The sequence below is a fragment of the Thermosporothrix sp. COM3 genome (assembly GCF_059696735.1).
This window is the reverse complement of record NZ_AP019376.1, coordinates 5,363,085-5,420,755: the sequence shown is the minus strand read 5'-3', so window position 1 is coordinate 5,420,755 and position 57,671 is coordinate 5,363,085. Positions and strand designations below refer to the sequence as shown.

Sequence of the window (57,671 nt, the reverse complement as noted above, 5' to 3'; positions counted from 1 at the left end):
CAGCCCCATACCGGTTACAACGACGCGAGACACAAAGCCACCTCCTGTTGTAAGGACTTGTCCTTTCTGATCTTTCATCGTATCACATACAGGCTATCCGCCATCCTGCTCAGGCGGACGCCCCGCGCCTGAGATCAACTGATTCCTAACGCTTCAGCCTCTTCCTGAATGAAGCGGGTATACGTATCCCCTTCAATGAATTTCTTGTGGCTTAACAAGCGCTTATGGAAAGGAATCGTTGTGACTACACCCTCAATAGTGTATTCATCCAGAGCGCGCTGCATACGTGCAATTGCTTCATCACGAGTATCAGCCCAGACAATCAATTTTGCCAGCAGAGAATCATAATGCGGCGGGATTTCATAGCCGGCATAGAGGTGACTATCTACACGTACTCCAGGCCCACTGGGAGGAAGATACGCTTCCACCGTTCCGGTTTGTGGCCGGAAATCGGCGTCTGCATCTTCGGCAGTGATACGACACTCAATTGCATGACCCTGGAATTTGATATCTTCCTGACGTAGCTGCAATGGCAGGCCCGCAGCAACACGGATTTGCTCCTTCACAAGGTCGATCCCGGTCACATACTCCGTTACCGGGTGTTCCACCTGAAGGCGCGTGTTCATCTCCATGAAATAGTAGCGGTTCTGCTCATCTACCAGAAATTCCAGCGTACCGGCATTGCGATAGCCGATCGCCTTCACGGCCTCAATCGCCTTCATGCCGATCTCTTCACAGAGCTCACGAGGCAGCAATGGGCTCGGAGCCTCTTCCAGCACTTTCTGATTTCGGCGCTGGCAAGAACAGTTACGCTCGCCCAGGTGTACGCCATTGCCATAGTGATCTACAAGCACCTGTATCTCAATATGGCGGGCCTTTTCAACAAAGCGCTCAAGATAAATTCCGTCATCACGGAACGCCTCACGCGCCTCATTTTGCGCAATGGGGAACACGCGGTTGAACTCTTCCATGCTTCTGACCAGACGGATGCCGCGTCCACCGCCACTGGCCACCGCTTTGAGCATCAAAGGGAACCCCACTTCGCGAGCCGCCTGCTGAGCTTCTTCCAGTGAGTGCAGCACCGGAGTGCCAGCGAGCGTAGGCAAACCATACTGAGCCATCGCTTCGCGAGCCGACACCTTATCACCCATCAGTTGCATCGCTTCAACCGAGGGGCCAATAAAGGTCAGGTTTACGTCTTTACAGAACTCAACAAAACTCGTGTTCTCAGAGAGAAATCCGTATCCGGGATGGATAGCCTCTGCATTTGAGATAAGTGCAGCATTGATGATATTGGGAATATTCAAATAGCTCTTTCCACTCGGTCCAGGACCTATGCAAATGCGCTCATCTGCCAGCCGAACCGGCAACGACTCACGATCAGCTTCCGAGTGAACAATAACGCTACGTATCCCCATCTCCCGGCAAGCGCGGATAACACGCAACGCGATTTCTCCACGATTGGCAATCAAAATTTTTCGAAACATAAGTTCAACGGTGAAGCATTATGAAATGAGAAAGAAAGAAAAAGGCTTCACCCTACTCCTCTCGCTCTTTAGCCCTTGGTGAGGGGGGAATTTTATTTTTACGCTGATTATACCACGCTCACTTACAACGGGCTAGTACAACTAGCCTACAGCCCTACCCGCTCTTTCAAAAAAGACATACTCCCACTCGAAAAGTAAAAAGCGCACGCCATTTCCGGTCCCCTATCTGCTCCCTTCTCAAAAGAGAAGAAGCACATCAGAACCGCTCCCACGCGGCTTCTACAGCAGGGTTTCCCGTGATTGAGCGCGGCTCGCTGTGATTTTGAAAAAGGAGCGTATCATATACATAGTGCGGCCATCTCACCTGTGCCTGCTGTCGCCATTGACCCGATGCTACCGTATTATAAAGGAAAGGTCCGGGAACAGAGACCAGTGCCGGTGGCTCACCATGCCAGAAGGAGAGAACACTTTCCTCTCTCCATTTTTTCTCTTTGATGAAAGGTCCGACGCATGGGAGCATTCCTTGTTTTCAGGAACAAACAGAACTTCACCGAGAAGAGGCAGCTTCAGGGTTAGGCCAGCGAGAAGTACGCTTGTGTGCTGCTATTTCGTGTCCGGTGTTATCAAAGGAGTAGATATGCAAGATCTCAATTCACCTTCCACAAAGGCACGGCTGGAAGCAACGCGCAGGCTCAACGACTACATTGAGCGCGTGCGCCGTGATTGGCATATTCCCGGTCTGGCTCTTTCTCTTGTGAAAGATGACGAGATCCTGTTCTCAAAAGGATATGGGGTGCGTAAGGCGGGCGAGACAAAGCATGTGACTGAACACACTCTCTTTGGCAGCTCTTCCGTGACCAAGACCTTCACTGCGGCAGCGATTGGGCTCCTGGTAGATGAGCAGAAACTTGACTGGGATGATCCCGTGATCAGCTATATTCCAGATTTCCAGCTCTACGATCCCTATGTCACCCAGGAAATCACGATCCGTGATCTGCTTAGCGCCCGTAGTGGCCTTGAGGGAGGAGATCTGATGCGTTTTGGCGGCGACTTTGATCGCCGCGAGGTTATCCGTCGCCTGCGCTTTCAAAAGCCTCTCTATGGCTTTCGGACACGCGCTGGCTCCTATACATTTATGTACACAGTTGCAGGGTTGATCATAGAAGCAGTGACCGGGCAAAGATGGGAAAGCTTTATCAAAGAGCGCTTCTTTAAGCCGCTAGGTATGAATGCCAGTGGTACCTCACAGCAAACCCTGCTACGGACAAAAAACGCGGCTATGCCCCATATTGAGGCGAATGGAGAGCAAGAGTCGTATTTCACTTCGATACCGGACAATGTCGGTCCCGGAACTGGCATCGTAAGCAACGCAGTTGAGCTGGCTCAGTGGGCCAGACTTCATCTGAATAACGGGCACTATAAGCAAAAGAGAATCCTGAGCTCCGAAGTGATTCGAGAGCTGCATACACCTCAGATCGTTGATACCTCAGAAGCCGCTCGTGCCCTTCATCCTGAGTCTCATTTCATTACCTATGGCTTGGGCTGGTTTCTGTCCGATTATCGTGGCTATAAAGTGGTTGAAGCACCTGGCTCTTCGCTCGGCATGGGTGCACTGATTACGCTGTTGCCAGAAGAGCGCTTTGGCATGGTTCTGTTGACCAATGGCGGCAATACTCAACATATACAGGCAGTACTCAAGCATCAGCTCATTGACTGGTATCTTGAGATTCAAGATAGGGATTGGAACAGTAAATATCTCCAGCTCTGCAAACAGCAGCAAGAGCTGGTAAAAGAATGGGTTGCACGCGATTGGGCCATGCTGGAAGCCAACCATATCCAGAATACACAACCGTCACTCCCCCTGAAAGAGTATGCCGGAGCCTATGAAGATCTTTTTTACGGAACCGCAACTATTACCGAAGAGGCAAATCATCTGACCTTCCACTTCGGGCCGATGGAGGGCGATCTAGAGCACTGGCATTATGATACTTTTAAACTGACCTGGAAGAAGCCAGTTGTTGGCATTGATTTTATCACTTTCGTTCTGGACAGGAACGGGCAGGTAGAAGAGCTCAGAATACCCTCCATCGCCACTTTTAAAAGGCGTCAGAGGCCCTAATACAGCAACTTCCTCCGGCGCTTGACATCGATGCCAGGAAGACCGATACTGGTGGCATTATCAGCTTTTGAGAGGAGCGAGCTATTTCATATGTTTGACACCAGTAAAGTAGGACAAAGCTTTCCTCCTTTTCGTTATGAGGTCGAGCGTTGCAAAATCCGCGAGCTAGCGCTTGCAATAGGCGATTCCAATCCCATTTATCAGAGTCGAGAGGACGCCCAGGCCGCCGGTTATCGTGATATTCCCCTTTCTCCCACTGCTCCTACCATGTTTAGCTTCTGGGGAAACGCGCTTCTCTGGGAACAGCTCAAGGAAGTCGGGGTTGATGTGGAGCGTCTTTTACACAGAGAAGAGGAATACGAGTACATTGCCCCGATCTATCCCGAGGACACACTGACCGGAGTGACCACTATTGTCAGCGGCAAGTCTCGCCAGAACAAAGATGGCTCTTATATGGATATTGTGACCCTGGAAACCCGCTATACCAACCAGCAGCAGCAACATGTCTTGAGCGCAAAAACGACGCTGATTGTCCGGGGAGAAGCGAGCAAATAACCACAGAGCAAGGAGTTTGAGCTTTGACAACAAATGCAGAAGTATCTCGTAAACTTTTTTTTGAAGATGTCCAGGTAGGGGATCAGATTCCTCAACTGGTAAAAGAGCCAGTGACAAAAGTACAACTGGTTCGCTATGCAGGGGCTTCCGGTGATTTTAACCCGCTACACACTGATCCAGAGCTAGGAGAAAAAGTAGGAACAGGTGGAGTTATCGCCCACGGCATGCTCATTATGGGCTTTGTTGGACAGATGCTCAGTGATTACATCGGCCCGGAGGCGCTGCGTAAATTCCAGGTAAGCTTCAAAGGAATGACTCGCCCGGGAGACATTATCACTTGCAGCGGAACCATCACAGCAAAAACAGAGGAAGATGGTCAGGGACTTATCAGCGGAAAAGTTCAGGCGGTGGATCAAACAGGTGATGTAAAGGTAACTGGCACCTTTACAGCCGCTCTTTCCAGACGCGAATAGAGAGCCAAGCGCTTCAGTGCAGCACTGGAGCGCTTTTCGCCTGATGGCGGGCCAAAAATGCAAAAAGGCCCGTCCCCGTTTCCGGGGCGAACCTCTTTCTCCTGTCCACTGAAGACGAGAAAGCACGTTTCAAAGAGCGATCATTCAATTTTGCCGAACTGTCATCGATGCTGCACCCGCTCGGGCACCTTCCTCTGCACCACTTCCCCTCACCTGCGAGGCTACGATTCAACAAGCCGTTCGACCATTAGTCCCGTTCCGCTTCGCCTGTTACCAGACGTCCACGCACGGTCTATCTACCAGATCTTCTTTCTGGGGTCTTGGCTCCCTCCTCTCAGAGAGAGCGGGAAGACTCTTCTTGGGGTCGGCTTCGCGCTTAGATGCTTTCAGCGCTTATCCTTTCTTGACGTAGCTACTCAGCTCTGGCCCGGGCAGGCCAACTGACGCACCAGCGGTCAAGCCATCTCGGTCCTCTCGTACTGAAGATGACTCCCCTCAATCTTCCTGCGCCCACGACGGATAGAGACCGAACTGTCTCGCGACGTTCTGAACCCAGCTCGCGTGCCGCTTTCATGGGCGAACAGCCCAACCCTTGGGACCTACTCCAGCCCCAGGATGCGACGAGCCGACATCGAGGTGCCAAACCCTGCCGTCGATGTGAACTCTTGGGCAGGATCAGCCTGTTATCCCCGGGGTAGCTTTTATCCGTTAAGCCACACTCCTTCCACTCGGGAATGTGGGATCACTAAGCCCGACTTTCGTCCCTGCTCGGCCTGTCTGCCTCGCAGTCAAGCTCCCTTCTGCCTTTGCACTCTCTTCGGGTGATGTCCATCCACCCTGAGGGAACCTTTGGACGCCTCCGTTACCCTTTGGGAGGCGACCGCCCCAGTCAAACTACCCGCCTGACCCTGTCCGCATGCCAGCTTATGGCTCACGCGTGAGAAACAAAACACAACGAGAGTGGTATTTCACTGTTGCCTCCCCCTCCCCCACAAGGAAGGGTTCTCCGGCTCCCACCTATCCTACGCACGTCCTGCCTCGTTTCCAGGCCAAGGTGTAGTAAAGCTCCACGGGGTCTTTTTGTCCTGTCGTGGGAAACCCGCATCTTCACGGGTACTTCAATTTCGCCGAGTCCTCTGCCGAGACAGTGCCCAACTCGTTGCTCCTTTCGTGCGGGTCGGAACTTACCCGACAAGGAATTTCGCTACCTTAGGACCGTTATAGTTACGGCCGCCGTTCACCGGGGCTTAGATTCATGGCTACGCTCACCACTCCTCGTAACCTTCCGGCACTGGGCAGGAGTCAGCCCCTATACTTCCGCTTTCGCGTTCGCAGAGACCTGTGTTTTTGGTAAACAGTCGGTTGGGCCCATTTCTTGCAGCCTGCTCACCCCCGTGCCTCTCAGCACGAAAGCTACTCAGGCCCCCCTTCTTCCAAAGGTACGGGGTCATTTTGCCGAGTTCCTTAGCAGAGGCTCCCTCGATCACCTGGAGAGACGTCTCCCTGCCTACCTGTGTCGGTTTGCGGTACGGGCAGAGCATGATCTCGCTAGAGGCTTTTCTTGGCGGCATGGGGGCCGATGACTTCCGCACCCTCTTCGGGCGCTCGGCCCTGCTGTCACGCTCACTGTGGCCGGGATTTTCCTCGTCCACGCGCTTCAGACAGGGCACCCGTCCTGTCCATTCGACGGGCTCACCTTCCTGACCGCGTCCCCCCTTCACTCAAACGATCTGCTCTGGTGCAGGATTGTCCTACCTGCTCTCCATCGCCTACGGCTTAACGCCCTCGGCTTAGGTCCCGACTAACCCTGGGACGATTGACGTTGCCCAGGAACCCTCAGGCATTCGGTGTATCTGGTTCTCACAGATATAACGCTACTCATTCCGGCATTCTCACTTCTTTTCCCTCCACCAGTCCTCACGGTCTGGCTTCTCTGGTCAAGAACGCTCCCCTACCATTGATCTCATATGAGATCAATCCACAGCTTCGGTAAGATGCTTGAGCCTCGGTACGTTGTCGGTGCCAGTTCACTCGACCAGTGAGCTATTACGCACTCTTTCAATGATGGCTGCTTCTAAGCCAACATCCTGGCTGTTATTGCGCACTGACTCCCTTTCACACTGAGCATCTTTTAGAGACCTTAGCTGGTGGTCCGGGCTGTTTCCCTTTTGACGACGAAGCTTAGCCCCCGCCGTCTCACTCACAGGGACGCACTCGTGGCATTCGGAGTTTGATTGGGTTTGGTAACCAGCACTTGGCCCCTAGCCCATTCAGTGCTCTACCTCCACGAGGGTTCTTGCCTGTGGCTGCACCTCAATGCATTTCGGGGAGAACCAGCTATCTCCGTGTTCGATTGGCATTTCACCCCTACCCACAAGTCCTCCCCCAGTTTTGCAACACTGGTGGGTGCGAGCCTCGACGAACTTTCACATTCGCTTCACTCTGCTCATGGGTAGCTCACACGGTTTCGGGTCGGTTCCTTGCCACACTCTGCGCCCTCTTCAGACTCGGTTTCCCTCTGGCTCCCCTTCTTTACCGAAGGTTAACCTGCGACAACGAACCACTCGCCGGATCATTCTACAAAAGGCACGCCATCAGTCCTTGGTCCTCCTTGAGGACAGTGACCTCTGACAGCTTGTGAGTACGTGGTTTCAGGGTCTCTTTCATCCCCCTCTCGGGGTGCTTTTCACCTTTCCCTCACGGTACTGGTTCACTATCGGTTGCCAAACGTGTTTAGCCTTGGAGGGTGGTCCCCCCAGCTTCCCACAAGGTTTCACGTGCCTCGTGGTACTCAGGATCCCTGCGCTTGTACAGCCGCCGTTCTCTACGGGACTCTCACCCGCTCTGGTCAGGCGTTCCAGCCTGTTCGAGTAGCGATTGTGCAAGGGAGTGCAGGTCCTACAACCCCATCCGTTCCGAAGAACGAATGGTTTGGGCTCTTCCCGGTTCGCTCGCCACTACTACGGGAATCTCGGTTGATTTCTTTTCGTCGGGTTACTGAGATGTTTCAGTTCACCCACTGCCCTCCACCTTGCCTATGGGTTCAGCAAGGGGTATCCAGACATCACTCTGGATGGGTTGCCCCATTCGGATTCTCAGGGCTCATCGCTTGGATGCAGCTCCCCCTGAACGTTTCGCCGGTCTCCGCGTCCTTCATCGGCGTTTGGCACCTGGGCATCCACCTCGTACTCTTGTGCGCTTGTGTGCAATCTGTGCTCTCTTGATGATGAGGTGTTCATGGTCCTTCGGACTGCGTCCTCCTGGATGCAGACCGATGACCTTTTCAGCAAAATTGAAGGATTCTCTTCTTTTGCTTGCTTTCTTCTTCAGTTGTTCAGGTACGACGGGATATGATCCTCTGTGAGGAGGGGTATGCCTCCCTCACGTGCTTGGTGCGAGGACCTTCACCGCTGAAGAGTGGAAACCAGCCACTGGCCGGTGCTGTCTGTTTGGTTCCTGCTCGACCTGGGATCGGATGAGTCTGCGGGGACAGTTTCCTGTCTCCCTCATCCTGTACTCCCTAGAAAGGAGGTGATCCAGCCGCACCTTCCGGTACGGCTACCTTGTTACGACTTCACCCCAATCACCGACCCCACCCTCGACGCCTGCCCCCTCAATGAGGTTAGCCCAGCGGCTTCAGGTGTTGCCGACTTTCGTGGTGTGACGGGCGGTGTGTACAAGACCCGGGAACGTATTCACCGTAGTGTGCTGACCTACGGTTACTAGCAACTCCGACTTCATGCAGGCGGGTTGCAGCCTGCAATCTGAACTGAGACCGGGTTTGATGGGATTGGCTCCCCCTCGCGGGTTGGCTGCCCTTTGTCCCGGCCATTGTAGCGTGTGTGTCGCCCAGGTCGTAAGGGCCGTGCTGACTTGACGTCATCCCCACCTTCCTCCGCTTTGTAACGGCGGTCTCGCTAGAACATTCAACTAGCGACGAGGGTTGCGCTCGTTGCGGGACTTAACCCAACATCTCACGACACGAGCTGACGACAGCCATGCAGCACCTGTCACACTGTCCCGAAGGAAGACCCCATCTCTAGGGTTGTCAGTGTGATGTCAAGACCTGGTAAGGTTCTTCGCGTTGCATCGAATTAAACCACACGCTCCGCTGCTTGTGCGGGTCCCCGTCAATTCCTTTGAGTTTTAATCTTGCGACCGTACTCCCCAGGCGGACCACTTAACGCGTTAGCTCCGATACCCGAAGGGTCGATACTCCGGACATCTAGTGGTCATCGTTTACGGCTAGGACTACCGGGGTATCTAATCCCGTTCGCTCCCCTAGCTTTCGCATCTGAGCGTCAGGTACTCTCCAGGGCGCTGCCTTCGCCTTCGGTGTTCCTCCGAATCTCTACGCATTTCACCGCTCCACTCGGAATTCCGCACCCCTCTAGAGCCCTCAAGTCGGACAGTTTTCGCACGCCTTCATCAGTTAAGCCGATGACTGTCAGTGCAAACTTACCCGACCGCCTGCATGCGCTTTACGCCCAGTAACTCCGGACAACGCTCGCCCCCTACGTATTACCGCGGCTGCTGGCACGTAGTTAGCCGGGGCTTCTTCCTGTGGTACCGTCCTTGCTCGTCCCACAGAAAAGCAGTTTACAACCCGAAGGCCGTCTTCCTGCACGCGGCGTTGCTCGGTCAGGGTTGCCCCCATTGCCGAAAATTCCTCACTGCTGCCCCCCGTAGGAGTCTGGGCCGTTCTCAATCCCAGTGTGGCTGATCGTCCTCTCAGACCAGCTACCGATCGTCGCCCTGGTAAGCTCTTACCTCACCAGCTAGCTAATCGGCCGCAGGCCCATCCCAAAGCGCCCTTGCGAGCTTTGCTCCCGAAGGAGCGTATGCGGTATTGTCGGCGATTTCTCGCCGGTATTCCTCACTTCGGGGTAGGTACCCACGTGTTACTCACCCGTCCGCCACTCCCTTCCACGAGGGAAGGGCGTTCGACTTGCATGTGTTAGGCACGCCGCCAGCGTTCGTCCTGAGCCAGGATCAAACTCGCCATTCAAGCGTTATTTCTATCTCGACATATCCTCACAGGATATGCGATCATGCTTGGTTGTTGGTGTTTGATCTGCTCAATGGAACAGATCACAGAATCAACAGGAACTGACATTGCGCTCCTTCTTGGAGGAAGGAGCCTCCGTCCATGCGGTTCTGTTTTCCACTCTTCAATTGTCAAGGTACTCGCATAACGCGCATAAGCATCATTTCTTTTGCTTTCGCGCTCTTCTCGATTGCTCCGGTATTGTAGCAGTTCGGCCTCGCTTTGTCAAGCCCTTTTTTGAACGGGATTTTCGTCCCGTCATCATTGCGGCTTGCCATCCCTCACACCGGTCACGTTCCTGTTTGAGAGCGTTGTGATCTTCCGCCCGATCACCTCTGTCACATGACAGCAGCGACCGTTCGTCGAAAACAACACGCGGGAATCATGAACCCGTGGAGAGCCACCTTACCGTGGCGCGAGAACTGCATGCGCTTCTTGTTTGGCCGCCACTGGGACCTTCAAGAGCGAACCTGCGTTCGAGGCTTCGTTAGTATGCCACATCGACACGTCCTTGTCAAGTCCCTTTTCTGCCCCGTCATCTCGGGCTGCGGGCCTTGCCAGCCGTATTCTCGCACATCCCCTCGCTCTTGTCAAGAGGTTTGCAGGTTTTTTTCAAAAATCCATTGCCCTCGAAAAAGCAGCATGGGATAATTACAGGGAGTACCAGGCAGCACGCCGTGTTATACTTCCAGCAGAGAATGAGTTTGAAGATGCACACACCCCAGGAAGAAGGATCGATTGATGTTACAAGAAGATGCATTGCAGGCGCTCAAAGCTCTTTTGCCCCAAGGGCAGGTCTTTACAGACCGAGCGTCACTAATCGCCTATGAAGTCGATGCAGGCGTAGATAAAGGGAACCCCGAGGGCGTGGTCTTCCCGCGCACCGTAGAAGATGTGCAGCGCATTGTCCGCTGGGCGACAGAATACCATGTACCGCTGATCGGGCGAGGAGCTGGAACCGGGCTTTCCGGGGGTGCCGTTGCAGATCGGGGAGGGGTTATTGTTCAATTCTCCTATATGAATCACATACGAGATATTGACATCTATGGACGAAGCATAGTTGTAGAACCGGCACTTATCAACCTGCATCTAGACACCGCAGTAAGCAAGTTTGATCTCTATTTCCCCCCTGATCCCTCCAGCCAGCGTGCATCAACGATTGGAGGCAACGTTTCAGAGAATTCAGGTGGCCCACACTGCTTCAAATATGGAGTCACAACGAACTATATTACCGGGCTCCAGGTTGTACTGGCCGATGGCAAGAGCGTGCGCATAGGAGGCAAAGCGTTCGATTATCCTGAGTATGACCTCTGCGGCCTGTTAACGGGTGGAGAAGGAACGTTAGGACTTCTCACCGGCATTTATGGTCGGCTTATCAGGAAACCTCCAGCCGTCAAAACGATGCTTGTTGTGTTCGACTCGGTTGAGCAAGCTGGAGAGGCCGTATCAGCCATCATTGCGGCAGGACTTGTCCCCGCCACAATGGAAATGATGGACCAGAAAATCAGCCAGATTATCGAGCCATTCGCACAGGCAGGCTTACCACTTGATGCGGAAGCGATTCTCATTATTGAGGTTGATGGCTATCCAGAGAGCCTTGATGCGCAGATAGAAGAAATCGTCCAGATTCTAAAGGCACATGGGGGTAGCGGTATTCGTGTCGCCAGAAACGAAGAAGAGCGCACAAAAATATGGCTGGCACGGAAGAGCGCGGCTGGCGCTGTTACCCGCCTTAGCCCTTCATACTACACAGTTGATGTTACAGTGCCACGAAGCAAGCTAGCGCAAACTCTCGCCGAGGTCAATCAGATTATCGACCATTATGGACTTCGGGCGGGCCATCTCCTTCACGCGGGTGATGGTAACCTGCATCCTATGATCCTGATACCTGATCCAGAAGACCCAGAACTGATGAAGCGGATTCACCAGGCAGGACACGATATGGTTGCCTGCTGCGTCCGCATGGGAGGCAGCTTGAGCGGCGAACATGGTATTGGCATAGAGAAACGTGATTATATGCCGCTTATGCACTCGCAAGCTGAGCTCATGGCGATGTGGGATGTTAAACAGGCCTTTGATGCTCAGAACATCTTTAATCCTGGTAAAATCTTTCCCACGCCAGAAAAAGGCGAAGCCAGTCCCTTCACAGGCTATTCCAGCCGCTATCAGACTCCATTAGATGAGACATATCAGTTGAAGTTAAGCGAGACAGGTACCTTCGAGCCCGACAGCGCGGAAGAAGCTGCCCGAGGGTTGCTCTATCTGACCAATCACGATCAACGCGCCCATATTGGAGCTCCAGCTTACAAGCAAGAAAACGATATTCAGATCAATACCTCAGCCTTACGCGGCATTCGCGAGTTTGCTCCCGATGATCTCTATATCACTGTCGGCGCTGGCACACCTTTGAAAGAGGTTCAGGACTACCTCGCGCAAGAGCAGAAATGGCTCGCGCTTGAAGCACCGTGGGCAGAAGCGACCCTCGGAGGTTTGATCGCTGCTAATATCAATTCGCCATTACGCATGCGTTACGGCGCGATACGAGAACAGGTGCTTTGCACGACTGTTGCTCTGGCAGATGGACGAGTTATCCGCACAGGGCGTCCAATTGTCAAAAATGTTGCAGGATACGACCTGACCAAGCCATTTGTGGGCTCCTATGGCACCTTAGGGCTGCTTTGTGATGTGACGCTCAAGCTCACTGTCCCCCCCCGAAGCCGCTGTACCATCCTGATTGGCCTGGACGATCTACATACTGGCTTTGAGTGGGGTCAGAAGCTGTTGCAACGAGCGCTCAATATGTCCTCACTCGTACTCTGTAAGAGAGTACAGGCGAGCGTCTCTGTTCCACACGGGAAATACCTGCTTGCCTGTACTGTGGAAGGGCATCCAGGAGATGTGGAACTTGAAATTCAGCAAGCAGAACACCTGCTCCATGAGCAGGGCTGCGAGCAGATCACCATTCAGGATGCGCTTCACGGCGTCGACCTCTGGAAGACGCTCCTAACAACCAATGAAGACACAGCTCTACAAGTACGGGTTGGCTTGCCTCTGATTAAGCTTCCAGCATTTGTCCAGAAACAGTCGACACTGCTGGAAGGAGTAAGCTTTCTCGCCGATCTTGCCAGTGGCTTGCTCTATCTGACATATACACCTGAAACCGAAGCACAGACATGGCTTCAGGCTATCCGACAGGAAGCACTCACAAAAGAAGGCTATGCCATTGTGACGGATGGACCGCTCGCGATCCGCCAGGGGCTTGATCCGTGGGGATATATCCCCGAAGCGCTTAGCGTTATGCGAGCGCTCAAAGCACGCTGGGATCCGCAAGGCATCTTAAATAACGGTATGGGCTTCCCTTCCACTCTCACCTCTGCACACTAACAGGCAGGCAAGCTCTCTGTAGCCCGGGAGCTTGCCTTCTTTACTACTGCGCTTGCCTCGAACACAAACGGTTTCTTCATCTATGCAATTCTCTACTTCTCGAAATATGCATTACAGACAATAGTACCAGAATATCGACAAAAATCTATTCACGTCGTAAGCTACCTTAATACAAGAGATCGGACTTACAAGTATTGAGAATGTGCTTGAGAAGGATTATCAATGGAGAAGAAACAAAGACAGCCAATGATGGCCCACGCAGGGCGCCATTGCCTTCACGCTGATTCACACCAAAAGACTATTTTACTGATAGAAGATCAGGTCCTTTTCGGGAAGCTTTTAACGCGGATCATCGCCGACCGCACTCCATATCAGGTTATCCACCTCTATGATGGTTCTCAAGTCATACAGATCATGAAAGAAAAGAAGCCTCATCTCCTCGTGCTGGATTATGACCTACCCGGAATGAACGGGATAGAGATTTACGATATGATCCACAATACGCATGAATGGGCTGATATACCGGCGATAATGGTAAGTGCGAGTCTGCCAGAGCAGGAGATTCGCAAGCGAAATATTCCTGGACTATCTAAGCCTTGCAGCAGTCAGGAATTGCTCTCAGCAATTGAGCAGGTCATGCTTCCACACTCCTGAAAAACAATCAAGCGCCTCGCACGATTGCCGCGAGGCGCTTGTTATTTCCGAGGAAAAGCAGAGGAAAATAAAAAATCGGCCTACCAGCCGACTTTAGAGAGTGGGCGATGAGGGATTCGAACCCCCGGCCTACTGCGTGTAAAGCAGCCGCTCTAACCAGCTGAGCTAATCGCCCTGACAGATGAAAAGGCACCCAAAATCTATACTGGATGCCTTTTCAGAGAAATGCCCTCGAGTGGACTCGAACCACCACGCCTTTACAGGCACAGGCCCTCAACCTGCTGCGTATACCATTCCGCCACGAGGGCATAAGCTATAACCTCATTTACGTTTGCCATAATACACCCTCAGAAGCAATTTGTCAACAGGTTGTAGACCTTTTTTTTGCCCTTTTTTAAGATTCCTTGATGGTATTCATCCGATAGCGTCGGAACGAGCGTCGCGTACCTGCTTCAGGCGGTCCCTTTTGCTCCTGTAAGTTTTCTACAGGCGAATACTCAAAAGGATCGATCAACGTCACAACCTCATCTGCCTTCTCGATAGCGGGAGAAAGTTGTTCAGTACCACTGCGATAGCGAGAAAGCAGTCCCCCATGCGCAGGAAGACGCTCCAATGCATCTGTTTGACGTTCCTGTACTTCCTGCTTCCGCACAGCCAGCTTTAACAGGGGCGGACGCACAGCCAACTGTTTTTCAGTGACAGGGCTCTCCTGCAAAAATGGTAGAGCCGTGAAGTCTGTCTGAGGCAAAGGAGTGACAGGAAGTTTCTTCATCGCCATATTGTCCGGTAGTGGCTCCGTCATACCCAGAAGCAGATCTATCATCAAACGGCGCTGTCGTCTTCGCTTGATCTGTGTAACAATGACAGGAACCAGAATACACACGAGGGCCAGCCCTCCGCCCGTCAGCCAGAAAAATTGAGGCGAGAAGACAAATGGGGCCTGCGGCTGTACTTCAGGCTGTTTTTTCGTTGTCGGGACCTCTTGCTTTGTTTGCCGAGCTGATTTCGTGCTCACCACGGTTGGCTGTGAACTTGGCGTTTTTATCGGCGTCGCAGTTGGCGTTGGTTCCTGTGTTGGCTCAGAAGACGGCGTTGGTGATGGTATCGGAGCTGGCGCTTCCGCACGATACTGGGACATCTGCTCCATCACCTTTGCAGCCCACTCGGGAGCATCAGCGGTGCCCACATACGTACTGCTGATATCGTACACAGTAGCCATCCCACGATCAACGTAGCCATTCCGAATTAACTTGAACCAATCCCAGACAGCTTCTGTATATGAGGGGTAGAGCGTATACCCATCATACGCGGTTGGATAACCCGGATTGCCACGTACACTGCCCGGGTTCAGATCGGCCAGGCCAACACCAGCAGCGCCCTGATTGGTTTCAGCCCACCAGACAGCCAGAGCAAAAGCATCATCAATATTGTACTGAGAGGCAGCCTCCACAACAGCCTGACCGGTTCCTACCATCGGGCTTCCGTTTCTTCTGAAAATGGTCTCAACCGTCTCAGCGGAAAGCGTGGGAGGACCGATTACAGAACTGCCACTCGCCTTCATCGGCGCTCCATGCTGCATCTGCCAGAAGAGCGTAAAAGCGCCGCCAAGCAATATCACAGCCGTTCCTCCCCAGAGGAACAACAGTGAATGCCAGCGTATTCGCATCTTATGTTGTTTTCGTGAAAAAGACATACAATACAACCTACCAGGATATACTACTATACAACTTAGTTAGATATAGATGTTTTTTCCTCTTATAAACACCGGCATATTACCGGTCTGAATCGTTTTATATAGAAAACTGGTGTTTTAGCACCTTAACAAGTGCTATCACACCAACGAACCAAAAAATGAAAGACATGCCTGTGTTATTGTACCATACCGATTGATTGTGTACTGTGGAAACTGTAAGTGAATAGGTAGTATGTCCCACAGGGGTATGCTATACTGAGGTCGGCAAAGTGTAACGAATCGGGATTGAAGAGACAACAGACGGGGGGATTACCATTAACCAGCATAACGGCCAAAGGCATACACAAACAGGACGTCTTGGACGTCGCACCCTCCTGCACAAGCGCTACTTAATCGAGCGAGTGATAGGACAAGGAGGCATGGGAGCCGTTTATCAGGCTCGTGATCTCAGGCGTCAGGCAGTCTTTGCCATTAAAGAGATGAGCCTGTCTATGATCCCTGACAATGAACGTGAACAGGCCATCCAAAATTTCAAAATTGAAGCAAAAATCCTGTGGGGCCTTAATCACCCCAACCTGCCTACATTTACAGGCTTCTTTTCGGAGAATCAGCGCTACTATCTCGTCATGGAATACATAGACGGCTGGACACTGGAAGAACTGCTTGAGCGCAACGGAGGGCCATTTCCCGAGCGCCGCGTCCTGGGTTGGGCCCGGCAGCTCTGCGATGTACTCGAATATTTGCACAGCCAGCATCCTCCCATTATTTTTCGCGATCTCAAGCCGGGAAACGTGATGCTCACACGCGATGGACAAATAAAACTCATCGACTTTGGGATCGCCCGCTTTTTCCGCCCCTCTGTTTCTCAGGATACTCAGAAACTCGGGACCCCTGGCTTCGCGCCTCCTGAGCAGTACGGTAACGCCCAGACGGATGTGCGCTCAGATATTTATTCGCTGGCGATGACCCTCTTTCAACTGCTGACTGATACGGTGCTGAAGGAAGACGACTTCGGCCTGAAAAATATACGCCAGAATTACCCGCATCTCTCCCCAACCGTTGCACGAGCGCTCGAAAAAGCAGCGTCTAAGGAGCCCGAAAAACGATTTAGCAGCGTAGCTGAATTTCGCAGTGCCCTGCTCGGAGAGCATACCTTCGCCTTTGAGAGCGGTGAACAGGTTTCCACCCCAGAAGAGTTGGCCGCATTTTGTCGCTACTACCCGGAAGAGGTCGCGGACTATCTCGCCAGCGGTGAGATCGAGGTCTGGCTTCATGAAATCGGCGAGAAAGAGCTGGCCCGTAAGGTTCATTACATCAGCACTGTTGTGACAGATCCATTTGAGGCTGTCGAACAATTTATTCGCCTTGTAGGCTCTACCTCATCCTCGCGCCCGGTACGTCATCGCTCATCACAGCATAAGGCTGTGATTGCGTCGCCCCTCCCAGAAAAAGAGCACGAGCGCGGAAAAACAGGCAGTCCGCTTCGGCTGCTTCGTAAAGCGCACACCACATTGACAGTGCAACCATCGGCGCTCGATTTTGGCGAAGTCTATGACGAGATCTCTCCTCCTCTCACACTCACCATCAGCAGTGAGCAGGATATTCAAGGCTCAATCTACGTCAGTGAGCCCTGGATTTTACTCGATCAGGACGAATTTGAGGGCCCATATACAGAAGTGACCGTCTGCGTCAACCGCGAGCTATTGCTTGGAGGCACACATTACACCGGATACATCACGATTGTACCGGGAACCGGAAAAAATGGTTCAGGGAGGGCAACGAAAGTCGCGGTCAAAGCCACTGTCCCCGGCCAGCTCCCCTACTACTGGCGCAGGCGCAGCGGGAAAACCATCGGTGCCGATCTTGACGAAGAAGAAGAAAACTATGAGATCGAGGAAAATTATACAGCCAGGCAGGTACAACAACAGGCGCAAGCAGACGAGCAAAACAGCTCCCCCGTTGACCAGGACCTCACGCTGAAATATGGCTCTCCCGACGCTTCCAATGGCTGGGAGCCTGCGGACGTTCAATGGAGTTCGCTTCGTGCCCGTCAATGGGCAGAATATACTCGGACCTTCTTCGGCGCATTAATGGCCGGAAGTATGGCATATACCATTCCTGAGGGGCTGTTACAAAAACAGATTCAGCCTTCCGATCCGGCCTTCATTCTGGTTATGAGCCTGATTATTCCAGCCTCCGCCCTGGGAGCAATCTGCGGTAACTGGAAGCGAGCAGGGTTACTCAGCCGCATCTGCACCGGAATGACTAGCGTGCTGATCGGGCTTGCATTTGGTTCATTACTCCTGCGGCTTCTGCCAGCTCCCATCTCGCTGCTAGCCTGTTCACTGCTCAGCGCAGCAATAGCTGTCATCGGGATCAATGAGAAAACCTGCGAGATATTGACCGATGCCATACGCTCAGTTCATAGCCTGGGCAAAAGAGTTAGCTTTGCAGTAGCGGGCCTCTGTGGTAGTATCTTTGGGTTGCTCCTCACTCTTGGTTTTCCTCCCACAATCTTCAGTTTACTAGGGATTGCGGCAGGAATAGCTATTGCCATCCTTCAGATGTGGCGGGTAGACTACCTGATAAACAGTGAAGAGCAGTTCGCTGATACGGAGGAAGAGTAGTGACAGCACAGAAGGAAGTAGCTCTCCCGCAATTGATTGTCGTTCTGGGTCCGACCGCATCCGGTAAGAGCTCGCTGGGAATCAATCTGGCTCAAACCTTTCGGGGAGAGATCGTCTCGGCAGATTCACGCCAGGTCTATCGGGGCCTGGATATCGGTACAGCCAAAGTTACACCAGAGGAGCAACGCCTTGTCCCCCATCACTTGCTTGATGTCGCAGATCCTCGAGAAATCTATACTGTAGCACAGTTCAAACAGGCAGCAATGGAAGCCATCGACGGCATCATTCACCGGGGTCTTGTGCCTTTTCTCGTTGGTGGCTCGCCGCACTACATTCAGGCCGTTGTCGACAATCTGGATATCCCCCAGGTCGAGCCACAGCCCGCCCTCCGTGCAGAGCTCGAACAGCGGCCCTTACCCGAGCTGCTGGCACAATTGGAGGAGCTAGACCCCCAGAGCGCCACAACAATTGATCGCAACAATCCACGTCGCATCATTCGAGCGCTCGAAGTCTGTCTGATAACCGGAAAGCCATTCTCCGCACAACGCCGCCTGGCAGATCCCAGATATCACAGCCTGCTGCTTGGCATCCATTGGCCGCGTGAGATCCTGTATCAGCGCATCGACGAGCGCGTTGACATACGTATGCAACAAGGCATGGTTGATGAGGTCAGAAAGCTGCTCGCCGAAGGAGTTCCCGCTGAGCGTCTGGACGCAATGGGATTGGAATACCGCTTCATTAGCCGCCTGCTCCAGGGACAGTTCACAGATCAGGCTGAGATGGTCCAACGGCTGAAATATGCCATTCACGATTTTACCCGTCGTCAGCTTACCTGGTTCCGCAAGGAAAAGCGCATTGTGTGGATTGAAGGTGGTACAGATGTAGAACAGCAAGCTCGAACGATAGTCAGCGACTTCCTTAAACAGAGACAAATACTTTGATAGAAAAGAGGAGCCGTTCCCGTGGGGAAGGAACGGCTGAAACTTGTAGAGAGGCAGTGGGGCAATTTAGGATAGTAAAAATGGGTAGACCCTGGTACCTAAAAAGTGGGCGCTCAATCCCGATCCCATTCATGCCTTTAGAGTTCTCCACCCCTATGATAAAGGCTGAACATGAAGTGAGCCTGTGAAGAACCTGAGAACAGACTGAGAACTCATAATCAAACCACAAAGCGAAAGAAAAAGCCCGCCGATCTGGCGGGCCTGTTGTTTTTCGCTTCGCTTCAGGAGAGAGTTTGCGCCGAAATCGCGATCTGTGCAGGATCGGTATCTGTTTCCTGCCTGCCCTCTGTTGGCAGTGAGGCAGATAAAACGCTCTGCACAGTCGGGAAATTGCTTTCCACAATCATGCCATTGTCCATATACACATGGTACGGGAACATTGCTGGATCAAAGGTATTGCTATGCGAGATCAGGATAATCTGCTCAAAATGCTGACCCAGAATGTCACCGGTCACCACATCAACCAGCGCCCGTGAGCGACCACGATCAAAGGAACTCAGCGGTTCATCCAGCAGGATAAAGCCCGGGGCAGCGCCTAGCTCACGTGGCAGAATGGCAATTGCAAAAGCCAGACGAAGCGCCAGCGAAAGCTGATCCGCAGTACCAGCAGACAACCGGGACTTCGGCAAGTACTCGTTAGCCGCAGGCTCCCACACACTGACCTGGAATGAGCCGCCCCCAATGACGCCGGCCTCTTCCTTCGTGCTCAGTTTCACATCGTGATAGCGCCCGCCGGTAAGCAGGGGAAGCAATTGCTGCATATAATACTCGGTTCGAGGAACCACCTTTTGCAGCAGGCGCTCACGGGCCTCCTTCAACACGCGATTACCGTGCTTCTTCACAAGGAAGGCACGCTCAAGCTGTTCTAGATGCTTGCGTACCTGTTCCAGCTTCAGCGGGTTCTCGCCAATCTGAAGGGTCTTGCTCAAAGCCATTTCTTGTTTTTCCAGAACGTCTAGCTCTTTTTCCAGTTCGCTCCGCTCGTGCTCCAGCCGGCGCTGATCCTCGGGCGTGTATTTGGAGATCAAAGGCCAGACGGTTGCCAATCCCTGTAACGAGTAAGACTTCGGCTCAGGCCGCTTATGCTGGCGCAGCAAGGTTCGGATAACATCCTGCACATATGTGATTTCCTGACGACAAAGCTGAATTTTCGCCTGAGCTGCTCCCTCTTGATTTTTCAGGCGAGCGAACTCCTGCGTAATAGCGTCCTCGTCTGTTGATGCAAGCTCTTGCTGACAGCGTTCGCGCAAAGCAAGCAAATCTTCGGCAAAGGGTTTCGGCGGAACAATCCAGCTTCCCAGAGAGTTGCTGTACTTCGCCAGTTGCTTATAACGCTCGCTGAGCAACTCCTGTAGCTCTTTAACCCGGCGCGTATTGGTATCGAGTCGTTCCTGAAGCGTCAGCTTATTGCCCAGCGTAATCTGCAACTCTTCCAGTTGTCTGCGAGCCTGGATTTCCGCGTGATTGACCGCGGCCTGACCAAAAGTCAGACCCAATGTCGCCACACGCTGCCGTAGCGAGGTATTAAGATCCTGGAGCGCTTGCTTCAGTACCACCTGCTGTTCTTTCGCACGCTCAAGCTGAACCTGCGGGTTGTTTGATTTGTAGCGTTCCGCCCGTTCCTGCATCGTCTTCTGGCGCTGCTGCAAATGCTGTAGAGATGCTTCGAGCTCCTTCACCTGCTCACCCAGATCGGAGGCAGCATCAAGCTTGCCATCGAGCGCAGCAATCTCGCGTTCCGTATCTTTCAGCGAGCTTTCAACCAGAGTTTCCAGTTGAGGAATATCGGCTGAGCCTTCCTCGGACGGGGCCGTCATGGTATACAGTACATCCGCAGGCTGCAAACGATCATCCAGACTGGGCAGCGGCAGACCTTCTTGTCCGGCCAGAAGCGTAATCTCCTGGTGCAGGAGTTGTATTTCAGACTGAGCTTGCTCCAAACGCTGCTCTAAATGGTCCCAGTCATGTTGTTTGCGCTCTTCTTCAAGGCGTGCATACTCTTTGCGCAATCTGGCTACAGCTTCCATTGTGACGCTTACCTGGTTACGTGCAAGACTGGCCTCTTCACGCTTGCGCATCGCCTGCTGTTGAGCTTCAGCCACACTCTCATCAAATTCGCCCACTTTTCGCAGAAGCTGCTGTGCTTCCTCAAGCGAGCGAGGAATAGAACCACCGAGAGACGTAATTTCGCGCTCGATACGCTCAAGCGTCTCTGGCTTCAGATTCGCAGAGGCAGCAACCTGTGCCCCCTGCATTTTCTTGTACTCGCTCATCGCGGTCAGAATCTGATCCTCAACCTCTCTTTCAGAGGTGCGAGCCTGCTTGAAATTATGGAAGCTAAAAGTTGCAGCGATAAGCGAAACTGCCGCGACAATGCTGGCAATAACACCGGGAATTGGTAAGCGCGGGACAGCAAAGGCAAAGGCAAAGATCGCAAAAGCAGTTGCAATCAGAGCAGCCAGGACTGAAACCACCAGTAGCACACCAAAGCGCCCTTTACTGGTTCGAGCCTCTTCCAGAGCAAGCTGTAACCGCTCCTGATTCAGCCGCGCCTGTTCGAGCAGGCTCTGGGCCTCTCGCTGCCCCTGCATCATGCCTTTCAGGCGGTGCCATTCCTCAAGTTGCTGTCGCAAGCCAATCTGACGCCAGCGTTGTTCCAGCTCCTCAGCCTGTTTCTGGGCCTGTTGAGCCTCTGCTTCTGCCAGCGCAAGTTCTTGCTCGGTTTCCTTGAGCTCCTGAGCTGTCTTCTCAAGCTCTTCGCTATTGCGTTGTGCATCTGTTCGCTCATTGAGAGCCTGTAAATATTGTTGTTCCTGCTTACCCAGAGTCGTAAGGCGCTCAAGCAGGTTTTGCAACCGCTCAAGCCGCGCTTCTAATTGCGGGCGACTGTGACGCCGCCGCTCTTCCAGCTCCTGTAGTGTCTGGCGAACTTCCTGCAACCGCGCGGTGGTATGCTCAATTTGCGTCTCAACGGATTTGAGATCATCCTGAGTCTCATCATATTGCTTCAAATCCTGCTCAAGCTCTTTAATCGCATCAACCGAGGTCAGCAAATCGTTCGACATTCGCTGGAGCGTGCCAAATGAACGCATCAGTTCGCTTAACTCAGCGACACGCTTTTCCAGCAGGGGCAGTTCTTCCTGTTCGCGCCTTTCCAGCTCGGCCAGTTCTGCTTCAAGTTCGGGAATCGACTTACGGGAAGCTGCGATATCTTCGTATGCCGAGATGATCTCTGATAGCGTGGCCTCGGCCTTCTTGAGCTGCTGAATACGGCTCTGGCGCGTTCGTAGTTCAGAGCGCCGTGTCTTGACCTCTTCCAGCGTTACCTCTTGCTCAAGAATCTCATCCTCTTGCTGCTTAACCTCAGAGAGCCGCAGGTGCACATTTACCACATCAAGCGCAACCTCGACCTCTTCCAGACGGCGGCTGAGCACGGGGAGACGATGCTGTACTTCGGCCAGGCGTACACGTTCGCGTGCAAGCTGGAGCTGTTGTTCATCTTCATCCGTCACCCGGAAATACTCCAGCAGGCTGGTGATTTTTCGCAAGCCCAGAGCCTCACGCACAATCTTCTCGCGTTCCTCACCTGAGAGCAGTTCCAGACGCGCGAGGCCCTTTTGCTCAATGAGCCAGGAGTTCCGCAGTACCTCGCCGGTCAACTGGCCCAGTTCCGCCTCAATGGTTTCATTCGCGATCTGAAGATTGGTAATGATTTCCTCATTCGGGATACCAAGCCGTCGAATGCTCAAGGTAATTTGTTGCCCCTGACCGCGCTCTATACACCGCTTTATCAAGAGCTCGGTTGTGCTGACAGAGAGAAGCAGCGTCACTGTCGCCGTTTGCGCCCCAAAGCTGATCAACTCATCCAGCGAGGATTGCTGCCGTGCGTCGCTAGCCAGAGGCTTCCCATACAGGGCAAAATAAATCGACTCAAGCAATGCGGATTTACCAGACTCATTCGGACCCTGGATAAGAATAGATCCACGTTGAGGAAAGTGAAGATCCAACTCTCGCAAGAGGCGGAAGCGCTCGACTGTTAAATGCTTCAAAATAATCATTGATTTACACTCCGTTCGCCAGGCCCAAATCAAAGCCCTATAAGAGCCCGCTCAACACCGTCAACTTCTACCTTCTCATCTCTTCCAGAGCTGATAGCACTTCTTCCTTCGTCCACTGAAGGATCTGTTTTTCCTGCTCATCAGAAGCAGTATTCATCCACTCGTCAACAATAGCGCTCACTTCCGAACGCAGCGACAGGCGTTCACTGCTTTCCAGCACAATGGCCTCCTGATCGGGAAGAAGAGAGAGCGCACTATCATCAATGGCCAGCGCAAAACAATGCTCTTCCCCGTAGCGACGAATTTGATTCAGATCCAGATCATGATAACGGCTTCTTGTCAGTTCGCCTTCAAGCCGAAGCTGAATCATCGTGTCAGAGTGACAGAGAGGCCGCAAACGGCTCAGGATCGCTTCTGTTGGCAACGAGTCCTGCTTCGCAGGGTCGGCAGGCCAGAGTTCATTCACAGGAATAGAGAGCTGTTTCACTTTGAGCGTATCAACCGGAATATGATTGCACCAGCGGATACCATCAGCCGCGAGGCCCATGAAGAGAAAGCCCGGGGTGGCGTCTGGTACAGAGAAATCAACGTGCTGTGTCGCCCCGGCAACAATTACCTCGGTCTGCCCGAGCTGGAAGCGACAATGCCCGTGATGGAAGCCTGCCAGAATATAGCGAAAAGCTGACAATTTGGTCAGAGCAGCCCGAGAAATCTGCGTACGAGAGGCAAGGAGAGGGCTCGAAGAAGCTAAACCCTCGATAGGGGCATGCAGAAGGAGGAGGGGAATCGTGGCCCGCTCAATCTCATCACTGATGCGAATCTGCGCCAGCGGGTCCCCGTTCTGATCGGGCAAAACTCCAAGCGCACAAACGCCAACCTGTTCACCTCGAATAGAGAAAAACCGGGGTTCCAGCAGGTTATCAGATGGAACCGGAGAGAAGTACTGAAGCGCTCCCAAACGCGCATAGCTCATCTGAGGCGCGGGAGTCACATCATCAAGCGGAGTATCATGCACACCACCGAGAGCAAGGGTATGTACACCCGCTTGCTTCAAATTTGCCAGCCTCTCGGCGACGAAGCTGCGATCGCGCTCGTCAGGCATCGTCGTATCAAAAAGATCTCCCGCTTGAATAAAAAGATCAACGCCTTGCATCACAGCAAAATCAGTCGCTTGCTGAAAGGCCCGATGTAACCACTGGCGGCGCTCTTCCCGTTTGCGTGATTGTTGTTCAGTATAGCCCAGATGGTTATCTGCGGTGAACACAACCGTTACAACATCACTACGCGCCTTCTCAAGTTTCGTTTGCTCATCCCGTTCAAACATATTCTCTGCCATCATAAGTCAATCCGTACGGATACTGGTTCTATCCATCCTGTCACATTCAACAGCCAGTTCTATTCAGCTATCAGATAAAAGATTGAGAGCTTCTCGCGTCAGAAGCGTTTTCCTGTACTCTCTCAGGAAGAGAGCACAACTCCACCATACCTGGAAAAGAAGCGTAGAAGAGCGATGGAGCGGAAACACACTATCTCACATCTGCTCACTATAGATCAGTGTACAAAGTCTGAGCAGGTTGCCAAATCCAGCCGGATACGATGTTGTGAGATTAGTACTCTTTTCTCAACGTACTCAAAGTGAGTCTATCACAAAATGAGGTGATTACAAATGAATCAGGCGAGAAAGAGGGACTATTGGGTGAATGGCGAGCAGAGGTTCAATCGCGCGTGAGATCAGGACATACTATAAGCCAAAAGTACCCCTTCTCGCGCTCGGTCATGGACACATACCAGAACCAAATATTAATATATAACGTACATACAAGATGTAGCGACACCTTGTAAAAGCGGTTGCCCGCAGGCCATTGCTGGTTTTTAGAGAGCCTGTGCAGGGGATCGCTTTCTGTCTATATTGATAGTCAAACCCAGGATAGTCAAACCCAGGATAGCCAAATCCGGAATAGTCAAGTCCAGGGCTTAACCCCGGACTTATCAAGCCGATAGTGAAACACGAGACAGGAAAACAGATACACTCGAAATACAACTCCGGATAGGACGAATAGGAAGCGAAGCGCAGCAATCGCTCCATGATCCTATGAGCTATCTCGGTCGCCCGCAACGACCAACTTGTTGAGAGGGAATTGAGGCTCTTTTTCCTTATCTGCAAAGGCTTATATACATCTTCCAATTTCTCACATAGATCAGGAAAGAGAGCCGTGAAACACATCAGGGAGCTACTGAAAAACGATGGTTGCACTTAACCATAGGTGGGAGAGCAATGTGGTGGAAGCACAGGAAATAATAGGCGCTCAGGAAACGAGGAATGTTCTCCTCTCGTTCGCGAAGAGCATTCAAGAGCGAGATCTTGTTACCTATGAGCATTCCCGCCGAGTCGCTATTTATGCCAGACGACTGGCGCTTTTTCTGGGTTGGAGCGAGAGTGAAGCGGAAGACCTGGCATTGGCAGCGCTGGTCCATGATCTAGGGAAAACCTGGATCAGCAATAATATATTGAATAAGTCAGCCGCTCTTTCAATAGAAGAGCGACGTACAATGGAGCGTCATCCAGTTATCGGTGCAGGAATCCTGATCGGTTGCGATGTTGACCCTTTCTATGTCCAGGCAGTGCTACATCATCATGAAGCCTGGGACGGTCATGGCTACCCTTCCGGACTGAAGGGAAAAGAAATCCCGCTCAGTGCTCGTATTCTGACCATAACGGATGTGTATGACGTGCTGACCTCTCAGCGCCCATATAAAGCCCCTCTCTCTATGGATGCAGCACGTGAACGCATATTACAGTCGTCAGGTGCAAGCTTTGATCCAGTTATTGTACGCGCTTTCTTAAATCTGCTCGATACCACGCCAGACTTTACCGTTACCCAGACAGCAGATGAGCTATTAGAGCTAGAACGCCCGGCATCTGCACCGATAGATGTTCGCTCTCCTTCTGACCTCAAGCTTCAGTTGGCAGACGAATTCTAGTGCATATATCCTGGCAGATATCGCGTTGAATACAGATTGTGGTGCAGAAACATGGACGCGGCCTCTTGTCGAGCTTCTTGATAATATCTCCCTCATCTAGCTCGACAATGCCATATTTTTCTCGCATCGCTCCAGAGAGAAAGAGACTGCATTTCTCGATAGACTTCACTCTTATCCTGCAACGCCAGTTCTTCGTTCGAGATATGTGCCTCGGGTTCTATCATTCCATGAATAAGCCCCCATTTTTCAATCAAGCCAGCATAGGACCTGTCTTTTACCATTGCATGGAATGTCATCTTGAGGGCATCCATAAGCACACGATCATCTTTACGTACAGCGATGCCCTCCAGCGTGCGATTCTGTATTGTTCCCGCTAACTCAAATTGGTCAGGATAGATGTGCAAAAAGTGATCGGCTAATGGAGCATCAATATAAAAAGCGGCGACTTTCCCCTGGCTGAGCAGTTCCAGCCCTTTTTTCGGATTCGTCTCCGTCTTTATCGAAATACTCTGCTTTCCGTTCTTGCGGCAGGTGGCGCTTTCCAGCATCAGATCATCTTGCTCAATCGTCTCAGAGAGCACGCCAATACTTTTCCCACACAGCGCATCTATCCCGGCGATCCCCGCAGGATTCCCTTTCTGGACCAGTAATGCCTCACCCCCTTTGAAATAAGGAATGAAGTCTACCTTCGCCTGAAGGTCAGGGGTGATTGGCAGTGCCGAGATAACGACATCGATTGTTTTCTGCTGCAAGTTATCGATCAGGGTGGAAAAATCGAGATTGACGATCTCTGCTTTTAAGTTCAGGCGATGAGCGAGCATTGTGATGAGCTCGATATCAAAACCAGCCGGTTGCTGGGTGACAGGATCTTTGTATTCCTGGGGAGGATAGTTCAGATAACTACCAATGGTGAGCACTCCCGGTACAAGCAATGTATTCGGGGGAAGCTTTGGTACCGGAGTCGCTGTCGAAGCATTGTGCGAGACTGAAAAGATGTCTCCACTGCACCCGGACAGCAGAAAGAGCAGCACCATACAATAGGCCAGGAGGCGATAGAGCCTGAAGAACCTGCTTCGGCCTGCTCCCGGCTTGGTCTGCAAGTAACGCGTAATAAATTGCAACGCGGAACCTCTCCTCTACTACCTGGACAGACACCAGACCGCAAACGAACATCCATATTCTGCTTATATTACGCACTTCAACTACTATTCTATCACGGGATGGGCTAAAAGAAAGAAGAAAGCCTCATATTGAGCAAAATCTTCAGGAATCGGATGATTGTTTTTTCTCCGTCTGACAGAACACCGAACGGAACATATCTATCAGCATAAGTTTTCTCCACTTATCCACAATTTTTGTGGATAACTTGTGGAGAAAGTGGATAACTGCATCCCGAAGGACCCTTCGTATCGTTTGTTTCGCCAAAGCAATCATACAGGCGAAAGGGCTTACAGTGCCGTCTTGTTTAATAACTCCAGACTTATATAACTGTATATAACTGTGATATGATATGGCTCAACTCATCTTTTGTCGAAGTTATCCACAGAAAATGTGGATAAGTTATCCACAATTCATCCACATATATCGTATCGATATATAGTCGCGATATATCAATGCGATATGTCAGGGAGTTATCCACAGAAAATGTGGATAAGTTATCCACAATTCATCCACATTTCCACAATTCTCCTGAATTTGAAGCAAGGAGACGGTGAAAATGGTGTGAAAGCCAAAAGTTATCCACAGAAAATGTGGATAAGTTATCCACAATTCATCCACATTTCCACAAAGCTGTGTTGAACGTCACGAGTTATCCACAGAAAATGTGGATAACTTATCCACATTTTCCACACAAGCAAGCAGTGTTTTGTGGATTAATCCGCAGCAAGCAAACGTCGATAAAAGGCTTTTTTTAAGAGTTATCCACCAGGCAACCTGTAATCATTGGTACCACTCAAGTTATCCACAGAAAATGTGGATAAGTTATCCACATTTTCCACATATCGCAACGATATATATATATTGCACATGCGAGTTATTCACAATTTGTGGATAACTTATCCACAGTCTATCCACAATCTCCACACAAGCGAACGGTGATCTGTGTATTTTTCCTCATTTTTTCGACTTATCCACATTTGCTGTGGATAACTTTTCCACAAACACCGCTCACTTGGTGGATAACTCTGCGTATTTTTCCACATTTCTCGGAGTTATCCACAATCGATGTGGATAAGTTATCCACAAATTCAACATAAGCAGACATGCAAATTCATTTTTATCCACAGCCCTGTGGATAAGTTATCCACATACAAGCGATCGCTGATTCCGCCGAAAGTGTGTAATTTGTCCATATATTATCCCTCAAATTGCCCGTTTTTGGCAATTATTGTGACTTCTTTCCAAAAGTGCTGCGTATTTTTCCACATTCCATAGTTAACTCTCAACTTATCCAAAAGTTATCCACAATCGTTGTGGATAAGTTATCCACAATGGCCGATTTTCTGTGGAAAACCTGTGGATAACTCCCTCAAAATCACACTCTTTTATGAAAATCTGTACAGGAAGAAAGATGGCAATCCACAGGTTTTCCACAGGTTTTCCACAACTTATCCACAGTCTATCCACCTCTTATGGCATTGTGGATAACTTTTTCAGGTATTTTTAAGGCGAGGATAAAACGGCTCCAGAAGCGGTGTGAAGCAAGCTTTTAGGGCTAAGCAGTGAAAATTCCGGGGAAAAGAGGATCTTAACAGGCTTAAAGTGGCTTCCTGAGCCGTATGAAGCAATAATCCAGGAGCATTCACAAAAAGTGCAGCCTGGCGTTCCGCTCTATCGACCATAAAGCGGCTCCTGGAGCGGCTTGAGTGCCAACCCGGGTCGGTTTCCCCGGAGCATTCTTATTCTGAAAGTACGTTTGGTATGAAGTGGCTCTGTGAGCCGTTCGAGTGGCCTGCTCTCTCAGGTCCCTTTTAATGCCAGAGAGGCCAGCGAGGCTGAAAAACAAGTTATCCACATTATCCACAGCCCCTACTACTACGGCTTTCTTTATTTTATATTTTTATTGATTTATTTAGATATTAATAGTAGTTCGTCGTTTTCGCGTTTCGGCATCGTCGAGCTGGCAGGAATTTGCGGTCGCTCGCTTTGCTTGTTGTGGGTGGAAGGTTGGCTGCCAGGTCCATGTGCTATTGACCCCCTTTCTAGCAACAGCAAAAAGACTGCTTGCTATTTCCGAGAGCGAGGCTGTTGATTGTTGCTTTCTCCTGCTCACTTGCTTCTGGTACTACTGGCGGAAATATGCGGCATCTGCCTGAGGAATTCGGTACAATGTGAAGTGTGATCCGGCTGAACTCGATAGTCGTATACAAAGGACTATCTGTGCGACTTTCTGTGACATAGCTCGTTATATCTGGTTAGACAAATGAAATACAGCCTTTTATTGGAAGGCCAGCAGCGCATTTGAGGGACCAAAGGAGTATGGCAACACTTATCGAGAATATCAAAAACAAAATCGACATTGTTGAGGAAATCGGCCTTGTCGTTCCCCTACAGAAATCGGGCAAATCGTTCAAGGGGAACTGTCCTTTCCATAACGAAAGGACACCCTCATTCTACGTCTTTCCCGAGACACAAACATGGCGCTGTTTTGGTTGCAATGAAGGCGGAGACCTCTTCACGTTCGTGGAAAAGCAGCAGGGTTTGGATTTCAGAGAAGCGCTGCGTTATCTGGCTGAAAAGGCGGGCCTTCAGCTCGAAGACTATGGCTCGCACTTCTCTCCGGAGGACAGAGAGCTACGCGCCGTAAAAGAGCGGCTATACAAGCTGAATGAAGATGCGGTTCTCTGGTTTCATCAGATGCTCTTGCGCGCCAGAGAGGCTGAAGAAGCGCGTGCATATGTTAAAAGCCGGGGAATCTCTCCTGAAAGCGTGCTGGAGTTTGCACTTGGCTTTGCTCCTGATCGGTGGGAAGGCTTATCACGCTATCTGCTGGACCGGGGCTATACCGAGGATGAGATTGTGCAGGCGGGCCTGGCTCGCAGAAGGGAAAGCGATGAGGAAAGAGGAAACGAGCAGCAGGGCGGCATCTATGACTACTTTCGCAATCGTCTGATTTTTCCTATTCGCGATACCCGAGGTCGGGTTATTGGCTTCGGTGGAAGAGACCTGGGCGATGGGAAACCGAAGTATCTGAATTCGCCCCAGACACCCTTATTTGAGAAAAATAGTGTCCTGTATGCGCTGGATGTTGCCCGTGAGGCGATCAAACAGGCAAAGCAGGTGATCATCGTCGAGGGATATGTTGATGCTATCATCGCGCACCAGTATGGAACAAAACAGACAGTTGCTTGCTGTGGCAGTGCAATTACTGAAAAACATATCTTACAGTTGAAGAAGCTCACCAAGCAGGTGACGCTAGCACTCGACCCTGATGCTGCCGGGAATAAAGCAACCGAGCGCGGCATTGAGGAAGCGCTGCGCGGGTTTGATCGGACGCATGTGCCGGTTCCGGTGGTGCAGGGCTCAAACGGACAGCGGGGTGCTTCAAGGTCCCAGACACGCGGAATTATTCGCCTGGAGGAGCAGGTTGACGCGGAGATCAACGTCCTACAACTTCCGACCGATGAGGACCCGGATGAGTTGATCAGGCGCGACTATAGCTCCTGGTTGTATGCCATCAATCATCCTTTGCCATTGATCGATTGGTATTTTGTCAGTAAGACTGCTGGCCTCGATCTCCACTCTCCAACGGGGCAGACGGAGGCCGCGAGAAGACTATTACCAGTAATTGGCCTTCTGAGCGATAGAATCAAAAGAGATGCGTATATTCGCAAGCTGGCAGGCATGATCGGTACAAACGAGCGAACGCTGCACATGGAATTGCAGAAAATACTCAGAGAACAAAAGGGAGGCAGTGTTACTGTACCCCTTCCTGTACCGTTAGAGAGAAAGAGTGCTGGAAAGAGGAAGAGTCAGCAGGCTGTAAGCTCGCTTGGAGATACGTCGATAACAGGTGTAAGCGGAGGAAGAAGCGCAAACACAGAACAGAGGAGTAGCCAGACCGGAACGACAACGGTACTTGACAGAAATATGGCAGATAGGCTAAAATTGGAAGACTACCTGATTGGGCTACTCTTGCAAGATCCTGGGTTAAGCGCCTATGTTTGTGGTATAATTACCGATGGTGACTTCGCCGGGACAGACACGCGAGAGTTGTACCACATTCTCAATTCTGTGTATCAACAACGTGCTTCTTCCCCCTCTTTTGAACCCTTAGAGCAAGTTGTGCCAACTGCATTACAGGAAACCTTGACCAGAGTACGACAGCGTGTTGAGTCAGTCTCTTTTAAAAATGGAGATGGCCTGGTGAAAGAGGTTGTGCAGTGCGCAACCCGGCTCAAGCGAAACAGACTGTTACAACTGAATACAGAGCTCAAGTTTTTGATGAATGAAGCGGCTGCTGCAGGCGATATGGCGTCGCTTCGGCAGTTACAACAACAATTGCTGGCAATACACCGGCAACTGCGTACCATTAATTCCGCGACACATCTCCAGGGGTAGCCTCCGTTGTCTGGATTTTCCGGCGCTTTGTGAGATGTGCTTCACTCATTCACGAATGAATTTAGAGAGGTTTTCTGGGAGCCTTTACACTCCCGGTCAGGATGGACTAATTTTCTAAATAGAATATGGACCAGGAAGCAGGAAAATCTATCTTTTGCTTTTATTCTTGTAAGCCTGTTTTCTGAAGGGGGATGCCAGAATGGTGAATCGGGAACAAGATGTTATGGATCGAGTACACAATGGGCATGTAAATTCGGGGTCATTGGGGAATATGTTGGATATTGAACCATTTGATGATGGTTTATTGGATGTAGATATTGATGAGATCGGTCATTCCGCTCATGCTACCGTCGGCGGCAATCAGATTAACGCTCTCGATGATGCTGAGCCTTTTGACCTGTTTAAATTACAGGACGAAGAGCCTATGGATGCCCTGGACCCAACCAAAGAGCCGCCAGCGGACTGGGAGCCCGGCCCAGAAGACGTTGTTGATGTTGATGCCGAGATCCTGGCTGACCCCAAGTGGGAAGACCTGCAAGACGGCTTTAGCATCGGCGTTACAGACTTTGAAAGCAGCCTGGACGATCCCGTGCGCATGTACTTGCGCGAGATCGGCCGTGTGCCCTTGCTGACCGCCGATGAGGAAGTGCGCCTCGCTCAGTTGATGGAGCGCGGGAAAGCTGAGCGCCTGAAGCCCAATCCTGTACAGCGTATCATCATTGAAGGCGAAGAGGCCCAAAAGCGCTTGACTGAAGCAAACCTGCGCCTGGTCGTAAGCGTGGCTAAGAAGTATATTGGCCGTGGTATGAACCTGCTGGATCTTATCCAGGAGGGGAATATTGGCCTGATCCGCGCTGTCGAGAAGTTCGATTACGCGAAGGGCTTTAAGTTCAGCACCTATGCTACCTGGTGGATTCGCCAGGCCATCACCCGTGCGATCGCCGATCAAGCTCGTACTATTCGTATTCCCGTTCATATGGTTGAGACAATCAACCGCCTGATCCGTATTAGTCGACGCCTGTTACAAGATCTCGGGCGTGAACCGACCTCCGAGGAAATCGCCGCTCAGATGGATATCAGCGCGGAAAAGGTCCGCGAGATTATCAAGGTGAGTCAGGAGCCTGTCAGCCTGGAAACGCCTATCGGCGAGGAGGATGATAGCCACCTGGGTGATTTCATCGAGGATCATACTGCTCTGGCTCCTGCTGATGCCGCGAGCCATCAATTGCTTAAGGAGCAGGTTGAGGATGTGCTGGAAAGCCTGACCGATCGTGAACGCAAGGTCTTGCAGTTACGTTTCGGTCTCGACGATGGTCGCAGCCGCACGCTGGAAGAGGTCGGGAAGGAGTTTCATGTAACGCGTGAACGAATTCGCCAGATTGAAGCAAAGGCTCTGCGAAAGCTGCGCCACCCGAGTCGCAGCCGTAAGCTGAAAGATTACCTGGATTAAGAGGCTGGCAGATTTTATGGAAGTCAGGGCAACCTATAGGGGGAAAGGTTGCTGCGTTCTATTGGTACTCGATTGTTACCCGATAAGCAAGAATTCGAGGATGCGATCTCTTCCGGTCGCATCCTTTTTCATCCCCATTCTGAACGAATGGCTTTCACTGGCAAGAGAAATCAGGTTGTCTTTATGGAAAAGGTTGGAGGAAAAGTTGTATCCGCTCTCGACTATGTTTCTTACACCGATCTATCTTTCTGATATATGCGCTTCTCCTATGGTATTACGCTCTCTCACGCCTTCTAAATGAAAGTTATCCACAATTTTTCTCCACATATCCACAATTGAGTTGATTTTCTGTATATATCATCTCGATATATGCTATCGTTCCCTGCTCTGTGCTGTAATCACCGAAAATCATTCTTATATTCTCAGATGTATCATTACATGATAAAACAATATATATGCATGAGGAAGCAGAAAGATTAAATTTTCTCCTTAGAAGCTCGAATCTGTGAATGGACCAGCGGATCGAGAAATCACACGCTGTGTTTTATCTGCTTCTTTGTCTCGGGGATGACCTATGAAATGAGGAATGAACCCTCATCTTCATAATTGGAAATGAAGCCTACAACTCCTCTCATTGACAACTGGGATTGAATTTGGCTCTTCTCTGTAGAGTACCAGAAGTACTGTGCGCGTTAAGCTGGCTTTTGGTTGCCTGAAATATTGAAAGGGAAGGGATACAGCCATGAGTGATAAGCCTTCCAATAAGTTCTTTTTGCGCCCTGTTGAACTGTCTGACGCTCCACAGTAGCTCATCTGTTTGCTGTCTGTGGACAATCAGAAGCGCTACGACCTGAAGCATATACACCTGATTATGGGGCTGAAGATGTGCGATCTGAGTGGAGTTCTCTGGATCTGAAACGTGATGCCTGGGTGGCGGTCATGTCAGATGGTGCTGTGGTTGGTTACACCAGTGTTGTTCTGGCTCTACGAGATGTGGAACAAACGCGCTGGCAGGTCAATGTACATCACCGTACCCGTGTTTTGCCTCAATATACAGTCGAGGAATTGGGACAGCCCTGCTCCAGATGGCTGAGAGCCGTGCAAAAGAGCTGCTGGCGGCGATTCAGAACGTAGAACCAGAACCCTTCATGCACATCGGGTATGCCTGCGAGGTGGAATCAGCGTCGACCGTGATTGCCAGGCTCCCCTGTCTGAGCGCTTTGGAGGCGATCAGGCTCTGCAACTGGGCAAACGACTACTGTGAGAAAACGGCGTTGGCTTTGCGCTGCTTCTGACCGGCGTGCTTGCCTTTCTTGCGGGGGCTCGCTCGCAAATATGGTGAGCTGTTCCAGGCCGATCAGGCTGCGTGGATGCTGCTGGGTGATGCGTTTGGAAACGACATGATTGGCGTCCTGCTTCAACCGTCTCTCTCGTCCAGAGATTGCCACCAGGTGACGCGTTGCCGAACGAGTGCCTGTCTGTTGCAGATGCTTTCTCAGGCTCGCGTAATGGTTGGCTTTGGCCCTGACCCGCTTGCCCGAATGGAAGGTGCTTGTGCCCGTGTGGGTGCTACTCACCGCCAGATAGCGAATGCTTGCATCCACCCCGACCACCTGCTCTACGCTCTGCGGTGTGGGATCAGCGACCTCGCAGGCCAGTTGGGTCGCTCGCAAAGCGATAAACTGCTCTTTCGTTGGCTGGAGTTTGAGTTTGGCGGTGATGACCGTTTTCATGCCTTCAATCCTCTCAATAAAGGAGAGGTGTGTCAAGCAGTATGAAGAGATTGTCATGTGCTCTTCCCTCACAAGGGAGACCCATTCCCCTCCCCCCTGAAGACGGGAACTTCCTGGATCGCTTCCGTGAAAACCCGATGCCTCCTGTTATAATGGTTGAGATAGCGTACTTTCTGGCGGTTTTGTAGGAAATGGGTAATATCTCTTCTGCAATTTCTTCGGTCCACCTCTATACTCTGCTATGATAGAGAACATAACAGAGTGTTTCAACATACCGCATTTTGGGCAGTGAGCGTAGCCAGCAGGACCTTCAAGAGATCCGGATGAAGTAGTGATATATGTCGACGGAGCAGATGCGATTGAACAAATGGTGTCATCCTCATACGGTCCTGATTCTGTCAGGTCAGGAGGTATACAATGCTTGAGTATGGTGGGCCTCTTTATCTGATCATTGGCAACGGCATTGCCGGGATAACTGCCGCTGAGGTACTCCACAGAGAAGATCCTACCGCCTCGATTGCTATACTCGCGGAAGACATCCGACCGACTTACTATCGTCCTGCCCTGAAAGATTATCTGCGGGGAACGCTCTCTGAAGAGAAGCTCTTTATGCATTCTGACGCCTTTTATCAAGAGCGCCAGATTGAGCTACAGCAGGGGTGTGTCGTCCGGATAAAGCCCGCACAGCATCGTGTTGTGCTTGATAATGGGAGTGAGATAGGCTATCAAAAGCTCTTACTGGCTTGTGGAGCACATCCGACGCGTCTGACCTGTGCTGGAAATGAGCTTGAAGGGGTCGCAACCCTGTACTCTATCGACGACTATCAGTCTATTCTCCGTCGTCTGGAGAAAGTCAGGCATGCTGTTGTGTACGGGAGTGATCCACTGGCAATAGATACGGTAGAAGCGCTGCGGAAACGCAAGATTACGGTAACGCACATACTCCCGAGCTCTCTGCTGTGGCCTGATATGTTGGATGCAACGGCCTCTGACCTGATTTTGCAAAGAGAGAGGCGCGATGGTGTGAATGTACGCCTGGAAGAAGACATTGTTGAGATCAAGGGGCGGCGTGGTCGTGTGACAGGGGTTGAGCTTGCCAGGAGCACACCTATTTCCTGTGAGCTGGTCATTGTTGCGAATGGCTTTGAGGCAAACTGTGAATGGATCAGGCAAAGTGGTATCGCGTGTGGTAAGGGGGTGCGGGTGAACGCGCGAATGCAGACGGGAGCCCCTGATATCTATGCTGCCGGTGATGTTGTTGAGATTATTGATGCTTCGACCGGGCGCGCTCGTATCCTTGCTCAATGGTATCCCGCGTTGCAGCAGGCACGGGTCGCAGCATTGAGCATGCTTGGACGTTCTGATGTGGCGCTCTCTAACACGTACTACTATGCATCGTTTCTTTATGGAGTCGAGTTCGCGGCAATAGGTGTAACCAGGCTGGCGCGGACTCAAGGCGTACAGGAGGTGCTGGCAGAGCCCAAAGCCGGCGAATATCGTAAGCTCTTACTGCAACAAGGGCTTCCGCTTGGCGTCCTGGCCATAGGCAATCGCAAGGGAATCATGGATATCAAGCGGGCAATGGATCACCGAGTTGATCTCTCACCTGTGCAAGAGCAGATTTTCTCTGCTGATTTTCGTCTGGGGGACTGGCTGGATCAGCAGGGGGTTCCGCCACTGTTTGCGCCTGCTCGAAAGCGGGAGGAGAAGCACAAGCATGGGCAGACAGCTTCGCTGATGCCAGTGCCAGAGCGGGATACTCGATCCGCTTCGTCTCCACTCACTGCATGGCTTGTTGCTCAAGGTGAGGTTGCCGATATTGTGGACACGGAGAAGCTCTATCTGAGCCAGAAAGAAGCCTTTGTTGTTGGGAGAGAGCCCGATGTTACGCTGATGATCGATCGCGGGACGATCTCTCGCTTTCATGCTGAAATTCGCTTCGCAAATGGGGTCTACTTGTTGAAGGATCTTGAGAGCACCAACGGTACTTTTGTGAACGGTCAGCGCTTACCTGTAGGTGCTGCTTATATTTTGAAAGATAGAGATGTGTTGAGCTTTGGCAGTAATACCCGGTTTGTTTTCCGTCAATCCTGGAAAGATCAGCAGGCTGTGGAACCCGTGCAACAAGGCAAGCTCACCGGTGGAAGGGGGGTGCGTGCGGCCCATTTCCTGACAGAAACTTCCCCGACCGTACAAATCAAGGCCGTGACCGGACAACTGCCTGTACCTGAACTACTTATTTGCCCTCATTGTGGAATTGCGAATACGCGGTTTGCTCGCTTCTGTGCCAGTTGTAGCAAAACTCTTACCGTATAAGGAGCTGGCAATGACAAAAACGTCCTCTCTGCCAATTGGGTTGGCGCACCGCAAGGATCTTCGAGCGCTGACAACGGATGAGATCCGTTTTGAGATAGACATGTGTATCGGCTGTGATCGCTGTATGCAGGCATGTCCGGTTCCTCTTTCCAATAAAATGACCATTGCTGAGCTCAATCAGGCGACCATAGGCGATGAGATTCCTCCGTTGGTTGCCCGCTTTATCCATGAGTGCGTGATGTGTGGTTCCTGTGTGCCTGTTTGCCCTGTCGGGGATCATCGAGACTTATTAATGTTGTCCTTGAAGCAGCGTCTGGGGTCTTCCTGGGATGAAAAGGCTGATACCGCACATATTCTCAGCAATTTGCCCCAGGGGTGGAATATTCCATTATTGCTCAGGCGGCTTCGTGAGCAACCTGCACTTCGGGATGCATCGGCAGTTCCCGACAACTATTTGCTCCATCTGGTTGCGGCATCGACGCTGCACGTTTTTTCCTCTGATGAACTCCTGGTGCAAGAAGGTACCTTTGGTAATACCCTCTATCTTTTGCTTGCAGGAGCGGTGGAGCTATTCACCCACGATGCTGCCGGGAAGGAGATATTGCTTGCGATCGTTCGGCGGGGCGAGTACATTGGCGAACAGAGCCTGTTTAGTGGCCAACCTCGCTCTTTCTCTGTCCGGACCAAGCGAAATTGCATTATGTTGGAGGTTCCCGAACAGGTCATCCAGCGTCTGATGGAACTGGTTCCTGCCGTTCAGCATTATTTCGAGGGCCTTTACGCTGCTCGTCTGACCGAAACTATTCTGCTGCGCTTGTCCTTATTTGAGGGCGTGCCTGCCCACGAGATCCACGCCCTGGCTACCAGGATGATCATCAAGCACTATGAGCGAGGGGAAAGCTTATTCAGGGAGGACCCTGACGCTCGTCCTTCCCGCGAATCGCTTCATATTCTCCTGGATGGTTTTGTGAAAGTCTCTCGTCGTACTATGCTGAAAGCTGCTGAAAAGGGGGCAGGAGAACGGGTAATAGCTTATCGGCAATGTGGCGATTATTTCGCTGGCGGGTTGGATATGTTAGGCGATAAGCAGGCGGTTTCTGTCTCTGCAATGACTCGGACCACAGCGGCTGAGCTCCCTCGTTCTGTGCTGTTGCAATTTCTTCGTCGCTATCCAGAGGTGCGACAACGTTTTCAGGAGCAGATGCAACAGTACAAAGAATCAAAGGTGGCTGCATACAGTGCTGTTTTTGAGCCATTTGGCAGCGCTCTGAGCTTTGCAATCGAGACCGATAAAGCGGCACGACACGGGCTCCATACGCTCGTCAGTGATGGCGTTATCGAGGGCACAGATGTTCTGGTGATCGACCTTGATAAGTGTATCCATTGTAACGAGTGTGAGGAGGCCTGTGCGCGCAGGCATGGTCACTCGCGCATGAACCGCAAAGGAAAGGTAGTCGGTAACCTGAGTATCGCTTCGGTCTGTCGCCAATGCCTGGATCCCGTTTGCATGTTGTGTAGCCGCGCCGGGATTGCGCGTTCGCCAACCGGAGAAATCTATATTACTGAAAGCTGCATCGGCTGTGGTATCTGTGCAGAACGGTGTCCGTATCACTGCATTTCTATTGTGGAGGTAGAGGAGAAACCGCAACAGGGGGAAAATCTCTGGCAACGCTTTAGCTCGTTCTTCTTGCGTGGGGGCAAAGAGCGGGGGCGTCGTACTTTGCCGGTACTTCAGCAGCGAGTTGCACCGGGGCCGTTTGATGTGCAGAAACCCCGAGACCTGAGCGAGGAAATGCGGAAGAAAGTCGCAGTGAAGTGTGATCTTTGTGCCGGGTATGAGAATCAGGCCTGTATTCAGGCCTGCCCGACTGGCGCAGCGATCCGTGTGAACCCTGTTACATTCTTTGGATCAACTGAGGATATTTTGAGCCGGAAAGCACGGTAGAAGAGGGGGGCAAACGCTTTTCAATGCTTTTACGATCTTCACAATCAACGAAACGAGTTCGCCTCTGGGGCGTACCCGATTCACGAATGAAATGGCTCTGGCTGCTGTGCGGTATTGGTATCTATGGGGGGGGCCTCGGTGGTTACCTGTATGTGAAATATACACAGCCTGTCACTAATTCGGCACAGGAGCCGCTGCGTTCGTTTGGTTTTGTGACGCTGGTGCTGATTCTCTTTGCGGCTTCCTATTCGTTACGACGGCGCTTGTTGCGGGCATTGCCAGGAAAGGTGCAGAGTTGGCTCTGGATGCATATTGGATTGGGCACGACGACGCTTCTTGTTGCCCTGATGCATAGTGATTTTGCCGGTATTACCCATGCTTTCCTGATGCAGTGGAGTGACCTCTTACGAGCGTATGCTGGCCCGGGGGCGCTTCTGGCGCTCTTTGTGCTGGTGCTGAGTGGTGTACTTGGTAAGCTGCTAGATATGTTCTACACGGGGCGTATTGTCCGTGAGGCCGGAACAAATGGAGTTGGGATTGCGCCAACTGTTGAGGAACGGGTCCAGGAGCTTACAGAGGCAGTGGAGCGCCTCTGCGCAGGCAAATCGGAGGCTTTCAAATCTTTTTGCCGGCTGGCTCTGCGCGGTCAGAGAGACGCGGAGCGTACAGTTGCTGTTGCTCCGGTTGAACACCAGGATTTTCAGCGGGTACGTGAGATCCTGCGTAAGCGAGCTTCCCTGCTTAGCTCGTTACGGCGTATGAGGCATGCTGAGCGACTGATGAGGCGCTGGCGTTGTGTTCATGTGGTGCTGTCGTTACTGGCTTTCGCCGTGATTCTGTATCACTGTAGTATGCAGATTCTGGTAATACTGCATGTAATTTGACGCCCCTGGCTGAAGCAGAGAAAATGCTTCCTTTACCAGGCAGGCTTGCTCATCTGCCTCTCATGAGACAGTGAGGAGAGGCCAGGGAGTCCAGAGGCGTTTCATGGTCCTGTCGCTTGTTGGTTCCCTTCTGCCGGTACCCTGCAAGGCTTTGTGCAAAATATTCATTGCGACATTGTGGTCACGATCGGGGGGATTTGTAGATGAGCATCCATTTTAGCTTGTTCCCCCTTCTCTGTGTGATTGCATATCAGAGCCATAATAGTGCCAGGAATGATCAATGATGCAGCACCATCGCACTTTTCTCTGTGTAAACATGTTGAGCAAGAAACGCCTATTCAGAGCGGAGATGAGTGACAGAGTTTTCCCGGACTGTTCATTGTGCATGCGTCTTTTCACGTGTCTGGGAGTAGGATCTTTGGCTGATATCTTGTCTTACCCGGGGGAGGATGTTGGACAATGAAGGGGGCAATACAGTGGTTTGAGAAGCTGCATTGAGGGATGCGGATACAAAGAAATGGAGAGGCTGATCAAAACAGCCTCTCCAGTGGTTTTACTGTTGTGGCTCCTGGGGAATTCCCAGTACCTCCTGAAGGTTGTTTGTTGGTGTTGCTTGCTCAGGAGGTGTGATGGTCACTGGTTCGTCGAACTTGCTGAGATCTATTACCAGATCGGAGGTCGATGTAATATCACCTTTCTGGGTTGATTGGTTGGAGATGGCAGACGGATCAAGGGCCATATTGACCTTCATTTCGGTACGACGCACATAATGTTTGTTCTGATCGATCCAGACATCAACTGTTGAGTTGAAGGATTTTGTTTTATCGATCACTGTTTCAATATCCTGCTGACCAAAGTAGCCCTTCAGTTGCGGGCTGTTGCGCAGTAACTCTTTGAAGGCCTCTTTGTCCAGATCAGCGGAGATATGACGCATGTTCTCGCCACGAAGCGACTGAATACCCTGATCTTTGATTTTCGCGTGTTGTAAAAGCCCGAGCATGCTTTGCTGATCAAGCTGGTATGGGCCGCCAGGAATGCCTGCTTGCTGCATCAGGACGTCTTTATCCAGAACATACCATTTGCCCTGCTGGTTCTGAATGTAGACCTTATTGCCTTTCATGATCTGGACAAGCTGCGCATTCTGCTTTCCGCTTGAGAGCGTATAGTTGATTTTGGCCTGATCGGGCATGCTGACGTCACCGTTTCCTTTGATCTGAATTGTGATATTCTGTGTCTGAGTGGTGGTCGGCGTGCTCTGCGGCGTCTGTTGTATTGGGTTCTTGACCTGATTATTTGCCTGCAACTCCAGATGAGCAGATTTGAGCTGTTTCATTGCTTCAACGCTTTTCTGGATCGCTTCCAGCGGAGTTTCATTTGCTGTTTGAGTCGTTTGGGTATTGCCTTCTTGAGGGGCACAGGCCGCTAGAAGGAAGACCATAAGTGCCAGCAAGAGAAAGGAAACATTTCTTTTTTTCCACAATTGCATATTCCCTGCTCCTCATCTCTGTTCTATATGAGAATTGTTTGTTTATGAAGACTCTTTGATAAATGATCCTGCTTTTTATGATCTGTAGTAAATACGGAAGAGACATGTAAAACGGTTTCATAGGTTCAAAAAAGTGATGTACAGCATACTATCTGGAGATCCAACGGAATAGAGAATGAATATGCGCTATTATGCTATAATAACACCTGTCCATGAGAACAGAAGCGCAGAGATTCAACAGGTATGGAAGTTGAGCGTATTGTTTCAGGTTGTGGCGTAGCTCATAGCGTCGGGCACGCAAGCAGGCTCATAATATATGAAAGGAATGCGGTTTGTCTCTTTTGGGAGGCTACAATAAGAAAATACTGGGTAGGAGTTACAGCAGGAGGATTCCAGGTTCTGTATGCTGATAGCAGAAGCCATTGCTGACGATAAAATCCTGCTGGAATCGTAGAACATAGAGAAACAGTATCCGTCTCTCTGTATCTTCTCTTCCTGAGTGGATGAGGCAGGCCTTTTCGATGGGTGAGCTGAATCGGCGCCGAGGCCGGTTATTGATGTTGTGAGAGCTGGAAGCAGGGAAGAGGGTGCTCATCGGAATGCTGTTTACTTGAACCCCCTTTGCTGAAGATGGATATGAGCCGAGGCGAATAGTCCTCAGGGTCTTTTTCAGGGTATGGAGGGTTGTATCCAGGGTACTGGTTTATAGTAATTTCGGGTTCTTGCTGTTTGTCATTTGGTGCTTGTACAGAAAAACAGCAGTAAGTCCTCGTACGAAGAAGGTGCAAACTGGACGGCTTGTTTGAGAACGGCCTGTTTTCGCGTCTATTGTAACCAGGGCTTTGAACGAAACGTATTTCTTCTGTATTCTATTCGTAACAAGCTATAATACAATTGGCGGCACCTTTCTATCCATGAATACGCCTTAGGATAGGAATTATCAGTTATGAATCAAGAGAAAATTGCGCAAAATGCCTCTTCTTCCCTGTACAGGATGAATCGAATCGTGGTACTAGGGATGACCTTTACTGTTCTCCTGGCCCTGCTCTTGAGCAATACATTCATCATGGCAACCGCGAAAGCCGAAGGAAGACCGGGAGGAAATGTCGAAGATCCCGAGGTCAGAGCGGTTGTAATCGCAAAACCCGCAGTAGTGCGTATTGCAACCACTATTTTTGCTACCGTTACTGTGCGAATGAAGTCAGGCGAAACGGTGAAATTCCCTCAAGGAAGCAGCACAAGCGAAAATGCTGTTGGCTCGAATTATGCGGGAAGCGCTCTGGGGAGTGGGACCTTTATCTCCTCTCAAGGCGATATTCTTACCGCGGACCATGTTATCAATCCTCCAAAAGATGATTCGCTCGCTCTCTACTTTTATCAGGTGGCCGCGCCTGACATCGCGCTTTACTTGAATGAACATGGCGAAAAGGGAACCACCGCCGAAGATGTTGAAAACCAGTTGAAGAGTGGGCAACTGAGAGGGGCAATCGATATCACCAAGACGGAGAGCGTTGTTTTCCTGAGCACAGATTATACCGGTCCGTTAGATGCATCTTCGTTCCGTGAACTGCCCGATTTTGTACAGAAACCTGTTGATAAGGTATATAAGGAGAGCTCGATTGAAGACAAGGACATGGCGATCATTCACGCCGCGTTTACCGATACTCCTCATATACAGCTCGGTGATTCTTCATCGGTACAGCAGCAAGATAATCTCACCATCATTGGTTTTCCTGGCAATGGCGATGTAAGCGATACGCCAACAAATATGTTGACTTCTTCAGTCAATAAGATTACTGTCTCTTCGATCAAGACAACGAATAATGGCACACGCTTGATTCAGGTCGGGGGCAATGTTGAGCATGGAGATAGTGGCGGTCCTGCCCTGGATAGCAAAGGAACCGTTGTCGGGATTGTCAGCTTCGGGCTAGATAGCGGCGGTCGCGGAAATACAAGCTTCCTGCAAACCAGTAACTATGCACGCGAATGGGTGGAACAGCTTGGTCTTGATACTAAACCGGGGCCACTGCAAAAGCTGTGGAATGATGCGATGAATGCCTACGCCTCGAATGAGGCCGGACACTGGCATAAGGCGCTTGATCTGTTCAACCAGATTGAAAAGAAGTATCCTGATTTTAAGGCAATCAAGTCGTACCAGGACTATACAGAAAAGCAGGCTGCTACTGAGAAGGTGCCGACGACCAATCAGAATCAACCTGTGCCGGCACTCTTCTCTTCACCGATTACGCTTGCTATCACGATTGCTGTCATCGCATTTGTTGCGCTGCTCTGTATCGTTCTGGCATACCTGGTGATCCGAAGTGGCAACCGACGAAAGGTGCAGCCTGCTCCTTTCGCTGGTGGAGCACCCTATTCAACTGGTTTTGTGAACGCGCCCCCTCAGGGCCAGTATAATCAGTTCCAGGGCTATGCTCCGGTGCCGCAACCTGGCCAGCAGCAAGCGCCATCTCAGTTTGATAATAGTATGTATGCGTTTGGAGCTCCTCCGTCCCCGGCTCCATCTTCGATCGCTGATGAGGTTACTGTGCGGCGTGCTCCGGTTCCTCAGCAGTCGCAGCCAAATAGCCCAATGGCGCAGCCTGTGCCACAGCAGCAACCAGCGAGTTCGAGTGCCGGGTTGAGTGTCTGGCCCTGTGGGCATAGTAATCGGCCGGAGGCTCGTTTCTGTGGAGTTTGTGGTGAACCTGCTCCGCATACTCCGCCTCCGCCACATCACGTTGAGCAGTAAAATACGTATTGAGAGCCAATCTCTTGTTCTTGAAAAGAGGTTGGCTCTTCTTTTTTGTTGCGTTCTCGTCAGCGTGACCTGGTTTCTGAGCGGAGCGTTTCACGTGAAACACCAGGGCTGGAAGAAATCGCATTGCTGTTTCACGTGAAACATTGTTGCTGGATATACCTCCTGTTGCTGTGGCTCTTTATAACGACGAACTGTTTCACGCGAAACGATTGCTCTCTGCTCAAGGAAATAGATCGTGTCACTGTTTCACGTGAAACATCCTCATCGAGGGTTTGCGCGCTCGCTCTTTTGGGAGCAGAACATATGCATCGATGGGACTCCGGGGGCTTCGGGTGAGATGTAGAATTCAGTGTTTCACGTGAAACAATCCCGGGTGGAACCGGGCCTCTATCCATATCAGGCCACTCTCTCTCTGTTTCACGTGAAACATTCACCTCTGAAAAATGCCGCTGATTACTGCTGATCAGTGCTTGCCTCCAAAAGGGCGCGCGATCCTGAACGCTTTCAGGCCCCGGATAAAAGGGAACGTTGCTGCTTTCCGGCCTATCAGACTGTTTCACGTGAAACAGCGAGGTTAGCTTTCACCTGGCGAGATTGAGGAAGCGTTTCACGTGAAACATTTCCTTTGCTCTTGCCATAAGGGGGGCATATATTGTTTCACATGGAACAGTACCTCTGCATCGAAAGCAGAGCTTGCCTGCTGGTTCCTCTTCTAGAAGCACACGGACTGAAAGCTCAATCCATCGGCACTGCTTCCATAGGCATACAGTGTTTCACGTGAAACGCGTCCAGGGCAATGCTTTTTTTCAGCAATCTATTGTTTCACATGAAACAGAGAACTGAGATTGATACTGCAAAGGCGGGTGCTGCCAGATGGGTGGAGTTGGTTTGTGCTTTATCCTACAGGACTGTTTCACGTGCAACGCAGAGGAGACCGTTTTGCAGTCGGAGATCGAGAGAAGCATTTGTAAAGGGTGTGTTTCACGTGAAACATGCTGCCCTCAAATTCCTGCATTGTTTCACGTGAAACGGAGAGTTGTTTTATGGAACTGGATAAGAAAAGGCCGGGTCCTTGTAGAGAAGGCCCGGCAGAAATGGTATATCGATTTTAAGCGCCCATAATATTGTAGCCTGCATCAACGAAGAGAACCTCGCCAGTGATGCCACGAGCCAAATCACTGCACAGGAAGAGCGCCGTATCACCAACTTCGCTTTGCTCGATATTGCGGCGAAGTGGTGCGACCTGCGCGGCCTGATTGCGGAAGCCAGTGAAACCGGAGATACCGCGAGCTGCCAGCGTATTGAGAGGGCCTGCAGAAATGGCATTGACGCGAATATTGTGTTCGCCCAACTCGTAAGCCAGATAGCGAGTGCTGCACTCAAGAGCGGCTTTCGCGACAGCCATCACATTATATTTCGGCATCACGCGTTCACTTGCCAGATAGGTGAGTGAAACGATGCTGCCGCCACCGCGAGCCTGCATCATGGGGGCGGCACGACGTGCTAAAGCGATCAGAGAGTAAGCGCTGATATCCAGAGCGGTGTGGAAGCCTGCGCGGGTTGTCTGCACAAATGGATTTTCGAGTTCGGAGGCGGGAGCGAAGGCAACCGAGTGAACCAGAATATCCAGTTCGCCATTAAAGGCTTCGGCTGTCTTTGCGAATGCCTCATCGATCTGATCATCATATTGGACATCACAGGGAAAAGTAACGGTGCCGGGAATCTTTGCTGCGAGCTCTTTGACATACTTTTCCATGCGATCCTGATAGGTGAAAGCAAGCTGGGCACCTTGAGACGCGAGAGACTGTGCGATTGCCCATCCAATAGAGCGATGATTCGCGATGCCAAAAATAAGGGCTTTTTTGCCTTCCAGTAGAGACATAAGTAACCATCTCCTCTCAAGAAATAAGCTAGCCTATGCTAGCTTTGAACAAGGGTATCTCGATTTGTTTGTTTTTAGCGCTCAACCGGGTAGCGGTGATCGAGCCAGCCAATCATGCCATTTGCCAGATTGTAGACTTTCTGGAAACCAAGCAACGACGCAATTTCTGAGGCGATCGAGCTGCGATGGCCTGACCGACACACAAAAATCACCTCTTTGTCTGTCGGTAAATGAAGTTCCTCCAGGGCTTTCCCGAACAGATAGATCCCCTTGCTATTGATAGGTACAAGTTGAGCCTGTGCAATATGGCCGCTCTGCCATTCTTCCGGTTCGCGTACATCCACAACGTGAGCGCCGGTTTCAATCATCTGCTTTGCCTGTTCTGTTGAAATTGTTGTATAGGGCAAAGCCGCTTCCTGTTCTTCGTATGCCATATATTATTTCTCCCCGGTAGTCTCGCTCGACTCGCTTTGATACTGCTCTAGCCAGAGCTTTCCCAGGAGAGTCGGCGCGAGTATATATTCGTCACCTATAAACGAGAGGGTCAGTAGGCCCTGGTCTTCCATTTCACGAAAATCATCAGTGATGAGATAGAAGTCATGCAGCATGCGGGCTACATCGCTTTCCGGCAATTGTTTATAGATCTGTAAGATGCGTAGCACCGCCGCATACTTGGGACTACTGTCATCAATCGCTCGCATAGTGAGCACTCCTGGTAAGGTATCCCGGCACCACACGTTTTCTTTCCCCTTCCCTTTGAGCAAGAGGGAGAGGTCTCATGGCTCTCATTGAGCTGAAGACTGTTTATGGTGTTGGAATCCCTGGAAAAGAATATGTTCCTTCACAGTGTAACAAATCCGTTTGCTGAGAGCAAGGGGAGCGGAGTAGCATGGTATACTATAGCGTCTGATAGGTTTTATCAGGCGCAGGCAAGGTATACATACACATGTTCCGCGCGCGTTTACCCTTGTTACTCCTGGAGAATGCCTGTTTCGGGCTCTCCGTGGGGAAATGGCGTTAGATATAAAGAGAGAAGCAGGAGGAATCAGGGAGAATGATGGACGAAGTTCAACCGGTCGATCCATATCAGAAACCGCCTACAACTATTCTTGCCAGCACTGTTATTCGCAATATCAAGCAATTGGTCACGGTGGCGCAAGCTCCTATAGAAGGAGCGAGTGGCCCTCTACAGGTCCTTGAGCAAGCGGTTATCGCTGTCCATAAAGGATCAATTGTCTGGATAGGGCAGGAAGGAGTGAATGAGCCGCACTTTGTTGCGGATAATCCCGAGGATAGCAACGGTATTACCTTGATTGATGCCCGGGGAGCCGTGATTACACCGGGTTTTGTGGATTCCCATACTCATCTGGTTTTTGCTGGAGATCGCTCTGAGGAATTCCATCTGCGCCGTGCCGGGGTCAGCTATGGGGAGTTGCTGGCTCAGGGACGCGGTATTTTAACAACAATGCAGGCGACCCGAGAGGCTAGTGAGGAGGAACTACAGCAGTCCGCTCTGGCACGTCTGGCTTCTGTGCGTCAGCACGGTACAACGACGGTAGAGGTAAAAACTGGCTATGGCTTGAGTAAGGAGACTGAGGAAACCTGTTTACGCGTCATCAATAGCCTGAACGCCACCTGGCAGGAGAGCTTGTCTTCTCTGGACAGTATTCGCGTGGTTCCTACTTTTCTGGGAGCTCATAGCGTTCCTCCTGAATATCGCGGACAACGACAACGCTATGTCGATCTGATTGTTGAGGAAATGCTACCTGCCTTTGTTCATCTATCTCGTTTTTGCGACGTGTTCTGTGAACGCGAGGCTTTTACTGTCGAAGAATGCCGTCGTATTCTGACGCGTGCAAAAGAATTGGGCTATCAATTAAAAGTGCATGCCGATCAACTGACACCCGGCGGCGGCGCTCGTCTTGCGGCAGAACTCGGTGCTACTTCTGCCGATCATCTGGACTTTGCTACTGATGAGGATCTGGATGCGATGCGCGAAGCCGGAGTCGTCGCGACATTGCTGCCGGGCTGTTCTTATACACTGCGCACTCCGTATCCGTCCGCGCGCCGTTTTCTGGATCGAGGCTTACATGTGGCGCTGGCTACGGACTTCAATCCCGGCACCTCCTATTGCGAGAATATGCAGATGATGCTTGGTCTGGCAATGTCGGCTATGGGTATGTCTCTGGAAGAGGCACTGACCGCCACAACGATTAATGGAGCGCGCGCCCTGGCCTTACACGATCAGATTGGCAGTATCGAGGTCGGGAAACGCTGCGAGCTAGCTCTGTGGTCCATTCAGGATTATCATGAGATTGGGTACCACTTCGGAGTGAATCTGATACACTCGGTGCTGATGCCAAAGTAGCTCCGTTTCACGTGAAACATCCCGAGGCTGCCCTTTGAAGCGGTTAGTGCAGAAGTGTAATTTGTTTCACGTGGAACGCTACACCTTTTGCCCTTGTGAATAGCTCCTCCTTCGAAAGAGTGTTTCACGTGAAACGGGAGAACTGATCCGTGCTTTTGAAGAAAGGCCTTAAAGCGGAGAGTGTTTCACGTGAAACACTCCTCTATCAGGGAAAAGAGGTTGCCAGAATGCAGGTCTCTGTGTTTCACGTGAAACATTCGGACCTTGCGCTCCGGAAAGCGGTTTTCCTTATTAAGGGGAATGTTCCACGTGAAACATCAAGGAAACCAGAAATCCCTGGCAAATCTCTTCATGAAGAAAAGTGTTTCACGTGAAACAAAACCCTCTTTCCCCTAAAGGAAGAAGTAGCCCTTTCAGACTGCGGATCTTTCGTGTGAACCATTCGCCCTTTGTATTCTGGTAAACAACTTCCCACAGAGGAGGGACTGTTTCACGTGAAACGGTCAAATTCCATGCATGAAGGAAGGGCGTAGCATCAATTCTGATCCGGGACTGTTGCGCGTGAAACGTTCGGACGTTGCTCCCCGATAAAATAGTTCCCCGGAGAGAGAGTGTTTCACGTGAAACACTCTCTCTCCGCACCGACTATGTTTCCCCTCTTTTTGACGAACTGGCCTATGCTGGAAGTGAATAGGGGAGCTGGTTTCTCGATGGTTGCTTAGAAGCGCACACAAAGAGGCCGAAACGTGCTATTGTAATAGTGTTTGCTGGAAGTGACTCTGATTTGCTTCTGGCCATCGTCATTCTACTCTATTGGCAATGATGCCAGAAAGGAAATTTCTTCTATGACGAAGCGTACAGCATCAACTGTTTATCATGACGCAGACTTCCATCATGAGAAGCATATTGATCAGACTATGCGTGTGATTGATGGGGAGGCGCTAAAAATAGAGGATGTGCATGCGGTTGCGCGCTATTTTGCTCCGGTGTCGCTCAGCGAGCAAGCGATTCAACGAATCCAGGCGGCTCGTGCTGTAATCGATCAGGTGGCTGCTGAGGGACGGAAGATCTATGGCATCACAACCGGTTTTGGACATCTCAGCAGTGTACGCATTCCACAAGATCAACTGGTTGATCTTCAACATAATCTGTTACGAAGTCATGCTGCTGGTGTGGGTGAGCCACTCAGTAAGGAAGTTGTGCGCGCAATGATGTTCCTGCTTGCGGCAAGTCTGGCGCGCGGCAATTCGGGTGTGCGCGTTGCTGTGGTACAGCAGCTTGTCTCTCTGCTCAATGCAGATATTGTTCCTGTGATTCCCTCTCGTGGTTCTGTGGGAGCAAGTGGCGATCTGGCTCCGCTTGCCCATTTAGCACTGGTTCTTATCGGGGAAGGAGAGGCCTGGTATAACGGACAGCAGATGAGTGGAGCAGAGGCTTTGCAGCAGGCGCAACTTTCGCCACTTCATTTGCAGGCGAAGGAGGGACTGGCCTTAATTAATGGTACCCATTTGATGGAGGCAATTGCTGTATTGACTATAGTCGATGCTGAGGCCCTTTTACGTACTGCTGAAGTTGCCTGTGCGATGAGCATCGAGGGGTTGATGGGAAGTCATATTCCTTTTGACGAGCGGATTCATCGACGCCGTGGACAGGTAGGACAGCAGGAAACAGCGGCTCATCTTCGGCATCTTCTGCGCGATAGCGAGATTGTGTTAAGCCATGCTAACTGCTCACGGGTTCAGGACCCCTATACCCTTCGCTGTTCACCTCAGGTGCTGGGTGCAGTTCGCGACGCACTAACCTATTGTCGTACCATCTTTGAACGGGAACTGTCCTCGGTGACGGATAATCCGCTTGTCTTCCCAGAGGAGGGAGATGTCTTAAGTGGCGGGAATTTCCACGGTCAGCCTCTTGCGCTCGCTCTGGACACGCTGGCTATCGCGCTTGCTCAACTGGCAAGTTTCTCTGAGCGCCGAATCTATAATCTGATGGGGCCGCATGACTGGGATAAAGACGGCGCTCCTCTGTTCCTGGCACCGGACCCGGGGCTAAACTCAGGATTTATGATTGCTCAATATGCTGCGGCAGCTCTCGTCAACGAGATCAAGATCCTGGCTCATCCTGCGAGCATTGATTCCATTCCTACCTCTGCCGGGATGGAGGATTTTGTCAGTATGGGGGTGACCAGCGCCCATAAGTTGTTGCGCTTAATTGAGCTTACACAGCAGGTTGTTGCCATTGAGTTAATGTGTTCCGCTCAAATGCTGGATTTCCGTAAGCCGTTAAAACCCGGGGCCGGGGTGCAAATCGCGTATGCCCGAGTGCGTGAGCGTGTGTCGATGCTTGAACATGATCGCGTTCTGGCCCCAGATATCGCAAAGCTTGCAGACGCTGTTCGAGAAGGCGCCTTTGCCGATATTTAGGAAAGAAATACAAAGTCTGTTTCACGTGAAACATTTTTCTTCGATAAGCGACTTGCTGAAGCGGGTAGTGTTTCACGTGAAACAGTATGGGAGTACGATCACTGCTTGCTCCTGTGACTATGCTTCTGGATGGAGATGTTTCACGTGAAACATGAAGCTTTGGCCCATCGGGACCTTGTGTCTCGTGCCTCCCCCATTGTTTCACGTTAATCACCTCCTTCTGAAGGCGGAAGCTTGTGTCTGGACTCCACCGCACCTTAGCCTCTCTTTACAGGGGGCTACTTTGGCTTCCTTGTCCGAGACATCAGGGATAAGTGACTCGTGCCTCGTTCTCCGTTTGAAGCGTGTGTCAGTTTAATGCGCAAATGGCTCTTGCTACATGCTGTTGCACGGTACCATTCGAGGAAGAGCGTGTCAATTATTTTGAAGCAATTATCATGGTTTGAGAGGATCATCTACTGTTCTCTCTTTGAGATGCTTCTGAGGCCGTTGCAGCAGGCTATTCCTCTCTCGTCTGAAGACAGAGCACCCTGGCCCGCTTCTGTGAAACACCTTCCCTCGTATCTTCCTGTTTTCGCTCGCTGCTTCTGTGAAGGGTGTTCTGAAAATAATGCGATCCTCCGTTCGATAGAGAAGTCCTTTCACGCGAAACGACTGGCTGACTTTCCCTGTCTTGTTCTCCAAAGGATCAAGAAACGTTTCACGTGAAACAATCTCTGTGGATGGATGTGTGCAATCGGGTTTAATAGAAGTGGAGCAGTAGAGTATCCCACAGAAAACCTCCGGTATCTCTGGATTATGCTCCACTGAGCGAATATGGAAGAGAGTGTTTCACGTGAAACGGCTGGACTTTCTCTCGGATATTGGCTCTGCTTTATAAACAGCGGTTTAGTATTCTGATCGTTCTATATCCTGAAAGCTATGATTATGGCGCAGTGTTTCACGTGAAACAGTAGCACCGTCTCTCAGATGTGTAATCGGGACAGGCTTTACATGAAATAGCCCTCAATCGCTGCTACCGTCTGGTTGGGGATAAAGGTAAGGGAGTGTTTCACGTGAAACGCATAATCTCGATGACCACCATCTTATTCATGATTATGGTTGTCTGATGTTCCGTGTAAAACGCTCATGCTATTCTCCTATTACTATCTCTTTACGTCCTTCTTTACTTTTGAAGTGTTTCACGTGAAACACTATTTCACAGAGAGGTGAACTCGTGCTCTGTTAAAGCAGAGTTGCCCGATAAAATATTCGAGCATAGCTTGATGTGCCTGCCTCCAATAGTGAGGGAATGTTTCACGTGAAACACTGCGACGCATTCCCTGTTCTATGTCCAGGCTCCTGGTGGTGAGCTGATAGAGTTTCCCATAAAACGTTTTGAGAATCCAGGTTTTTCCCTGGAACTGTTGTCAGGGCAGGAATGTTTCACGTGAAACACTGAGGAGCATGTGGCAAGGGCAGGCCAGGTATGCAAGCGAAGCGCGAAAAAACAGAGCGGATCCACATCAATCTCATATGAACCCTGTTGTTTTGATCTCCTCTCGCCTGGCTACTATATGCCTGTTTCACGTGAAACATTTCTGCCAATTCACGATGTCCAGAATCTCTTTTACGGAGCTGACAGTGTTTCACGTGAAACATTCTCTCTTCCTTTCATCTGATCAGACATTGAAGAGTTTCACCCGGCGTGATGAGGGTTGCAACATCTGGATCGCCGTACATGAAAGAGAGAGCGAAAAGCCCTCGGCAATGTTTCACGTGAAACATTCAATACATCACTCGGCCTCCATTGACGACGATGATCTGTCCAGTAATATAGGCGGCGGCTGAAGAGGCAAGGAATAAGGCCGCTCCTGCGATATCATCGGCTGTCCCCCACCGTTGAAGAGGAATTTGTTCGGTGATTTTTTTCCGAAACGATTGACCGGCTTTCTGTTGTGCCCATTCGTTTTCAATGAAGCCAGGAGCGATACAATTGACGCGTATATGGGGAGCGAACTCAACGGCCAGACAGCGCGTCAGAGCAATAATCGCGCCCTTGCTCATAGCGTAGAACTGGTTAGGCAAGCCGGGGTCGCCTTTCAATGCGCCATCATAGCCGATATTAATGATGCAGCCTTGCTCGGTCAGCGTATGTCTCTGTTGTAGTTCGCGGCAACAGAGCCAGGTTCCGCGGACATCGACATCCATAATCCGCTGAAAAAGGTCGAGCTCGCTCAGTCCTCGAACCTCTGCGGAATTGACGCTGACGCCAGCGTTATTGACCCAGACATCTATAGGGCCGAACGCATGTTGAGCCTGAAGCACCAGTTGACGAATGTGCTCCGGGTTGCTGAGATCAGCGTATAGCATGGTTGCTTGTCCACCGATGTGCTGAATTGCCTCAACAACGTCCCGGGCATGCTGCTCAGAATGCGCGTAGTGTACCACGACATGGGCTCCCTGTTCAGCAAAGCGCAGAGCCAGCGTTTTCCCTATACCGCGACCGGCACCGGTAATAACGACGCGTTTTCCTTCTAGCATCATCTCTCTCTTTCGTTTCACGCGAAACAAGTCTGATCCTGGCAGATAGTGCGAGCAGGATCTGCGAAAGCGTGAAAAAATATCTATCTTTTATTATAGTGGTATCCAGGCGAAAAGCCAGTCAGAGCGCTTACCGGAGTTTGCTTCTGAAGGGATACGGTTGCTGAGCATCCGAGCATGGAGAGAGAACCTGTAGATGTATAGTCTTATAGAAGAGAAAACAGCGGCAGGGGTTATCGGTGTAAGGAAACATATCGAAGGGGAAACACAAGGCATACAGGTACTGTATCTGTTCTCTATGCCTCTCTGGCTTCTTGCTGTTCAGTGATAGCATGTGTTACACTTGTAACGGTAGCATTGTCAACGGAGACAAGGGCTTATATACGAGATGCGCCCTGTAAGCGCACGCACTTGGAAGGGAGTTACTAGGTGATGACCCGCAATACTCATGTAGACTCGCCCGCCGCTTCAGCCTCAGGCGACCAGTACGCGATTCTACGTCAGCTACGCAGCCAGCTTATTGCTCATTATCGACCACTTTTGCAAGACGGCCCCGGGCCTATTCGCATTATGGCGCGTATTGTGACGGAACTGGAACAGGCATGCCGAAAACAGCATATTTCCGAAGAAGTGATCCAGGCAGAAATAGTCAACCGTACAATCGGAGATATCAATTTACGGCTGGTTACTGAGTGTGAGGGTGAACCTGGCGGTTCTGGCGATTACCGTTTGCTTGCGGATGAACTGGGGGTTGCACTCCCGGGTGAAACGCTCCCTTGTGGCTATACTGCAACTGGCGAAACCTATCTCTGGCTGCGCAACCAGATGATGGAGTGCGAGCGGCTCTTGTTAGAGCACAACTTTGACCCCCGCATTTACGATATTTATGGAACTGGAAATCCTCTCTTGCGTTCCTGGCTTGCCCGGGATATGCAAACCCTGTGGGGATTGCCTGTCTCTTATGAACAGCTTTACCTCAGTCTTGGCGCTATGGATGGGATTGATAAAGTCCTGCGCGGTCTGGCCCTGACATATCGTTCTCAAGACTCATCTGGATATGGTATCCTTTTCCCTGAGCCGGGCTTTGGTGTCCCAGAATGGCAGGCCCGCTCGTATGGTTATGAGCTCTATCGGATTCAGACGCGTGAGGAAAATCGCTTTAAGTTGTCTGCTGCTGAGCTGGACCAGGCTCTTCAGGCTCATCCTGATATCAAGCTTGTCTATCTGACCATCTCAAATAACCCGACAGCTTTTGCGTTTAACGCAGACGAACTTAATGCATTGCATGCTGTACTGCGCCGTTACCGGTCTCAAGGAAGAGATATATTAATATTGGCTGATCTGGCGTATATTGGGACCGCGCCCCCGCAGGAAGATCAGGCGCGTATGGCAACCTTTATTCCAGAGGATATCCTGCAACATACGATCTTTGTCAGCAGCCTCTCCAAGACAAACACGTTAACCGGGGAGCGTTTTGGCTGGGTCACGGCTGGAAGTAAACAGCTTGCGAATGCTATCGCGGCTTGTTGGACGAACAGCACGGCATCCCTTCCCGGTGAATGGCAGCTCCGTTATATGGCCTATTACAGGTTAATCCAGGAACGCCCCTGGCTTAACGAGAAACTGCGCAGATTCTATCGGCTACGCCGCCGTCGCTTCATCGAGCAATTAGAGACAATCAATCAGCAGCAGCGGCTCTTTGAAGCAATCTATCTCGATGATGATGCAACCGTTTACAACTGGAGTAAATTTGCTCCGGGTGAAGATGCATTTTCGTTCTTTGAAAAGACGGGCATAGCAGGCGTACCGGGATCTGGTTTCGGATATACCGATCAATATGTGCGCTTTTCAATAGGCTTCCTCCCGGTTGAACAGTCCACGATGCCTGTCACAGGTAGATCATAGTCTGAAGCGGGCCTACAGCTTACGTCGTCTACATCTTGATTCATCATGGATTAGATGATACGCTGTTACGGGTGATATGCTATGCCATATGCTCGTAGGTATCAGGCTTTTTCAGATACTGCACAGCAGGACTGTAATCAAGGTCATCTCTGCATATCTATCAGGCTGCCGCGTATTCTGTGTGTGCATTGCGGTCCTTCCTGATAAAAAGGCATACTTCTACCTGTGAAAGACCTGCTGTTCCTGTTCAAGCCCTTATCACTTAGCGCAGGCAGAGCTGAAGCGAGAAGAGCACTCCACGCGTGAGGAGAAATGAAAGTGTGTGCTTTGGTTTTCCAGGTACACTATCTTTGACCTCACTTCTTGCATGGAGATGCGATTCTGCAAGCAGACTGGCGGAAAAAGGCTGGCAAGGGAGTGGTATGTCTCTGCATGCTCTTGCCTCTACCGTCATTGGTACATTGTGTGTTGCTGCCTGTGAGGACCGGGTACCATGTGCCAGGAGTAGAACACTTGCTGTCGCTGGATCGCACCTGTGTATCCGGCGTGTAACCTGTCCAAATATATTACGCTATAAAGGAGAACAGTTGTATGGCTCTTCGTGTAGGTATCAATGGTTTTGGACGTATCGGACGCCAGTCATTCAAGGCGATGCTGGAGCGTCACCCCGAAGAAATCGAAGTTGTCGCAATTAACGACCTGACAGATACAAAGACGAATGCTCATCTGCTGCGCTATGATTCCACCTACGGGCATTTCAAAGGTGAAGTTGAGGCAGGAGAGAATTACCTGATCGTTGATGGCAAGAAAATCACCGTCACTGCCCAGAAAGATCCGGCTCAGATCCCCTGGGGTGATATGGGGGTCGATCTTGTGATTGAGTCCACCGGCCTGTTTACCGACGCGGAAAAGGCGGCTGCTCACCTGCGTGGCGGTGCAAAGAAAGTCGTTATTTCTGCACCGGCGAAAGGTGAAGATATCACAATCGTGCTTGGGGTCAATGACAACATGTACGATCCCTCGAAGCATCATATTATCTCTAATGCTTCCTGTACCACGAACTGTCTGGCCCCGGCTGCCAAAGTGTTGTTTGACAACTTTGGGATCGAGTACGGCCTGATGAATACCATCCACTCGTACACTAATGACCAGCGTATCCTTGATGTTGTGCATAAGGATCTGCGCCGTGCCCGTGCCGCTGCTTCCAATATCATTCCAACCACTACTGGTGCAGCCCGCGCTCTGGCTCTGGTTATCCCCGAGTTGAAGGGCCGCTTCGACGGTATGTCTCTGCGCGTACCAACAATGACCGTTTCCGTTGTCGACTTCGTTGCTACCACAACCAAGCCTGTTACTAAAGAGGCCGTAAACAATGCCTTCAAGGAAGCAGCCGCGGGTCCGCTGAAGGGCATTCTCGGTTACACTGATGAGCCTCTGGTTTCCAGCGACTTCCGGGGCGATTCGCGTTCCTCAATTGTTGATAGCTCGTTGACGATGGTTCTTGGTGAGAAAATGGTCAAGGTCATTGCCTGGTATGATAATGAGTGGGGCTACTCTTGCCGCGTGGCTGACCTGGCGAACTTCGTTGGTCAAAAGGGTATCTAAACCATGAATAAAAAGACGATACGCGATGTTGATGTAACCAGCAAGCGGGTTCTGGTCCGGGTAGATTTTAATGTACCACTGGATTCAGATCTGCACATTACTGATGACACGCGCATTGTCGCCGCGCTGCCCACTATCAACTACTTGCTTGATAGGGGGGCAGCCGTGGTGCTGATGTCGCATCTTGGCCGCCCGAAAGGGCAGGTTGTCGAAAGTATGCGCATGAAGCCAGTGGCGCAGCGCCTGAGTGAACTGCTCAAGCGGCCAGTGGAGACGGCTGATGATTGTGTCGGACCAGACGTCGAGGCGAAAGCAAAAGCGCTACAGCCGGGTCAGGTCCTTCTGCTCGAAAACCTTCGCTTCCATAAAGAGGAAGAGAAGAATGATCCTGCGTTCGCGAAACAGCTTGCGTCCCTCGGAGAGCTCTATGTCAATGATGCTTTCGGGACCGCCCATCGGGCCCACGCTTCGACTGAAGGAGTAACCCACTATCTGCCGGGCGTTGCGGGTTTCCTGATGGAGAAGGAAATCAACTATCTCGGCGCTGCGCTTGAAAATCCGAAGCGCCCTTTCAAGGCTATTATTGGTGGCGCGAAGGTCTCCGATAAAATCGCGGTTCTGGAGCGTCTGCTAACGCTTGCCGATGGTATTCTGATCGGTGGCGGTATGGCGAATACTTTCCTGAAAGCTCAGGGATATGAGATCGGCGACTCTCTTTTTGAGGAAAGCAAGCTCGATGTGGCGGGCTCTT

Annotated in this window: 31 protein-coding genes, 2 tRNA genes, 2 rRNA genes and 1 pseudogene (2 of these 36 cut by a window edge); 19 read left to right on the top strand and 17 right to left on the bottom strand. The window is 51.1% G+C overall.

From position 1 onward, the window contains the following. Positions 1–78, bottom strand: partial view of a beta-ketoacyl-ACP synthase II gene (gene fabF / locus KTH_RS22955; protein ID WP_497621242.1) — the 5' portion only. It extends 1,206 nt beyond the left edge of the window; the window shows 78 of its 1,284 coding nt (coding positions 1–78); the start codon lies at positions 76–78; its stop codon lies beyond the left edge, outside the window. 56 nt (positions 79–134) lie between these two features. Further along, entirely contained in the window at positions 135–1,487 is a 1,353-nt protein-coding gene (accC, locus tag KTH_RS22950; RefSeq protein WP_497621240.1) for an acetyl-CoA carboxylase biotin carboxylase subunit, read from the bottom strand. A gap of 637 nt (positions 1,488–2,124) precedes the next feature. Here accC and KTH_RS22945 point away from each other — a divergent pair. From KTH_RS22945 to KTH_RS22935, 3 genes are all read left to right on the top strand, one after another. Beyond that, positions 2,125–3,606, top strand: a complete 1,482-nt coding sequence (locus KTH_RS22945) for a serine hydrolase (RefSeq protein WP_497621238.1) — start codon at positions 2,125–2,127, stop codon at positions 3,604–3,606. A gap of 90 nt (positions 3,607–3,696) precedes the next feature. Then, positions 3,697–4,161 carry an FAS1-like dehydratase domain-containing protein gene (locus KTH_RS22940; RefSeq protein WP_497621236.1) on the top strand — a complete coding sequence of 155 codons (465 nt, stop codon included), beginning with the start codon at positions 3,697–3,699 and terminating at the stop codon, positions 4,159–4,161. Between the two features lie 23 nt (positions 4,162–4,184). Next, on the top strand, positions 4,185–4,634 hold the full coding sequence (locus KTH_RS22935; protein ID WP_497621235.1) for a MaoC/PaaZ C-terminal domain-containing protein: 450 nt from the start codon (positions 4,185–4,187) through the stop codon (positions 4,632–4,634). Between the two features lie 227 nt (positions 4,635–4,861). Here KTH_RS22935 and KTH_RS22930 read toward each other — a convergent pair. Together KTH_RS22930 and KTH_RS22925 are read right to left on the bottom strand one after the other, a co-directional pair. Then, positions 4,862–7,839 (bottom strand): 23S ribosomal RNA (locus KTH_RS22930). Between the two features lie 319 nt (positions 7,840–8,158). Then, positions 8,159–9,642 (bottom strand): 16S ribosomal RNA (locus tag KTH_RS22925). Together the 16S and 23S rRNA genes form the textbook arrangement of a ribosomal RNA operon. Positions 9,643–10,422: 780 nt before the next feature. Here KTH_RS22925 and KTH_RS22920 point away from each other — a divergent pair. Both KTH_RS22920 and KTH_RS22915 read left to right on the top strand, forming a co-directional pair. Further along, positions 10,423–13,065, top strand: coding sequence for an FAD-binding oxidoreductase (locus KTH_RS22920; protein ID WP_497621233.1), 2,643 nt, complete (start codon positions 10,423–10,425; stop codon positions 13,063–13,065). A gap of 222 nt (positions 13,066–13,287) precedes the next feature. Next, positions 13,288–13,719 carry a response regulator gene (locus KTH_RS22915; RefSeq protein WP_497621231.1) on the top strand — a complete coding sequence of 144 codons (432 nt, stop codon included), beginning with the start codon at positions 13,288–13,290 and terminating at the stop codon, positions 13,717–13,719. Positions 13,720–13,820: 101 nt separating this feature from the next. Here the strand turns inward: KTH_RS22915 and KTH_RS22910 are convergent. From KTH_RS22910 to KTH_RS22900, 3 genes are all read right to left on the bottom strand, one after another. Continuing rightward, a tRNA-Val gene (locus KTH_RS22910) sits at positions 13,821–13,894 on the bottom strand. Between the two features lie 51 nt (positions 13,895–13,945). Further along, positions 13,946–14,027, bottom strand: a tRNA-Leu gene (locus KTH_RS22905). A gap of 86 nt (positions 14,028–14,113) precedes the next feature. Then, the gene (locus tag KTH_RS22900; RefSeq protein ID WP_497621230.1) at positions 14,114–15,385 is read right to left on the bottom strand and encodes a hypothetical protein; all 1,272 of its coding nucleotides are present in this window, start codon (positions 15,383–15,385) and stop codon (positions 14,114–14,116) included. Between the two features lie 428 nt (positions 15,386–15,813). Here KTH_RS22900 and KTH_RS22895 point away from each other — a divergent pair, with 428 nt between their 5' ends. After that, positions 15,814–18,039, top strand: a complete 2,226-nt coding sequence (locus tag KTH_RS22895) for a serine/threonine protein kinase (protein ID WP_497621228.1) — start codon at positions 15,814–15,816, stop codon at positions 18,037–18,039. Next, complete coding sequence (gene miaA / locus KTH_RS22890) at positions 18,039–18,980, top strand: tRNA (adenosine(37)-N6)-dimethylallyltransferase MiaA (protein ID WP_111325504.1); 942 nt, start codon at positions 18,039–18,041, stop codon at positions 18,978–18,980. Before KTH_RS22895 ends, miaA begins: the two co-directional genes overlap by 1 nt. Before the next feature lie 281 nt (positions 18,981–19,261). Here miaA and KTH_RS22885 read toward each other — a convergent pair whose 3' ends face one another. Together KTH_RS22885 and KTH_RS22880 are read right to left on the bottom strand one after the other, a co-directional pair. Next, positions 19,262–23,098: an AAA family ATPase gene (locus KTH_RS22885; RefSeq protein WP_111325505.1), complete on the bottom strand. Its 3,837-nt coding sequence runs from the start codon at positions 23,096–23,098 to the stop codon at positions 19,262–19,264. 67 nt (positions 23,099–23,165) lie between these two features. Further along, positions 23,166–24,437: a metallophosphoesterase family protein gene (locus KTH_RS22880; RefSeq protein WP_497621225.1), complete on the bottom strand. Its 1,272-nt coding sequence runs from the start codon at positions 24,435–24,437 to the stop codon at positions 23,166–23,168. Positions 24,438–25,342: 905 nt separating this feature from the next. Between KTH_RS22880 and KTH_RS22875 the strand changes: the two genes are divergently transcribed. Next, positions 25,343–26,080 carry an HD-GYP domain-containing protein gene (locus KTH_RS22875; RefSeq protein ID WP_111325507.1) on the top strand — a complete coding sequence of 246 codons (738 nt, stop codon included), beginning with the start codon at positions 25,343–25,345 and terminating at the stop codon, positions 26,078–26,080. 92 nt (positions 26,081–26,172) lie between these two features. Here KTH_RS22875 and KTH_RS22870 read toward each other — a convergent pair whose 3' ends face one another. Continuing rightward, positions 26,173–27,201 (bottom strand): ABC transporter substrate-binding protein, encoded by a 1,029-nt coding sequence (locus KTH_RS22870; RefSeq protein ID WP_497621223.1) that lies wholly within the window; start codon positions 27,199–27,201, stop codon positions 26,173–26,175. Positions 27,202–29,153: 1,952 nt separating this feature from the next. Further along, positions 29,154–29,354: a hypothetical protein gene (locus KTH_RS22865; RefSeq protein ID WP_497621221.1), complete on the bottom strand. Its 201-nt coding sequence runs from the start codon at positions 29,352–29,354 to the stop codon at positions 29,154–29,156. Positions 29,355–29,560: 206 nt separating this feature from the next. Here KTH_RS22865 and dnaG point away from each other — a divergent pair, with 206 nt between their 5' ends. Both dnaG and rpoD read left to right on the top strand, forming a co-directional pair. Next, positions 29,561–31,642: a DNA primase gene (gene dnaG / locus KTH_RS22860; RefSeq protein WP_497621219.1), complete on the top strand. Its 2,082-nt coding sequence runs from the start codon at positions 29,561–29,563 to the stop codon at positions 31,640–31,642. Positions 31,643–31,841: 199 nt separating this feature from the next. After that, entirely contained in the window at positions 31,842–33,092 is a 1,251-nt protein-coding gene (rpoD, locus tag KTH_RS22855; protein ID WP_111325511.1) for an RNA polymerase sigma factor RpoD, read from the top strand. Positions 33,093–34,242: 1,150 nt separating this feature from the next. On the opposite strand, the pseudogene KTH_RS22850 reads toward rpoD, so the two are convergent. Further along, positions 34,243–34,855 (bottom strand): annotated as a pseudogene (locus KTH_RS22850) (transposase); the annotation flags it as partial. 387 nt (positions 34,856–35,242) lie between these two features. On the opposite strand from KTH_RS22850, the gene KTH_RS22845 reads away from it, so the two are divergent. From KTH_RS22845 to KTH_RS22835, 3 genes are read left to right on the top strand one after another with little or no spacing between them, the layout of a single operon-like run. Beyond that, complete coding sequence (locus KTH_RS22845) at positions 35,243–37,141, top strand: FAD-dependent oxidoreductase (RefSeq protein WP_497621217.1); 1,899 nt, start codon at positions 35,243–35,245, stop codon at positions 37,139–37,141. Between the two features lie 10 nt (positions 37,142–37,151). Beyond that, entirely contained in the window at positions 37,152–39,086 is a 1,935-nt protein-coding gene (locus tag KTH_RS22840; RefSeq protein WP_497621215.1) for a cyclic nucleotide-binding domain-containing protein, read from the top strand. A 23-nt stretch (positions 39,087–39,109) separates the two neighbouring features. Then, positions 39,110–39,970 (top strand): hypothetical protein, encoded by an 861-nt coding sequence (locus KTH_RS22835; RefSeq protein ID WP_497621213.1) that lies wholly within the window; start codon positions 39,110–39,112, stop codon positions 39,968–39,970. Between the two features lie 553 nt (positions 39,971–40,523). Here KTH_RS22835 and KTH_RS22830 read toward each other — a convergent pair. Next, on the bottom strand, positions 40,524–41,456 hold the full coding sequence (locus KTH_RS22830) for a DUF6612 family protein (protein ID WP_497621211.1): 933 nt from the start codon (positions 41,454–41,456) through the stop codon (positions 40,524–40,526). 946 nt (positions 41,457–42,402) lie between these two features. Here KTH_RS22830 and KTH_RS22825 point away from each other — a divergent pair. Next, complete coding sequence (locus KTH_RS22825; RefSeq protein WP_497621209.1) at positions 42,403–44,205, top strand: trypsin-like peptidase domain-containing protein; 1,803 nt, start codon at positions 42,403–42,405, stop codon at positions 44,203–44,205. Positions 44,206–45,322: 1,117 nt separating this feature from the next. Here KTH_RS22825 and KTH_RS22820 read toward each other — a convergent pair. From KTH_RS22820 to KTH_RS22810, 3 genes are all read right to left on the bottom strand, one after another. Beyond that, positions 45,323–46,096: an enoyl-ACP reductase FabI gene (locus tag KTH_RS22820; protein WP_497621207.1), complete on the bottom strand. Its 774-nt coding sequence runs from the start codon at positions 46,094–46,096 to the stop codon at positions 45,323–45,325. Positions 46,097–46,170: 74 nt separating this feature from the next. Continuing rightward, positions 46,171–46,530, bottom strand: a complete 360-nt coding sequence (locus KTH_RS22815; protein WP_111325520.1) for a rhodanese-like domain-containing protein — start codon at positions 46,528–46,530, stop codon at positions 46,171–46,173. 3 nt (positions 46,531–46,533) lie between these two features. Next, a complete protein-coding gene (locus tag KTH_RS22810; RefSeq protein ID WP_111325521.1) occupies positions 46,534–46,797 on the bottom strand; it encodes a hypothetical protein in 264 nt (87 codons plus the stop codon). A gap of 353 nt (positions 46,798–47,150) precedes the next feature. On the opposite strand from KTH_RS22810, the gene hutI reads away from it, so the two are divergent. Continuing rightward, positions 47,151–48,464: an imidazolonepropionase gene (gene hutI, locus KTH_RS22805; RefSeq protein WP_497621205.1), complete on the top strand. Its 1,314-nt coding sequence runs from the start codon at positions 47,151–47,153 to the stop codon at positions 48,462–48,464. Positions 48,465–49,369: 905 nt separating this feature from the next. Further along, entirely contained in the window at positions 49,370–50,887 is a 1,518-nt protein-coding gene (gene hutH / locus KTH_RS22800; RefSeq protein ID WP_371860001.1) for a histidine ammonia-lyase, read from the top strand. 1,767 nt (positions 50,888–52,654) lie between these two features. Here hutH and KTH_RS22795 read toward each other — a convergent pair. Further along, entirely contained in the window at positions 52,655–53,413 is a 759-nt protein-coding gene (locus KTH_RS22795) for an SDR family NAD(P)-dependent oxidoreductase (protein ID WP_111325525.1), read from the bottom strand. A 429-nt stretch (positions 53,414–53,842) separates the two neighbouring features. On the opposite strand from KTH_RS22795, the gene KTH_RS22790 reads away from it, so the two are divergent. From KTH_RS22790 to KTH_RS22780, 3 genes are all read left to right on the top strand, one after another. Beyond that, positions 53,843–55,315, top strand: a complete 1,473-nt coding sequence (locus KTH_RS22790) for a pyridoxal phosphate-dependent aminotransferase (RefSeq protein WP_111325526.1) — start codon at positions 53,843–53,845, stop codon at positions 55,313–55,315. A gap of 591 nt (positions 55,316–55,906) precedes the next feature. Then, positions 55,907–56,920: a type I glyceraldehyde-3-phosphate dehydrogenase gene (gene gap / locus KTH_RS22785; RefSeq protein ID WP_111325527.1), complete on the top strand. Its 1,014-nt coding sequence runs from the start codon at positions 55,907–55,909 to the stop codon at positions 56,918–56,920. Positions 56,921–56,923: 3 nt separating this feature from the next. Beyond that, positions 56,924–57,671: the 5' portion of a phosphoglycerate kinase gene (locus tag KTH_RS22780; protein ID WP_111325528.1), read on the top strand. 446 nt of this gene lie beyond the right edge of the window; 748 of the gene's 1,194 nt are visible here — the first part of the coding sequence; the start codon lies at positions 56,924–56,926; its stop codon lies beyond the right edge, outside the window.

Excerpts from the sequence above, each read along its gene's own strand:
- KTH_RS22815 (WP_111325520.1), bottom strand. The coding sequence starts at position 46,530 with ATGGCATACGAAGAACAGGAAGCGGCTTTGCCCTATACAACAATTTCA.
- rpoD (WP_111325511.1), top strand. The coding sequence starts at position 31,842 with ATGGTGAATCGGGAACAAGATGTTATGGATCGAGTACACAATGGGCAT.
- KTH_RS22945 (WP_497621238.1), top strand. The coding sequence starts at position 2,125 with ATGCAAGATCTCAATTCACCTTCCACAAAGGCACGGCTGGAAGCAACG.
- KTH_RS22825 (WP_497621209.1), top strand. The coding sequence starts at position 42,403 with ATGAATCAAGAGAAAATTGCGCAAAATGCCTCTTCTTCCCTGTACAGG.
- accC (WP_497621240.1), bottom strand. The coding sequence starts at position 1,487 with ATGTTTCGAAAAATTTTGATTGCCAATCGTGGAGAAATCGCGTTGCGT.
- KTH_RS22840 (WP_497621215.1), top strand. The coding sequence starts at position 37,152 with ATGACAAAAACGTCCTCTCTGCCAATTGGGTTGGCGCACCGCAAGGAT.
- KTH_RS22845 (WP_497621217.1), top strand. The coding sequence starts at position 35,243 with ATGCTTGAGTATGGTGGGCCTCTTTATCTGATCATTGGCAACGGCATT.
- KTH_RS22920 (WP_497621233.1), top strand. The coding sequence starts at position 10,423 with ATGTTACAAGAAGATGCATTGCAGGCGCTCAAAGCTCTTTTGCCCCAA.
- dnaG (WP_497621219.1), top strand. The coding sequence starts at position 29,561 with ATGGCAACACTTATCGAGAATATCAAAAACAAAATCGACATTGTTGAG.
- KTH_RS22875 (WP_111325507.1), top strand. The coding sequence starts at position 25,343 with ATGGTTGCACTTAACCATAGGTGGGAGAGCAATGTGGTGGAAGCACAG.
- KTH_RS22810 (WP_111325521.1), bottom strand. The coding sequence starts at position 46,797 with ATGCGAGCGATTGATGACAGTAGTCCCAAGTATGCGGCGGTGCTACGC.
- KTH_RS22830 (WP_497621211.1), bottom strand. The coding sequence starts at position 41,456 with ATGCAATTGTGGAAAAAAAGAAATGTTTCCTTTCTCTTGCTGGCACTT.
- KTH_RS22885 (WP_111325505.1), bottom strand. The coding sequence starts at position 23,098 with ATGATTATTTTGAAGCATTTAACAGTCGAGCGCTTCCGCCTCTTGCGA.
- KTH_RS22900 (WP_497621230.1), bottom strand. The coding sequence starts at position 15,385 with ATGCGAATACGCTGGCATTCACTGTTGTTCCTCTGGGGAGGAACGGCT.
- KTH_RS22915 (WP_497621231.1), top strand. The coding sequence starts at position 13,288 with ATGGAGAAGAAACAAAGACAGCCAATGATGGCCCACGCAGGGCGCCAT.
- gap (WP_111325527.1), top strand. The coding sequence starts at position 55,907 with ATGGCTCTTCGTGTAGGTATCAATGGTTTTGGACGTATCGGACGCCAG.
- KTH_RS22880 (WP_497621225.1), bottom strand. The coding sequence starts at position 24,437 with ATGATGGCAGAGAATATGTTTGAACGGGATGAGCAAACGAAACTTGAG.
- KTH_RS22790 (WP_111325526.1), top strand. The coding sequence starts at position 53,843 with ATGACCCGCAATACTCATGTAGACTCGCCCGCCGCTTCAGCCTCAGGC.
- KTH_RS22835 (WP_497621213.1), top strand. The coding sequence starts at position 39,110 with ATGCTTTTACGATCTTCACAATCAACGAAACGAGTTCGCCTCTGGGGC.
- hutI (WP_497621205.1), top strand. The coding sequence starts at position 47,151 with ATGATGGACGAAGTTCAACCGGTCGATCCATATCAGAAACCGCCTACA.
- KTH_RS22795 (WP_111325525.1), bottom strand. The coding sequence starts at position 53,413 with ATGATGCTAGAAGGAAAACGCGTCGTTATTACCGGTGCCGGTCGCGGT.
- KTH_RS22940 (WP_497621236.1), top strand. The coding sequence starts at position 3,697 with ATGTTTGACACCAGTAAAGTAGGACAAAGCTTTCCTCCTTTTCGTTAT.
- KTH_RS22820 (WP_497621207.1), bottom strand. The coding sequence starts at position 46,096 with ATGTCTCTACTGGAAGGCAAAAAAGCCCTTATTTTTGGCATCGCGAAT.